This window comes from Chloroflexus sp. MS-G (assembly GCF_000735195.1).
Taxonomy (GTDB): domain Bacteria; phylum Chloroflexota; class Chloroflexia; order Chloroflexales; family Chloroflexaceae; genus Chloroflexus.
Genome location: NZ_JPIM01000030.1, coordinates 1 through 40977 on the forward strand (window position 1 = coordinate 1; position 40977 = coordinate 40977).

Consider the following 40977-nt stretch of genomic DNA (forward strand, 5'->3'; position numbering starts at 1 on the left):
TCGGCGTAGGAGGTAAGGGAGTAGCCGTTGCCGTCGCAGTCGCGGTGGCAGTTGGCGATGGCCCAAACGTTGGCGTTGCTGTTGCGGTCGCTGTCGCCGTTGCAGTAGCCGTCGCTGTTGGGGTTGCCGATGGTGTACCGGCGATAATCGTCTGAATATTCGCGATCTGCTCGTCTTCACCAACTGGAACGAACGTACATCCTGCCAGCAAGACGCCCAAGAGAATCACGCTCAAAAAAGCACGTTCAAAACGGAAACGCCTCACAAACGTCTCCTCGTGCTCCACCCGACTAGTAACCGGATGGAGCGCTGAACCGATCCGGCAAGAGATGTTTCATCATTCATTTGGCAGCATAACTTTGATCCAACCCCGTCGAAGTGCATAGACAACCGCCTGCGTGCGATCGTTCACTGCCAGTTTCCGCAAAATCGACGAGATGTGGTTTTTGACCGTCTGATTGCTGATGTCCAATCGAGCGGCTATCTCGCGATTCGTGCACCCGCTTGCCACCAGCTCGAGTACTTCAAGTTCACGTGTCGATAATGGCGAAAAGACGGCCTGGATTTCATCATCACCAACCATCTGCCGAAATGCTTCCAACACGGTTGCCGCCACTTCCGGCGAAGAGAGCACCAGATCGTTGATCGGATACTCTCCGCGCCGTACTTGCTGTAGCGTCTCAAGCAGATCGACAAACTCCACGTTTGGTGGTACGCACGCCGAAACGCCGGCCCGAATCGCTTTTACCACTGATGCACCATCATTCACCGGGCCAAACAATACCACTGCGACATGAGGATGACTACGCTTAATCACCCGTGCTACTTCAAGCCCATTCACACCTGGCAGATCAATATCCATCAGTACCAGATCAGGGTCAGCCTGATCGACCAACTGGATCGCTTGCTGACCGTTGCTGGCTTCGCCAACCACCGTGAATTCGGGTCTTGCTGATAGCGAAAGGCGCAAACCATCTCGGAACAACGAGACTGCATGCACAATAATCAGCGTAGTCACACTCACAGTCCACTCCTGATACAGGTATACCGCGATACCGTTACCTTACCGCATACTCATCGGCATGACGATATGGATGTAGCCATCATGACCAACCGGTTTGAATACCGCCGGACTCTGCGCACTTTGCATTTCAAAAGCAATCTGATTCGAGCGTACCGCAGCAATTGCATCGGCCAGAAATTTGACGTTCAGCGCAATTGCGCCACCTTCACCGGTGACACTCCCATCGAGTTCGCTGGTATTATCGCCCAATTCAGCGGCATTCGCGCTAAGCACTACTCGTCCTGGCCCCACCTCATTACTTGGCTCGATCTTCAGCTTAACAACGTTCTGGCTACTACTGGCGAAGAAGGATGCCAGCTTAACCGCTTTTGCCAACTCACCACTGTCGAGGACCATTCGGGTCAGATACTGCTGAGGAATAATCCGCTCGAAATCTGGGAACCTTCCTTCAATTAAACGGGAGACAACCTCAACATTTTCTGTATGGAAGAGGACGTGGCTACCGCCCGGTGTGTAGACCATTGCCACGTCTGCGTCTGTGTCCCCGATAATACGGGCCAACTCGTTCAACGTGCGCGCTGGAATCAGACAATCGACCGCATGTGACGCCGGGGCGGCCAACTGTATGGTTCGCATTGCCAACCGAAATCCATCGGCTGCAACCAGAGTCAACGTTTGATCACGGGTACGCACGAGCACACCGGTCAAAATCGGACGCGATTCGTCGGAAGCAGCAGCAAAAGCGACCTGCTCAATCGCTTCACGCCATAGCTCGGCAGATAACGATACCAAAGGTGCTCGTGAACTAACCGTCGGCAGGGTCGGAAACTCGTCGGCATCAACCCCTTTAATGTTACTTACAAACCGACCACACTCGACGCGCAAGGTTTGCGTTTTCTGATCAAGACTTAACGAGACAGCTTCGTTGGGCAGACCGCCGACTACATCGGTCAGTAGTTTAGCCGGGACGGCAACTGCGCCATCACGGGTAACCTGAGCATGAATCCATCGATTGATCCCTACTTCCAGGTTGGTAGCAGTCAATTTCAGCCGGCCTTCATCTGTGGCGAGCAGGACATTCGCCAACACCGGCAATGTGCTCTTAGTGGCAACGGCATGGCCTACTGCGGCGAGACCACGCTTCAAATCTTCCTGCATACATACGAGCTTCATCGTCGCTCCTCAAAGAGACAACCTCAATCGCGGCATACCAATGCCGCACCTGATCCGGGTGAAGCGCATTATAGCATATCGCGCCAGGCAGTGACAGCAACGGAAGTGATCCGTAGGGTTTTTCAGAGTTCTCGGCTTCAGTGCCTATCCGAATGTCGTGTCGTCACGTCCACGATGAATGCGCCCTATGAGTTTCCATACGATAGACGATCGGGCATCGCAACCGGTGGGATCCGCCCACCAGCGTATCGACCGTGCCCACGCTGTTCACCTCGCATCGCAGCCATCAGACGCATTCTGGCTAGCGGTGCATCGCGTCGGCATCCCGCATGGTGACCGCTGCATTCCACCCTGGCTCATTGGCCGTCGGCATACCCCGACACTGCTGAGCTCTCATCAGGATGGCGAGGGACGACCGACACTGACCGTCAGGTTCTGGAACGAGATATTTCGGATAGGCTCTTAACCTCCCCCTTCCTCTCGCCGTGTGGGAGCGGACGGGGGCTGGGGGGGGGAAGGTGAGGGTGCGCCAGCGGTCTTCAACCTCCTTTCCCTGGCCTATGCTGGTGACGTTTTACCGTTTCCTTGTGGCTAACAGAACATAACCGTGCAGATAGTGTGCATTTCGCTGACAAAGACCTTGACTTTTGGCAAAGGTGTGGTACCGTTCATAAGGGAAGAGTTTTTAAACTGAGATAATTGATAACGCGATGGTTAACAGAAAGAAAGGATTAGGTTGTGGTTGTCGCTACTCGTCGCTTTGAATTTTCGGCTGCTCATCGCTACTGGCGAGATGATTGGAGCGCCGAAGAAAACGAGCGTGTCTTTGGGCCGTACACTAGCCCGTATGGTCACGGGCACAATTATACACTCGATGTCAGTATTACCGGTGAACTAGATGAACGCACCGGGATGGTTATGAATATGACCGAATTGAAGGCGATTGTCAACGACGTCCTTGAGGAGTTTGATCATAAACACCTCAATTTTGACACGCCTTACTTTCGGGATCAGATACCAACGACCGAAAATCTGGTGCGGGTGCTCTGGCGACTGATCGCAGCGCGTTTGCCAGCTCATGCTCGCCTGGTACATTTACGTCTCTACGAGCAGCCCGATTTGTGGGCCGATTATGACGGCACAGGTGAGACACAATTTAGCCGTTTGTATACCTTCGCGTCAGCACATCGCCTCCATGCACCCACACTCAGCGATGACGAAAACCGCCTTATTTACGGTAAGTGTAACAATCCCAACGGCCACGGCCACAACTATACCCTGGAGGTAACAGTGCAAGGGCCGATTGATCCGGCAACCGGAATGCTGGTTGATCTCGAATGGCTTGACCGAACCGTCCATTCGGTGATCGATCAACTGCACCTGCGTCATCTTGATCGTGAAATTTCGGCCTTTGCTGACCGGCCATCAACCGCCGAAAATATTATTGTCTATCTCTGGAACGAGCTGGCGCCTTTGCTTGAAGGTCGTCTTGCCCTTCTCCGCTTGTGGGAAACGCGCAAGAATATCTTCAGCTACGCTGGTCCGTCTCCTGTTCAAGTCTGATTGCAAGTGGTCTTTCGCCCGCTCATGCGCATATTGCGCAGTTCGTATGTGTAATGGAGAGTATCTAGTATGTCTAGTAATGGTAACGGTTATCATCCCACCCCTGATATTGATGAGGAACACTACGAAAGCCTGATCGTTCCTGGTCGTGGCAAACTGGAGGGAATGTCATTTGCTTCCGATCCCCGCATCGAAGAGGCAGTCCGTACTATTCTTACGGCCATCGGCGAGGTGCCGGATCGTGAGGGGTTACAGAAGACTCCTTCGCGGGTTGCCAAAATGTACGCTGAGCTAACAGCCGGTTATCATATTGATCCCCAGGCGTTGATCAACGGCGCCATCTTCAGTGTAGCTTATGATGAGATGGTGTTGGTCACCAACATTGACTATTATAGTCTCTGCGAGCACCACATGTTGCCATTCTTTGGTCAGGTCCATGTGGCCTACATTCCAAACGGCAAGGTTGTCGGTCTAAGCAAGATTCCGCGTATCGTCGAGATGTTTGCCCGACGTCTACAAGTTCAGGAACGGATGACAGTACAGATCGCTGACTTTATCAATGAGGCACTAGAACCTGCTGGTGTCGCTGTGGTTGCCGAAGGCGTTCATATGTGCGGAGTGATGCGCGGGGTGAAAAAAGCGAATGCTCGTATGGTGACCTCGGCGATGCGTGGTGTGTTCCGCGAAGACTCGAAGACGCGGGCTGAATTTATGGCGCACATCAACCGCTCTAGTAATCGGCAGGATTAAAACGTGTGCGTAAAGCGATCTATGGGTAGGCGAAGGCTCTGCCTTCATCTACCCGAGAAATTTGCGCTGAAAGATTTTGTGAACTATCCCCGTTCGCCTGAGAGTCGTTTTACCGATACGTGCGTTAAGTTAATAGGAATAAGTGGACTTCGCTTTTAGGTGTTGTCTGTCTGCCCCTTCTCGGTCAGCACAAAGGAATCCTTTTCAAGCGTATGTTTGAAGCTTACTCCCACTGCTATGCGTGAGTCCTATATTCGGATAGGCTCTTATTCCGTAAACGCAAAGGATGATTGTATGCGTTCGATTCTGATAACCGGTGCCTCACGCGGTATTGGCGCTGCTACCGCTTTAGCTCTGGCCAGACCTGGTACCCGATTGACCTTGGCTGCCCGCAATCGGGCGGCTCTCGAAACGATCGCCGATCAGGTAATTACTGCTGGCGCCGATTGTTTAGTGGTTCCATGCGATGTAACCGATCCAGATCAAGTTTCTAAAACCGTTGCGCAGGCTGCCGGTGCAGGACGTCTCGATGTCGTTGTGCACAGCGTAGGTGGTGCGCTGGTTGCGCCACTGTCGGCGATCAGCATTGATGAATGGGAGACTCATCTACGGACTCAGCTCACCGGTCTCTTCCTGGTGGCCCAGGCGGCGAGTGCTCGGATGGATCAAGGCGGGTTGATTATTAACATCGCCTCAGTGGCTGCCAGACAGGCATTTCCCGGTTGGTCGGCCTACGTAGCTGCCAAACACGGTGCGCTAGGCTTTGCGGCTGCCATCCGTGAAGAACTGCGACCACGTGGTATTCGAGTGTGTTCGATTTTGCCTGCGGCTACTGACACCGCAATCTGGGATACCATTCCCGGCAATTGGTCACGTAGCAACATGTTGCAACCAACCGATGTTGCAGCGGTCATTGCAGCTATCGTTGCTTTGCCACCTTATGTAACGGTCGAAGATTTGACTATCGGTCATGTCGCAGGTCGGTTGTGAAACGTTAGCGGTGTTCAACGCTTTCAGTCTCTGTACTGCCACGTATGTTTCCTCCCTTATCTTCTTCTCCTTGCCCTCTTTCTCTCCCCTTGGGAGAGGGGAAGGGAGTAGGTCGTCGTACAGGAATCCGTTCCTCTCACTCTTCCTATTTGTCCATCACCGTATTACGGAGGCATCGAGGATGTCCCGTTGCACGCCACACAATATGAACCAGCGGTCCGTCCTTCCAACACCTGCATGAGACATGGGTATGCAGAGGCGCTAGATGGCGTTCATTGTCTGTGGCAGGCCGGTCGTTCACCGTTATGGCGTCTTCAACTGAAATCTCTAAAAACCCTATGAAACCTGTCAATTGCTTGACAAACCACTGCTCTTCGACTAGAATCGTGATGGCGATGTGCCAATGTAGCTCAGTCGGTAGAGCAGCTGTTTCGTAAACAGCCGGTCGCCGGTTCGAATCCGGCCATTGGCTCCATCTATCTAACATAGTGTAGGGACCCATGGTGATGCTTGTCATCCCGTGGGTCTCAGGCTTTTTACAGTTATCCTCGTTCAGTGGTAGACTTCTGCGATGAGCTGGATTCGTATTCGCGGTGCCCGCACTCATAACCTGAAACAGATCGATCTTGATATTCCACGTGGCAAATTCGTGGTTATCACCGGCGTTTCTGGTTCCGGTAAAAGTTCACTGGCGTTCGACACCATCTTCGCCGAAGGTCAACGTCGCTATGTCGAAAGCCTGTCGGTGTATGCCCGTCAATTGCTTGGGCAACTTGAGAAACCCGATGTCGATCTGATTGAAGGATTATCACCGGCTATAGCTATTGATCAGAAAGGTGGTGCGCGCAATCCGCGCTCTACGGTTGGCACCATCACTGAGATCTACGACTTTTTACGCCTCCTCTTTGCCCGGATCGGCCGCCCTCATTGTCCGCATTGTCAGACCCCATTGCGTCGCTATACCCCGCAGCAAATGGTCGATCTGATCGTCAATCGACCCGCGGGGCAGCGTCTGTTGTTACTGGCGCCGGTGCTCGGCGAGAGTGAGGCAGTGCTAAACGATATTCGTCGGCGCGGCTTCGTGCGCGCCCGCATCGACGGTGTTGTCCACGATCTCGATGAACCTATCCGGCTCGAGAAGTATCGCTCACATACGATTGAAGCCGTCGTTGACCGATTGATCATTCGCCAGACTGCCGATGGCACACCGGCGCTGGATCGGGTGCGGGTTGCCGATTCGGTAGAGACTGCGCTGAAATTGAGTGGTGGTCAGCTAATCATTCACGTCATTGATGGGGAAGAGCAGTTACTCAGCGAACACTACACTTGCCCCCAACACGGCCCGCTTGAACTGAGCAAGCTTGAGCCGCGTGACTTTTCGTTTAACACCCCCCAGGGAGCCTGTGCCGCCTGTCATGGTCTTGGAGTCGTGCCGGAGATCGATCCAGCACTGGTGATCCCTGATCGTGATCAACCGCTGCTTGAAGCAATCGTCCCCTGGCGTGAGAGCGAGTATTATCGTAATGTCTTGCGCTCGTTTGCTGCTCATTTTAACATTGACCCGAATACACCGGTGCGCGCTCTTCGCCCCGAACTCCTTGGCGCTCTGTTGTACGGTACCAGTGGTGAACCGATGACCTTACGGTATCACCTTCATGGTCAGATGCGCACTATCGAGACCGATTTCGAGGGCGTCATCCCAAATCTGCGACGTCGTTTAATCGAGCAACGTGCCACCAGTGAGTCATCACCACTCGAACAGTACACGACACCCCGCACCTGTCCGACCTGTAACGGCACCCGTCTGCGTCCAGAAGTACGCTCGGTGTTGATCGCTGGCTACTCCATCGCCGACATTCACCACATGACTATCGGTGCAGCTTTGCAATGGGCAAACCAGCTTCACGAACAAGCGCAGCTTCGTCCGCACGAGCAAACAATTGCGCGCCCCATCGTGCGCGAAATCACGCAGCGTTTGCGTTTTCTACAAGAAGTAGGGCTGGCATACCTGACCCTCGACCGCACCGTTATGACGCTCAGCGGAGGTGAACTGCAACGAGTACGTCTGGCGACCCAGCTTGGAGCCGGCTTGTCAGGGGTTCTCTATGTGCTCGACGAACCCAGTAGTGGTCTCCATCCACGCGATCACGACCGTCTGCTAAACACGCTGCTGAAATTACGCGACCTCGGCAACACTGTGATCGTGGTCGAACACGATGAAGCGACCATCCGTGCTGCTGATTGGATCGTTGACATTGGCCCAGGAGCCGGGCCGCATGGTGGTGAAGTGGTAGTTAGCGGTAGCCTGAACGACGTGATAGCATGCCCCCGCTCGTTAACCGGTCAGTATCTCTGCGGGCAGCGGCGCATACCGATCCCCGCCCACCGACGACCAACGCAGGGACGCTGGCTTGAATTGCGTGGTTGTCGTGCCAACAATCTCAAGAATATCGACGTGCGCATTCCGCTTGGCTGTTTCGTCGTTTTCAGTGGTGTGAGCGGTAGTGGTAAAAGCACCCTGGTGATGGACACCCTGGCGCCACGCTTGAGTCAATTGCTGCACAACAGCCATTTGCGGGCCGGCGAACACGATGCTCTGCTCGGTTACGAATATCTCGAACGGATGATTGTGGTGGATCAGAGTCCAATTGGGCGTACCCCACGTTCAAATCCAGCTACGTACAGTCGTGTTTTTGATCAGATCAGACAACTATTTGCCGCTACCAACGAGGCAAAAGCGCGTGGTTATGATGCGACCCGCTTCAGTTTCAACGTTAAAGGAGGACGCTGCGAACACTGTGCTGGCGAAGGGTTAATCCAAGTTGAGATGCAATTTTTGCCCGATCTGTTCGTTCCATGTGACGTTTGCGGCGGAACACGGTACAATAGAGAAACGTTAGATATTCGTTATCGTGGACTCAACATTGCAGAGGTGCTTGATCTCACGGTTGCCGAAGCGCTTGCATTCTTCGCTCGTGTGCCGTCAATAGCCGAACGATTACAGGCATTACACGACGTTGGGCTTGATTATCTCAAATTGGGGCAACCGGCCCCAACCTTAAGCGGCGGCGAAGCCCAACGTATCAAGCTGGCTGCTGAACTCAGCCGAAAAGGGAATGGTCATACGCTCTACATTCTTGACGAGCCAACGACCGGTCTGCATGTTGCCGACATCGAACGCTTGCTTGATGTCTTGCAACGTCTGGTTGATGCCGGAAATACGGTGCTGGTTATTGAACACCATCTCGATCTGATCGCTGCTGCCGACTGGGTAATTGAACTAGGCCCAGAAGGTGGCGAGAAGGGGGGGTATGTGATCGGCGCCGGATCACCGGAAACTATCGCAGCACAGCCTGACTCACCGACTGGGACCTATTTACGGCAGCGCCTGCGTAACAAACCATTGCAGTGAGTCGGCATTCTAATGCGGTAAATGCGGTAATCCGACTGTAATCTATCCGCCTTGAGTCTAGCGGAGCTACAACCTATAGTACCAACAGACGATACGCTCACTCCGTGCCGATAATGGCAGAAAGGACTCGTTCGATGGAGCGGATTATTCTACGCGATCCAACGATCATACCGCCCTTCGCTGAGCCTGCTCGTGATCTGCGCATTCTCAATAAGCCACTCTGGCTTTTGCAGCGCGATTTGTTGAAGACGTATGGCAGAAGTGCGACTGAAATCGATCACCTGAGTGAAGTAGCCGAGATAGCGGCAGAAGATGAACGCATTGTCTACCGTGATAACCTTTTTTTCAACGCAGAGCTGATCGATACCTTCATCCGTGAAGCTCGTATGCGTGGTACGCCAGCTCAAATCGCATTTAAGGCTACCAATCCGGCAACCGGCCAGAAGGGCGATCCCAGTATTGAGCGTCACGCTACGCAGCTCTCACGTCATATTCGTCGGGTAGGCGATTATTACGTTGCCGATTTGTATTATCTGCCCGCTGGCTGTAACGATCTCTCGCAGGTTCAGCCGCTCGTTATCGACACACTAAGCCACGAGATGGGCTATTACCGTATCCCAAGCTATATGGCCCATAAGGGCGATCTGACCTATCAAATCCCGATCCGCGCTTTCGTTTCTATCGAGAGCTGGCTCCACGTCTTAATGGCCAACATCTTGATGGGGGTCTTTTCATGGGCTGCTGCGCTTGATGTGCGGATGAGTAAAGCTCGCTTGCATAACATTTTGCGGTGGACGGCTGAAGACTGGCGGCTGTTTCCAGGTAAAATAGCGTTCGCGCTCAAAGCCTTCTGGGAGAAGATTAATCCCCTGGAAGAGCAATGGCGTAACCATTTTCTTGCGTCGCGAGCACTGGTGAAAGTTGGGAAACGCTGCTCGATAGATCCCACTGCTATCATTCATGGCCCCACCGTAATCGGTGATGATGTCTACATTGGTCCAGGTGTGGTAATAGCTAACAGCTATATTGGAAACAACGTCAATATCATGCAGGGATCACAAATCATGCTCAGTGTGGTAAGCGATCGCTGCTTCCTCCCGTTTAATGCCGGTCTTTTTATGACGGTGCTGATGGAAAACAGCATGGTCGCCCAAAACAGCACTTTGCAGCTCTGTGTGGTAGGACGGAACACCTTCATTGGTGCCAACAACGTCTTTACTGACTTCAATTTGCAGGGGGAACCAATTAAAATCGTTCACGAGGGTGTACTGGCTGAAGTCAATATGCCGGTGCTCGGCTCAGCAGTGGGACATAATGTGAAATTGGGTAGCGGATTTGTCGTCTACCCTGGTCGCATGATAGAATCAAATGCTGTTATAATCTTTGACAACGAACAGAATCTGATTCGGAAGACGGTGCCCGGCCATGATCCGAACGATATAGATGAGACAACAGGTGAGCCCCGCCGAATTATCTATCACTGGCCGAATGTCTACTATGATCCGGCGCGACCAGGCATCGGTTCGTCAGCAGATGATGAAACATCGCGATCGATGATGACCCTTCGTTCAAATCAGTCTATCGATAACAGTCGCCTGTCTGAGCATATCAGTGCGAGTCAGCGGTTGTAGCCGCCACTTCGCGAGGAGAAATCGCCGTGAGCAAAGAACGCATCCTCGTCGTTGAGGACCAGCCAGACATCTCTAGCTTGCTGAAAATCTACTTCACCGCGCAAGGGTATGAAGTCTACACAGCCTTGCGTGGACAGCAGGCGCTTGAGATTTGCAGTAAGACACCCCCCAACCTTGCCCTGCTCGACGTCAATCTCCCTGATATGGAAGGCTATGATGTTGGTCGTGCTCTGCGCGCCAGTCCACGAACCCGTCACATTCCCATCATCTTTCTAACTGCACGCGGTGAGCGACGTGATCGGCTGATTGGCCTTGGCGAAGTACAGGCTCAATACTACATCGTCAAGCCCTTTGACATTGAAGAGGTTCATACTATCGTCAGGAATCAGCTCGAAGAAGCTCGTCGTCGTAACCAACTCCATCCAGTGACCAACTTGCCCACGGCTGAATTACTAAACGAACAGCTTCGACAGTTGCTGACAGCATCAAGCTGGGCGTTGATCAATGTCCATATTAACGGCTTTGAAACATTTACCAGTGTGTACGGTTCAGTCGTTGGCGAAGATGTTCTGCGCTTCGTTGCCCTTATGCTCAACGAAGTGGTGAGTGAACTGGGTGGAAATGAAGAGTTCATCGGCCAGCAGTCGGTTGGTCAATCGTTCCTCATCACCACTGTCCCTGAGCGCAGTCGTGCGATCTGTGAGCGGATCATTACTCGTTTTGACGAGGAAATAGGTCTGCACTATAACTATCGCCACCGGAAACAGGGCTACATTGAGTTTGTCGATGATACTGGCGAGACCCGGCAGGCGCCACTGATGTCGCTCTCAATTGGTGTGCTGACGCAGGATGATGGCCCCTTTGCCGATATTCGTGAGCTGAGCGAGATTTCTGAAGAGGTGCGTCAACGAGCACTCATTCAGGCACGTGAGCAAGGCAAACGTAGTTTTGCCGTCTACGGTCGCTCTGCTGGCTAGCCGATGTTCGTTGCTAAATGTTGTTCTGCGTTTCGTTTATGCTTACGTAGTCACCAGTGCAGTACAGCACGCTGGCAGGAGCGGTAGCGTTATCTATGGAGACAACAGTCACTGCAGCACCAACCCAGGGTTGGGAACTCCTCGCGCAATTGGCCCTGTATGGTCAGCAACCCTTGGGCCAGACTGAGCCGACCGTCTTGGGCGGATTTATCGGCGAAGTTCTGGAACGGTATCTTGGGGTAGGCGGTCGTCTGACACTGCTAGCTGATGAACAGGAACTTGCCACGATTACCTGGGGCGAAGCGCCAGCAAACGGACATGGGTTTGAATTGCGTGACGCAAGCCATCTTTATGGTCGACTGACGCTATCAGCAACGTTTGAAGCGGGGTTTACGGCTGCACTTACCACTCAAATTACGACGCTGCTGGCGATCTGGTACCGTGCACGCATCAACGAGCGGATCGAACAGTTGCGCAGCCTTGGCTACGCTACGCTCGAACATATCGGTGTGGGTGATACGAACGTCGTCCTCGAGCGGTTATGCCGAGATGCCTGTGCGCTCTTGCCGACGAAAGCTCTTGCTCTCTACTGGCTCAACTTTAATGAGCAATTGTTGGTCAGAGCAGTAAGTAGTGCTGGTGACACGATTTTCCCATCACAATTAGCTATTAGCGAAAACGAAACGATTGTTCGGGCAATAACATTTCAAACGACGCAGCAGGGTGTCTGGTACAGCCGTCTGCAACGGCGCAACACAGCGGGCGAATGGCCGCTGCTGGTTGAACCGTTAACGGTTGGGATCGAACTGGTAGGATTGTTACTTCTTGTCCATCCCGGCCCGGAAGCAGCACAAACTATTCACTCATTGGCGCGACCGCTAGCATTGTTACTGCACGCTACCGCTCTTCAGCAGCATGAAAGTCGTCACGCTCGTGAACTGTTTGTACTGTATGAGAACAGTCTCGAAATTGGTTCAGGGCTGGTCATTGAAGAGACGATCGCTCGTGCAGTTGAAAATATCGCCATAGCGCTCAATGCTGATTTTGGTGCCGTCTACCTGATCGATCCAGAACAACCTGATTCTGCGCAAACCATTGCTGTGTACAGCGAACGCGAGACAGCTTCGCCGTATCCGACGCACATACTGCTTACCCCAGAGCTGCAACAGATAGGTGCCCGCAATGAGCCAATACTGATGACGGTTGCTGAAGGTTTGGATACCGATGGCAATAACCCTGTTGTCAGTCACGCTACTGCGGCTGGCTGTCACAGTGTGTGGGTCGTTCCCTTACGAGGAAAAGAACAATTCGTTGGCTTGATGGCCATCGGCTACCCCACGGCGGGGTATGTGCTTGATCAGATTGAAAGAAATCTGTTGCAAGTTCTAAGCGCGCAGATTGCTACGACGGTACAGAACCGTCGACTCTACGATGCGCTCCAGCAACGAGCGGGTGAGTTAGAGCGTTTACAACAAATTAGCCAGCTTCTCGCCGCTGATCTTTCCCTCGAAGAAACCCTTGAAGCAACGTTAACCAGTGCAGCAAAGCTGATCCAGTTTAGCGGTGGGCGCATCACTCTCTTTGACGAACGTTATCAGCAATTGCGGGTCGCGTACCAGCGTATGCTTTCCTGTCAGGTGGGTGATGAGAGCGACGCGCTCAGTTCCTGGCTGGCTCGCCATCAACGCCCACTACGGATCGACGATCTTACCCAACCGCCAGCATGGCTCGGCGCACTCGATGATATCGATGGTCTGGCCATGGTGAATACCATCCCGGTACGAAGTTATCTGGGAATGCCGTTACGCATTGGTGATACATTGTTAGGCACGCTGGAGCTTGTTTCAACTCAGCCCGATAACTTCAGTGCTGAAGATGAACGGCTACTAGGCATTTTAGCCAGCCAATCGGCCTATGCTATCGCAAATGCCAGTCGGTTCAGCCAGGTAGATACTAATCTGCGACTACGCATCGAACAGCTACGTGCACTCCAACGCATTAGCAGCCAACTGTCGATTACACTGAACCAAAATGAAATCCTGGCGTTTGTTTTGGAACAGGCCTTGCGGGCAACCGATGCCAGCCGTGGCCTGATTGCGTTACGGGTTGCGCAAAACTGGGTTAATAACCGTAACGTATCGTATTTCCCGCAACTGATTGATGATGATTTAGAAGGTGAAAACAGCAACTTTTTGATTGTTGAAGTGATTGGCTATTCACCACCCTTCCGTAGTAAGATGGTGGGGAACCTGCTCGATCATACGATCCTGATCGCACAGGAAGCTTTGAGCCGACGCGAAATTGCGCTGAGTGACTGTCTGACCGAGCACGAACGGGAAGTGCTCTACGCTCCGGACGCATATTCAGCGCTGGCTGCACCAATTTTTTATCAGGGGAGTGTGTACGGTCTAGTGCTGCTGTTATCCGAACAACCACGCCACTTTGATGTTGAAGCGAGTGAATTCATTCGGGCCTTGACCCATCAGGCGGCGATTGGGATCGGCAATGCTCAGCATTATCTTGAGCTTGAGCACATGGCCAAGATACTACAGCGGCGGGCCGACATCCTGAACGATGTGCTCGAGATCGGGCAGGCTATGCGGGTTGACCAACCGTTATCAAGCCTGCTGGAACAGATCGGGTATAGTATCATCGAAGCTATTGGCCTGCGCACGGTGCTGTTCTGCCTGATCCGTCTCGATGATCCGCAACACCTTTATTTGGAAGCAGCAGCCGGCATCCCACTGGCTGAAATGGCACAACTGGCAACACACCCTCTCGATATTACCCTGGCAACGCGCTATCTCGATCCACGCTTCCGCTTAGGTCGAGCCTACTTTATCCCGGAAGAAGAGGCGCACAAACTGGAGCAGGGGTTCGACACCGGTATCTTTGACTACCATCCATTCAGTGACGCTCGCTCTGCTGACGAATGGCAACTCGATGATCGGTTGTGTATTCCCCTCTACTCAACCGAGGGTACGCTGCTTGGCATGATCTTTGCCAGTGATACCGAAAATCGGCAGCGCCCAACCGCTCGTGAGATCGAGCCGCTGGAGATTTTTGCTAATCAGGCAGCAATTGCCATTGAAAACCACCTTCTGTTACGTGAGGCGCGTGATCGAGCCGAAGAGATGGCGGCTCTGTTTCACGTTGGCGCTGCGCTGACTTCAACTGTTGATTTCGACACCCTGCTCCAACGGGTCTATCAGGAAATTGTCGCCTTTCTCGGCACACCGGATTTCTTCTACATTGCTAGTTATGACGCTGAACAAGAGACCGTTCGTTTTGAACTGTTCAAACAGCACGGTGAAGACCTTAGTGAATATGTTAAGCAGGTCATCTCGAAGAGTGGATTGATCGCGAAGGTTATCGATGAAAGCCAGCCGTTGCGGATCGATGATCTAATCACCAGCGAATTCCATACCCAGAGCCATATACCGGTCAATGAAGCACCGCAAGTTCGCTCGTGGCTTGGCATCCCTCTGATCAGTCAGGGGCGCGTGATTGGGGTACTCTCGGTACAGAGTAACACGCCAAAAGCATTTCACGATCGCACACTCCGCTTTCTGGTCGCGCTGGCCAATCAGTTGGCGATTGCGCTCGAAAATGCCCGTCTGTTTGCCGAACGAGAACGACGGATCATTGAGTTAAACAGTATCAACCGCATTGGGCAGATCATCGCCGCGACACTTGATCCAAAGCAAATGCTGCGTGATGTCCATCGGCATTTGCAAATGTTCCTTTCACTCGACTCCTTCGTGGCAATACTGTACGATCCCGAAAGTGGCGAGATGACCCTTTGCTACGAAGTAGATGAAGGGGTCGAATCGTTTACCGAGTATCGTCAGCCACCTGTACAGGGCAGTTTGACCGAACATATTATTCGGACACGCCAACCACTGCAATTTTTCGATCTGAGCACCGAGCGCGAACAGGCTGGTTTTCACTTCCAACCGATTTCGTTTGGTTCAGATCGCCGATCATCCTCTTGGCTAGGAGTACCATTACTGATTGGTGAGCAAACCGTTGTTGGAGTGCTGGCAGTCATGAGCTACACTCCCGGCCTTTACCGCGAGCGTGAACGCGCATTTCTAACGACGATTGCCAACCAACTGGCCCTAGGGGTACAGAATGCGCGTCTGCTCGAACAGGCTCAGGCACAGGTTGAGCGGCTCGCCATCGTGAACCGGGTCGCGGCAGCAACCAACGCTCTCACCGATTTGAAAGCTATCTATCAAGAGATTGTGAATGCAATGGCTATTGCTACCGGTGTCGATCAGGCGCGGATGGTGATATACGATCGCGCCAGTGGGTATGCACCGGCAGTAGCTGAATACGTTCATAGTGGGATCCTGGATCAACTACGGATTCAACTGTTCGATAATCCATCAGTTGATTGGCTGGATCGGGAGAAGCGCCCACTCGTTTCAGAAGATGCCCAGAATGACCCACTCTTTGCTCCATCGCATCCGATTTTCCGTGCACTTGATATCCGCTCGATCGGGATCATCCCAATTATTCTGAACGACGAAGTGATTGGCGCAGTAGGTCTAGACTTCGTTGGACGATACGGTACCTTCTCACCCCAGACTCTTGAGCTGTGTCAGACAATTGCCAATCAAACCAGTACAGCCATTGCCCGTGCGCGGGCAACGGTTGAGGCCCAGCGCAGTGCTGAGGCAACGCGCCAGAAAGTTCGTGAACTGTCCACCCTACTTGATGCGGCTCGTATTCTGTCGTCGTTGTTACGCCCCCAAGAGGTGCTGAACAAGCTCCTAGAACTGGTAAGTCGCCAGCTTAACGTCACGACGGTAGCTCTGTGGACGATCAGTGAAGGGAATCTACTCATACCAGCAGCCCTTGATGGCATCCCTGCTGAACAGGCGCGCACGATGAGGGTGCCCATCGGCCAAGGCTTTACCGGACGGGTTGCTGAAACCGGTCAACCACTGATCATTGAGGATGTCAATGAGTTGGGTGGGTCACTCTACCCCAACTACCAGCGCCGCAATAACTTGATTTCGTTTATGGGCGTACCGGTCATCTATCGCGAGCAAATTATTGGTGTGCTCAGCGTGATGACCAACTACCGACGGCAGTTTACGAATGATGAGATGATGTTACTGGTCGGTTTAGCTGACCAGGCAGCCATTGCGCTGGAAAATGCGCGCCTGTTTGAAGAACGTGAGCAACGAATTGCCGAACTCTCTATTATCAATCGCATTAGTGCCGCAGTTAATGCTTCGTTGGATATTTACGAGCTGATTGAGAGGCTCCATCAGGGAATCAGCGAGATCATTGATACGAGCACCTCACTCATCGGATTGTACGACGAGAGTACCAATACGATCAGCTATCCGATCGCTTATGATCGTGGTAAGCGGCTTGTACTTGAACCGAGACCTCTAGGGAGTGGTACCAATGCCTGGGTGATCCATAATCGGCGTCCGCTGTTACTCAGCACTGCTGCAGCAGCGCGGGCGATGGGATTGGTGATCGACCAGGGCCGTGTCGGTGATGAAGAGGCAATAGAAGAATCGTACCTCGTCGTGCCGATTATCTACGGTGATCAGGTTCTTGGTGTCATTAACATTCAGAGCTATACCCCCCATGCGTTTGATGAAAATGATCTCCGCTTTGTCACAACGGTCACCAATCAGGCCGCAGTAGCGTTGAATAATGCCCGCCTGTTTAGTGAAATCAGACAGAACGCCGCTGAGATGAGCACGCTGTTTGAGGTGTCTCAAAATCTGTCGGGTACGCTCGAACCGGATACGATTCTGATGTTGCTGGCTGATGCGGCGGTACGCTTGCTGCGCGCTGAACTTGGCGCCGTTCTCCGGCTTGATCGCCGGGGGAACATCGAACGGCAGGTGCTGATCGATGGGGTTGAATTTCGCGAAGATGTACAGATCGATTTTCGGCGTGATGGTTTGACGGCTGCCCTTCTGCGTCGTGACCAGCCGATTGCCATTAGCGATCTGGAGGATTTTGAGAATGGTGATCATCACGCCCTGAAATGGGGTGTGCGTAGTGCACTTGGCATTGCCGTCGGTCCTCTCGAAGAGCGGCTGGCGGTTATTTGGGTCGGTATGCGCCGACCGTATGAATGGACAGCACACCAGATTTCGCTGCTATCGATTCTCTCCAATCAGGCTGCTCAGGCACTCAAGAGTGCACAACTCTTTGCCAACGAGCAAAAGCGGCGCCATCAGGCCGATATGTTGCGTGAAGTTGCACAATCGTTTACCTCAACCCTGGCGCTGAACGAAATTCAGACATTGGTGTTGACACAGTTGCAACGGATCATACCATATGATGACGCAGCCATGCTCTTGCGTGATGAGGGTTACGGTGATCTGCGCGTGGTTGAAACACGGGGTTTTGGTGCTGAACAAACGTTAGTCAGCAGGATTGCACTGGAAGATAGCAGCCTCTTCCAGACTATGGCCATTGAACAACAGCCGGTATTTATCGCGAATACCTGGCTCGATCCGCGTTTCAATGAACTGCGTCGTTTAGGTTGGCGTGATGGCTCATGGATTGGTGCACCACTGCTGGTTGATAATGAATTGGTCGGGGTGCTTGCTATTAGCGCCAGAGAGCCAGATAGTTATGACGAAGAGGCACTGGCCGTTGCCTTTACCGTTGCTAGTCAAGCTAGTCAGGCAATACAGAATGCACGATTGTTTGATCAGATCAGCAATCTGGCTGCTGATCTCGACATGCGTGTGCGAGAACGCACTGCCGAACTCGAGCAAGCGACACGGTTGCTCTCAGAGGAAAAAGAACGGCTGGAAGCCGTTAACCGAATTACCCTGGAACTGACGACACAGCTTGATCTCAACCTGATCATCCAGCGCGCACTCGAACTCACTTCCGAAAGCATTGGTGTTGAGCGTGGCTCGCTCATGCTGCGTGATCCGGCTACTAACGATCTGGTTTGTCGGGCTATCCTGAAAGGACGTGGCCAGGCAGAGATTGCAAATATCCCGCTCCGCTTTTCAGATGGTACTGAAGGCCTGGCTGGCTGGATTATCCAACATCTGGAACCGGTCAATATTCCTGATGTCGAGCGCGATCCGCGCTGGATAAAAGAAGCCGGTCGGGCTGCAGAGGTCTGTTCGGTGGCCGGTGTGCCGCTTCAGACGAGCGATACCGCTATCGGCGTCTTGATCTTGTCAAGCCCAGAGCGGCAGTACTTCAGCGACTCGCAGATGAACCTGCTCGGCACGATTGCCAGTGTGGTTGCTGCTGCTGTGAACAATGCTCAGCTCTACAGCTATATCAACGATCTGGCGCTACGGAATGCGGTTCTGCTTGAAGAGCAGCGCGAAGAGACATCTAAGAGTGCGGCGGTCTTCCGCTCGATGTCGGAAGGAGTGATCGTGCTCGATCCACAACAACACGTTACGCTGTTCAATCCTGCTGCCGAGCAAGTGCTGGAAATCGCAGCGGATGATCTCTTACATCAACCACTTAGCCACCTGGCCGAGATTGGTCACGATGAAGCTAGTCGTCGGCGGGCGCAAACGATATACAACGGAATTGTACAGGGACTGCGTCGAATGCGCGAAACGCAGAAAATTTTCAGTACCTCGATTGATCTTACCGATCCAAGCCAGGTCATTGCCGTCAATATTGCGCCGGTACGCAGCCCTGATGGACAACATTACGGTGAAGTGGTCGTTTTGCGCGATATTACCCGTGAAATCGAGGCCGACAAAGAGAAACGCCAGTTTATTTCAGACGTTAGCCATGAGCTGCGGACACCGCTCACCGCTATTAAGGGATATGTTGACGTCTTGTTGCTGACGGCAAGTCTGAATTTGACACCGGATCAGATCAGCTACCTGACGATTATCAAGAATAATACCAATCGGTTACGGGCACTGATTGAAGACATCCTCGAATTCTCGCGACCCGACTCAAAGAAGAAACTAACTTTTACTCAGGTCGATATTCCTACCGTGATCGAAGAGGTTGTACAGTCGCTGCGCCTCGAATACGAGCGTAAGGGCATGAATGTGCGGATTGAGACTTCACCATCGTTGCCGCCAGTTACGGCAGATCAAAAGCGGGTGAGTCAAATCATCTTCAACCTCTTCTCGAATGCAGTGAAGTATACCTACGAAGGCGGGTCGATCACGGTGCGCGCCTTCCTCAACCGGGCGAATATGATGCAAATCGAGGTAGAAGACACCGGCGTAGGAATGTCACCGGAACAGTTGAAGAAGTTGTTCCGCCCGTTCTACCGTGCCGATAACCCGTTACGCGATATTGCCGGTGGTACCGGGTTGGGCTTGAGCATCGCCAAACAACTGGTTGAAATGCACGGCGGTGAAATCTGGGTAACGAGTGAGTTAGGAAAGGGTAGTACCTTTGCTTTTGCAATTCCGTTGCAGCAAACGGTAAACGGTACCTCTGATGAGGGGGTGGAAGTATGAGTGTTATCCACCTCGATAACCGTCTGGCACACTACGAAGTTTTTGGGCGCGGTCAGCCGATCATTTTCCTGCATAGCTGGATCGGCTCGTGGCGGTATTGGGTACCGATCATGGATCTGGCCGCTGAACGGCATCGCGCCTACGCCTTTGATTTCTGGGGATTCGGCGAAAGTGACCGTCGCGGTAATCAGTTTACTGTGCCGACGTATGTCGAGATGCTGATTCAGTTCATGAACCGCCTTGGCATTGCCCGTGCCACGCTCGTTGGTCATGGGATGGGGGGTATGGTTGCGATCATGGCCGCGCATCAGTATCCCGACCGGTTTAACCGTCTGTTGACCGTTGCTACCCCGCTTCATGGTCAAGTTCTGGCCCAGCATATCAAGCCAGGCACCCTGTCGCGATTGCTGGGCATGAATACCAGTCAGAATGGTTGGGCGCGTATGGTGCGCACGCTCCAGGTGGCCGATCCGGAGATTCAGCAAGAAATTGAAGAAGATACCTCAAATCTGAGTGAGCAAGTACTCTCGCAAGTTCACGAATCGTTGTTAGAGACAGATTTACGCCCACTCATTATCTCATTGCAAACACCACTCCTGGCCGTCTACGGTGGTAAAGACCCGATTGTCAATCCGGCTCACGCTTCATTCCTCAACGAGCTGGCCGAACGACCGATTCAGTTGCTAGTACTGCCGAAGGCCAGCCATTTTCCCTTCCTCGAACAGGCAAACACCTTTGGCCGGTTGCTGCTCGACTTTCTTGTTTCGCAGGGTACGGCGATTGAGATTAAAGAAGAGTGGCGCCGCCGCGTGAATCAGCGCGAGTATTTGTAAGACCAGGCGAAAGTGCCGGTAAAGCTTTTCCGGCGCTTGGTGCTAAAACAAGTAGTTGTACAACGATACTCCCGACCATCCCCGATTCAGAGAAACGACTACCCTATCGTAAACTACACAAGCATACGTCCAGTGTGGATTGAGAAGCTGTATCTTCACCTCCTCTGGCACTTAGGGAGACTCAATCAGCATTTGTCTCTGCCGACTCAACCATCTCAGCGGCTTGCAGCGGATGCCCCATAATAAACATCCGACGCTTGCTCCGCCCTTCAGCAGGTGGTAGAGCTTCCATCGTCCGTAGCAGTTCGTAGATAGTCTCACGCACGTGCTTGAACTCTTCCTCAGTAGCATAGAAGACATGATCGCGGGCTGCAATATTGTTCAGGTCCGGATCACCGCGTTTCAATACATAATCGGCCAATTCCTGGGCAACAGAGGTACCGTACAGGCGAACGTGGTCGGCAAACTGCTCAAGACCGCCTGGTTGGTACACGTCTGCCGGGTCGATCAACCCCTCGTTCGCAGTAAAAAATCGCTCCTCGATACCATTGACAAGCCTCATCCGGGCAACGTGGATAACGCCGGCATCGAGCAGCTTGTGAATGTGTCGGTACAGCGAAGGTTTAGGAACATCCGGTAAGACTTTGGCCAGTTGATTGATCGAAAGTTCAACACCGTTGAGGGCCTGAAAAATGCGCATACGTACCGGGTGGTTGATTACTGCGAAGTTTTTGAGTGGCATCGTTGACACCTTTTGCTATGAAAAAATTGTTTCCAATATCGTTATTGAATATAATAATCTGGAAAATCCAAATTTGCAAGTCGCGAATACTGATGGTCACGAATGACCCGTTAGCCCATGTGCGACATCGGAGCGTTTTCCGCAGATAGTCATTTCCAGTTGGAGACTATTCCGCTGATGGGAATGACGCTGAATGTACGGTACCGTGCCGCTGCCGATGTCGAGGCGGGAAGATGCAAACAGTGTCGATTGCGCCGGGTTGGGAATGGTGCTGAACTAGAGATGATCGTACAACCGTTGAGGCAAGAGGTAGATCGAAGGTGGCAAGACGACTACATCGATGGCACCATACCTGTTAGCAGGATAGGATTCGGTACCATCTGTATATGAGACTACTACAGATTTGATAGGACCTTCTTTCCAAACTGGGTATTCTCCGTTTGACGCACCCCCTTTTTGTTGGTATGATCGCTCTATAGAGGTGAATCAAGGGTTTGCTTTCCCTTGTCTGTAACAGGAGTTTTCTATGCCCGGTGACGACAAAACCGAGTCACGAAAAGTTGATCATATTCGGATCGTGTTAAACGAAGATGTTGCGGCGAAGGGAGTTGCCACTGGTTTTGCTGCTTACCGTTTACCCCACCGGGCATTGCCTGAACTTGATCTGAATGAGATCGATACCCGCACGACCTTTCTTGGGAAGCCAATTTCGGCACCAATCTTGATCAGTTCGATGACGGGTGGTACATCGAGTGCCGAGCGGATTAATCTAGCCCTGGCTGAGGCTGCGGAACACCTCGGTTTACCAATGGGGGTTGGATCGCAGCGGGCAGCAGTGATGGATCCCCGCCTAGCCAGTACCTATCAGGTGCGACGGGTCGCGCCGCGGATTCCGTTGTTAGCTAATGTTGGTGCGGTTCAGCTTAACTACGGGTTTACCGTCGATCATTGTCGCCGTGCGGTAGAGATGATTGAAGCTGATGCGTTGATCTTACACCTCAATCCGTTGCAAGAGGCTGTACAACCTGAAGGCGACGTTAATTTTAAAGGATTGCTGGCAAAGATTGAACAGGTCTGTCGCTATCTGGAAGTGCCGGTGATTGTTAAAGAGGTCGGCAATGGGATTGGTGCTACCGATGCCGTGCGGCTCTACGAAGTGGGAGTGCGGATTATCGATGTTGCCGGTGCAGGTGGCACCAGTTGGAGTGAAGTCGAGCGTTTTCGGCAGCCCAATGATACCGGTCGGCGTGTGGCCGGTGCCTTCGCCGATTGGGGATTGCCGACGACCGAGTGTATACGTGAGGTACGTGCAGCTCTACCGGATGTCACCTTGATCGCATCGGGTGGCGTGCGGAGTGGTGTTGATGTGGCGAAGGCGATTGCATTGGGAGCCGATCTCGCCGGTACTGCCCGACCTGCGCTTTTCGATGCCATTCATGAGCGTGGTGCTGAGGCAGTTATTGAAGGGTTAGGTGCATTTATCCGCGAGCTGCGGGTCGCAATGTTCTGTAGTGGCTGCGCTGATTTGCAGGCTCTGCGCAAGGTGCGTCTTGTTGCGCGTGCGTAGCCTGCCGCAACGGCCAGCGTATGTTTGTTCATCACCTTTTTCTGCGCGATTTTCGTAATTATCGGCGACTTGAGATCACACTGGCGCCGGGTACGATCCTTTTCTACGGACCGAATGCTGCCGGCAAGACAAGTCTGCTGGAAGCTATCTTTTATCTGGCAACAACACGCTCACCTCGCCTTAGTAATGATCGCGAATTGGTGCGTTGGGATGCGGTTGGTGAAGCAGGAGCGCCTCCTTTTGCCCGCATTGCTGCCGAGGTAGAACGTCGCATCGGAGCGGTGCGGCTTGAAGTGTTGGTGCAACGACGAGCCGATGATGATGGCCAGCCGCTGAACGGAGCTCAGAAGTTGGTGCGGATCGATAAGCGACCGGCACGAGCAATCGATCTGATCGGCCAACTGCGTGTTGTGCTCTTTACTCCTGCCGATCTGACACTGGTTGATGGTGCGCCAACCGAACGACGTCGCTACCTCGATATAACCCTCTCACAGCTTGATGCGCATTATGTTCGTACTCTGGCACACTATCAGAAGCTCCTGTTGCAACGCAATAGTTTGTTGCGCGCATGGCGTGAACAACGGCGCGTGCCGCGTAATGTTGATACTGAGCTGGCGTATTGGGATCAAGAGCTGGCCGCTGCTGGTGGTTATCTACTGGCCGAACGGTTGCGTGCAATCGTGGAACTGAACGATGTGGCTGGTCCTCTCTATCGTGCGATCAGTGGTGGAGAGAATCCGTTGCACATCGAGTATGCGGCTAGTTGTGATCTCGGTTCGGCACGCGATGCCGGTAGTCTGGCCGAGCGTCTCCATCTTGCCTTCGCCGCTCTGCGTAGCGATGAATTAGCCCGCGGGCAAACGCTCTGTGGCCCGCACCGTGATGACCTGATCTTTACGGTTGCCGGAATTAATCTTGGTCGCTACGGTTCACGTGGTCAGCAACGTTCAATTGCACTGGCTCTGAAGCTTGCTGAGGCCGGCCTGATGCGACAGCGCGGTGGTGATGCACCCGTGCTGTTGCTCGATGATGTATTGAGCGAACTGGATGCTCAGCACCGCGCTCATCTTCTCGAACTGGTGTATCGTCCTGATCAACAAACTTTGCTGACAACGACCGATCTCAGTGATTTTAACGCCGATTTCCTGACAAAAGCTCAGCGTTATCGGGTTGAAGATGGTCGCGTGTTCCCCGGTTGAAGGCGGCCATAGATAAACGTTAGTTGACGTAATGTGTCGGCTAATTCTGTACTGAGTACCTCAGCCGGACATCGCCAGGCCCAGTTGCCACCTAATCGCCCAGGGGTGTTCATGCGTGCTTCGGTACCCAGTCGCAAGACATCCTGGAGTGGGGTAATGGCATACTGCGCAACTGACATGAGGCCCAACCGCATTAAATCCCACGCAATATCAACCGTCTGTTCGTCACGACCGAGGTACCTGAGTACGGCAGCCCGTGTGTCTGGATCAAGCGTAGTGAACCAGCCAACAGTTGTATCGTTGTCGTGTGTGCCGGTATAGACGACATAATTCGGTGTGTAATTGTGTGGTAGGTAAGGATTGGTCGGGTCATCACCAAAGGCAAACTGAAGCACCTTCATACCGGGCAGGTTGAATGTCAGGCGTAGCGCTTCAACATCGGGTGTAATCAAGCCAAGGTCTTCGGCGATAATGGGCAGTGCACCTAATTCAGCTTGCAAGACGCGAAACAGGTCGGCGCCTGGCCCTGGTACCCAACGTCCTTCAACGGCAGTGGGTGAACTTGCCGGCACTTCCCAGTAAGCTGCAAAGCCACGAAAATGGTCGAGACGTAAGACATCGTAAAGCGTCAATGATTGACGCATACGCGCTACCCACCATCGATACCCGGTAGCTGCCATGCGATCCCATCGATACAGTGGGTTTCCCCAACGCTGGCCGGTAGCGCTGAAATAATCCGGTGGTACACCGGCAACAACAGTGGGCATACCTTGCTCATCGACGAAAAAGAGATCGCGATTAGCCCAAACATCAGCACTATCATCGGCAACGAAGATGGGGGCATCGCCGATGATCAAAACACCGTGATGATTGGCGTATGCTTTCAGCGCCTGCCATTGGCGAAAGAAGAGAAACTGAAGATACCGATGGTAGTCAATCGTTGCGGCCAGTTCCTGGCAGGCGAGTTCGAGGGCGGTCGGTCGGCGATCACGGAGATCAGGTCGCCAGTTGTGCCAGCTTCCCCCACCCTGAGACTCTTTGATCGCCATAAACATGGCATAGTCGGTGAGCCATTCGCTGTTATCTTCGCAGAACTGATAGTAATCTTTCTGGAGACGAGAATTGCACCCGCTCTGAAACCGTTCAAAGCTGCGCCAGAGGAGAGCGTATTTCGCAGGAATAAGAGCGCCGTAGTCAACGTGATCGGTGGGAAGGTTGCCAAGTGCAGACCGCGCTTCCTCAACGGTGAGCAAGCCCTGTTCAATAATATCGTCGATGCTGATCAGTAATGGATTACCGGCGAACGCTGAAAAACACTGGTACGGCGAATCGCCGTAGCCGGTTGGACCGAGCGGGAGTACTTGCCAGAGTGATTGTCCTGCTGCGACCAGAAAATCAACAAACCGATACGCCATTGGTCCCAGGTCGCCGATTCCCCAAGGGCTGGGTAATGATGAAGGATGCAGCAAAATCCCACTTGCCCGTTGCAGATCAAATGTTTTGGTTTGCGCATGTGCGCTGGAAGTTGTATTCATATGCGATTCAACCCACATCTACGGTTTACCGCCAGATGTTCTTGTAACGAGAACTAGCCGGTATTGTAGCATATTGTTGTGGTTGCAATCAATTGGTGAACGTTGCAAAGAAGGCGCTATTAGTATTTTCGCGAGCGCGGGCCAGCGGCCCGCGTTGTGCGGTGCGTGGCTAAGCCATCGTTTGGCGCATCAGCGTACACCTTCTTGCAGGCGGGTGAAAGTAGACGACGTTGTAACGAGAGTCGGTGCGTATCCTCATACCAGTGCTGTCAGGACGCAGCGGGTATCATACTGCCAAAAAACTTGTGCAGCACCTAGCGAAGGTGCACATTGACAGTCAAGCTGCTCTCGGATATACTCGCTCTGTAATCGGGCGCTCCACGATAGCGCCCTGATTGGCGATGATGCCATCAGGGAATCCTCCCCGTCAGAGGTGTTAATCTGCGCAAAACCATCCCGGCGCAGCAGTGACTTGTTCATTTGTTGCGCCGCTTCATTGTTCGTGTTAGGGGTTTGCAGATGCTCAAAAAGGAGTCGACCGATGAATGTCCGTCTTGCTCGCTGGTCATTGCTGGTTCTTACGCTGTTAAGTCTTGTGTTGGCAGCGTGTGGCTCACAGCCAACCACCGGCTCAACCCCTGTACCAACCGCCGTCTCAACCGAACCAACGACACCATCTGCCGGTGAAGAGTTTATCTTCGGTATGGTATTGGTTGGGCCGATTAATGATGGTGGCTGGAATCAGGCTCACTACGAGGCAGCCCAGTACGTGGTTGAGAAGGTACCAGGGGTCAAATTCATTTACATCGATAAGGTGAATCCGGCAGATCGTCCTAATGTAAAAGTCGAGCAGGCCATCGAAGAGTTGATCGGCCAGGGTGCTCGCCTGATTATCACCAATTCGGCAGAGTTTGCCGATGGAACAAATGTTGCTGCTGCGGCACACCCCGAGGTGGCCTTTATCCATGCGTCTGGCGATAAGGTGTTAACTGGCGAGGCGCCGCCGAATGTACGAAATCTCATGGGGCGCATGGAGTACGGTAAGATGATCGCGGGTTGTGCGGCGGCCTTGACCACTGAAGCCGGCCGTCTGGCCTACCTTGGTCCACTGATCGATCCGGAGACACGCCGATTGGTGAATTCGTCTTATCTTGGCGCACGGTATTGCTGGGAAACCTATCGTGGTCGTCCGGCTGAAGAGCTGGCATTCAAGGTGACCTGGATCGGCTTCTGGTTCAACATTCCAGGCGTTACCCTCGATCCAACCAAGGTTGCAAACGATTTCATTAACGAAGGTTACGATGTTATTCTCTCTGGTATTGATACGACTGAGGCGCTGGTTGAGGCAAATAAAGCAGCTCAAGCTGGGAAGCGGGTCTTTGCTATACCCTATGACTTCAAAGGGGCCTGTGCGCAGGGTGAAGCGGTTTGTCTCGGTGTGCCCTACTTCAACTGGGGACCTGATTACAAACGTTTGGTGGAACTGGCCCGTGCCGGTAAATGGGAGCCAGCCTGGGAATGGACAGGGCCGAACTGGAGTAATTTGAATGATCCTGATACGAGTATGATCGGTTTTGTTAAGGGTCCGGCCCTCAGTGCGGAAAACGCAGCGAAGCTCGATGAGTTTATTGCTAAACTGGCCGACGGGAGTCTAAATCTCTTTACCGGGCCGCTCTACTATCAAGATGGAAGTGTTTTCGTGCCAGAGGGTCAAGTTGCCGATGACAAGACTATCTGGTATACCTCTCAGTTGTTGGCCGGTATCGAGGGGCAGAGCGCTCCTTAGCATATAATAGAGGTTGAGACGGGTCTGCGGTGCCCGTCTCAACTTTTCCGAAGTTCTCATCTACTACGTTGTGAGAAGCCGTTTAAAAGCGAATAGAAGCGATAGCGCACATACTGATCGGTGCCAGAACCACAAGGGTGAACCCCACTGCATTGCGATAAGGAAGTAGGGAATCGTCTTCAGACAGGTTCAGCGTTTGGTGTTGTGAACCGGTCGAGCGTATACCCGGCCGTTCACGACGTAAACTCACAAAACCCATGCGGATTGCGGTTGAACAACTAACAAAGCGATTCGGTACCGTGTGGGCGAATAATCGCCTCACGATAGAGTTTGCTGCCGGGCAGATTCATGGTGTGCTGGGTGAAAATGGTGCCGGTAAGAGCACACTCATGAAGGTGTTGTCCGGCTATCTTCGTCCAGACGAAGGACGGATTCTGTTTGACGGTAAACCCTGTCAGTTGCGTGGGCCGGGTGATGCATTGGCTGCCGGGGTAGGTATGGTGCATCAGGAGCCGCTCGATATTCCTGCCTTTACCGTGCTAGAGAATCTGCTCTGCGCTGCGCCGCCAGGGGTCTTTCGTTCATGGCGAGCTGCCCAAAGAGCATTAGAGGAATTAGCTGAACGTCTGGGTTTTGCAGTCGATCCGGCAGCCCGACTCGATCAGTTGACAATAGGTCAGCGGCAGCAGGTCGAGATTATGCGGTTGCTGTTGTGCGGTGCGCAGGTGCTCATTCTCGATGAGCCAACTACCGGCATTACGGCAGCGCAAACGCGCGCACTGTTTACCGCATTGCGTCAGATTGCTGCTGAAGGTCGCACTGTCTTGTTTGTGTCACATAAACTGGAAGAAGTTGCTGAACTCTGTCATACGGTGACTGTCTTGCGAAATGGTGAGGTGGTACCACCAGGTCAGTTGGTGATGCCTCAACCGCAAGAGTATTTGTTGACATTGATGTTTGGCGATGCCGGCACAACCCCCCCTGTTTATCGTCCGCTACCATCGATTGATAGTCCACCGGTATGGGAACTGCGTCAGGTGACGGTGCGCAGTGGCACGCTCCATCTGCTCGATCTCAACCATCGCTTTGCTGCTGGACGCATTATCGGGCTGGCCGGGCTAGATGGAAGTGGTCAGCAAGTCTTATTACGTTTACTGGCCGGTCAATTAACGCCTGATCGTGGACAGATATTGGTGAATGGTCGTGATCTCAGTGGCGCAGGTGCGATTGCTTTTCGCGAAGCCGGTATTGAGTATTTGCCGGCCGACCGGTTGCGTGATGGTCTGATCGGTGCTTTATCACTTGCCGAACACTTTGCATTGCTGCAACGAACAGGAGTGATAGTTGATCGTCGCACTGCTGAAGAGTTGGCCCGCCAGGCCATTGCCGAGTATCAGATAAAGGCGACTCCGCTGACACCGATTGCGGCGTTATCGGGTGGTAATCAGCAGCGTGCAATGCTGGCCCTGGTGCCGCCGACCGCACGCGGTATTCTGGCCGAGCAACCAACTCGTGGATTGGATGTTGCGTCTGCGCGTGCTATCTGGAGCCGTTTGCAGGCCCGGCGTGATGCTGGATGTTGTATTGTATTCGCTTCCCCCGATCTTGATGAGATTATGGAGTACAGTGACGAAGTCATTGTTTGTTTTGCCGGTCGCATTGGCCCGTCGATTCCGCGAGCGTTATTGTCTGCGGGACGGTTAGCCGAGCTGATCGGCGGAGTTGGCTTCGAGGCCCTGGTGGAGGCGGTATGAAGCGGGTTGCGGTACTGATTCAACCACTGCTGGCACTGGTTGCAGCCTTTGTGCTAACGACACTGGCTTTGCTGAGTACCGGTGTCTCGCCGCTTGAAGCATACCGATTGATCATCTTTGGCGCGTTTAGTACACCGGTTCGTCTGAGCGATATGATCATGCTGGCAGCACCTTTGCTCCTCTGTGCAGTTGGCCTCAGTATTACCTTTACCGGTGGGCTTTATAATCTTGGGGTTGAGGGACAGATGATTATCGGGGCGATTGCTGCAATGGTGCCGCTCCGTCTGTGGCCCGATTGGCCGCCGCTTCTCCTCTGGCTGATGGCTGCGTTGAGTGGAGCCGTCGGTGGAGCGCTCTGGGCACTCTTGATCGGTGTCTTGCGGCGCTACGCCGGCGTGAGCGAAATTTTTGCCGGCCTGGGCATGAATTTTCTTGCCGGCGGATTAGCTCTCTATATGGTGCTCGGCCCCTGGCGACGTCAGACCTCGGCTTCGTTATCAGGAACCGATCTGCTTCCCCGCGAACTCTGGTTGCCAACCATTGACCGTCTACGGCTGGCGCCGGCCGCACCGGTGATCGCTGTGCTGGCACTGGCTATCGTTTGGTGGGCATTAACTCAGACCCGCTGGGGGCTAGAGGTGCGGGCAGTGGGGCTGAATCCGGCAGCTTCCGAACGGCTGGGTATAGCTACTGCACGACGTATGGCCGAGACCCTGGCTGCCTGTGGAGCATTGGCCGGAATTGCCGGTATGTTGCAGGTGGTCGCTGTCCATCATGCCTTAATTCCTAATATTTCAAGCGGGATCGGGTTACTGGGTTTGTTGGTAGCACTCCTGTCACGTGCTGATCCACGCTGGCTGTTGCCGATTGTGGTTGCGTTTGCCGCTTTTACCGTAGGCAGTATTCAGCTACCCTTAACGCTGGGTATTGATAGCGCGATTGCTGGTGTATTGCAGGGCGCGCTGGTGCTGTTCGCGTTGGCAACTCGTGCACGACAGTGATCTGTCGAGTGTTCGGTGCCGTTGTAATCCAGGAGTAATGTCCCATCTATGGATCAACTATGGATTGATATTGCTGCGATTTTAGCGGTAGCAGCACCACTGGTGATTGCAGCGATGGGTGAGACACTCAGTGAGCGGGCTGGCGTGATCAATCTCTCCCTCGACGGCACCATGCTGCTGGCCGCAATGACGGGCTTCGCTGTCGCGCTCAACACTCAAAACCTGATCCTCGGCTTTGCTGCGGCAGCTCTGGTTGGCGCGTTGGTGGCTGCTATTCTGGGGGTGTTCAGTCTGACGCTCGGCCAATCACAAACGGCGGTTGGCTTTGTCCTGGCATTACTCTGTACCGATCTCTCTTCGTTTCTCGGTGCACCGTTTGTTCGTCTACCTGGGCCGGCAGTACCCTTCATGCCTATTCCTGGCCTGGCTGATCTTCCTGTCTTCGGCCAGATCTTATTTCGTCACGATCCAGTGATCTACGCCAGTTTTCTCCTCGTTCCTGCAACTGCATACCTGCTCTACGGCACACGATTAGGATTGATCGTGCGGGCATTGGGCGAACGACCGGCAGCAGTGTATGCGCGGGGTATTGATGTTACGCGCTGGCGCTACGCAATGCTGATCCTTGGCGGGGCATTGGTTGGAATTGCCGGTGCTGCCTTTTCACTCGATCTCAAGCAGGGATGGAGCTATCGTCATACGTTTGGTTCAGGTTGGATTGTGTTGGCAATCGTTATCTTTGGAGGCTGGCGGCCATTGCGGGTTGCGCTTGGTTGTTATCTCTTCGCAGCACTTGAGATTGTTGCTACTCGCTCGCAGAGTACTTTACCTGGGATTCCTTCGCAGATAATCCAGGTAGCGCCATTCGTCCTCATGATTCTGGTGTTAGCGCTGGTGAATCTGGCTTCGTCGCCAACCGTAGCCCGCTGGATCGCAACGCTGCCCTCTGTCTTGCAACGTCCGTTGCTGGTCGTCGTTTATCGGTTGCGGGCAACTGCCCCTGCCGCACTTGGGCAGCCGTTTGAACGACCGTAATGTTCTGAATGCGGCTGAACAATCCCTTTCTGCCGTTCCTCTAGCTCGCCTTTTTGTTGAATGGTTCCTTGCACACCACGACAACAGGTGTCGCCAGGTGCCGAATCCATCCGGTTGAGAATGTGCTACACTTGCAATCTGAAGCACATAAGTCGGGATCTGTGAATCGCTGAGAGGAACGCTATGCGTCTGAGCGAAGATAAAGTCCGTCGAATTGCCGAACGACTCCACGATGAACTGGCCGAACGTGGATTACTGGTCTATCGTGATCAGCCCGGTCAACGTCCAAGCGATGGACGGGCATTGCGGGTTAAAGCGATCTACGACGCGATTGTAGCCGATCTCAAGATTGAAGAGGAGATCGATGCGGAAGTTGAACGTATCCTGTCTACTTACAATCGCGAGCTAAAAGGGATCGAGCGCGATGTTCTGTTCCGCAAACATAAGGAAGAAGTAGCTCGCAAGCGCGGCTATATTTTGTAATTTATCTGATCCAATACACCAACACGTAGTGTGGCCCGGTATGGGGAACGACAAATTCGTCGCCATGCGTCACAAAACCGTAGCTTAGATAGAAAGGAAGCGCACTCGTGCGCCCGTGACACCAGACCAGGTCACCGCCATATTGTTTTACATAGTGTATTCCGGCATCTAATAATGCCGTCCCGTATCCCTGTCGTTGAGCATCCGGCAAGACACCCATCCCGCGTAACCGCCACGCTGCACGGGCTGATACACCAGGGCAGGGTTCGGGAGTGAACGAGGCAATACCGGTTAGTTGTTCGGCGACGAAGGCACCGAGGTGCAGCGCCTGTGGATGATCATCGCCGGGATAAACCAGTTCGGCGATGGTTTGATGGGGGCGCAGGATGCGCTGGCGGAGAGGGCGCGTTTCGGCTGCACTAATCTGACGAATGCGGAGTTTCATAAGTCTGGTCGGCATTGGTACGTTGAGCGTCGAGATAATCTTGCAGGATGATCGATGCGGCCACCTGATCAATCTGTGCTTTGATCTTCGTCGGTTTCAGACCCAGATTGCGCAGCATCTGCTCGGCGGCGACACTGGTCAGACGCTCGTCAAACATCTCAACCGGACAGGGTAAGCTGGCGCGCAGGGTGTCAGCGAACCGTCGAACGACTTCCGCCTGTGGGCCATGTTCGCCACGCATCGTCAAAGGTAGCCCCACGACAACCCGACAGACATTGCGTTCGAGAACCAGCCGGGCAATTTGTGCGATTGCTCGTTCAGGTGGCTGGGCCGCAATGGTCGTTAGTGGTGCGGCAATGCGGGCTTCTACGCTGCTAATCGCAACACCAATCCGCCGTTCACCGACATCAAGGGCGAGAATTGTTTGTTCATTCATGGCGTATCCGTAATTGCCAGCTCCAGCCGGGGAATCGCTCAACTCCATCTGGCAATTCAAATCCAGCTAATCGCCCGCTTGCTACCAGCTCTCGCAGTGCTGCTTCAGCTTCAGCACGGGTACGACCCAATACCGCATTCTGGATTGCTGCTTTGGTTGCCGGATCGAGTTCGTTGCCGCAGGCTGGGTCCGGGCCAATACCACCATCAACGCGGAGCGTGGTGCCGTCCCAACGCCATCCTTGTATAAAAGCTGCCCGACAGGTTCCCGGTCGCAATTGTGCATTCTGAATCAGTTGTGCGTTAAACGCATCGGCCAACTGGCGTTGGAACGATGTTGTAGCGCTGCGAACTGCCAGACCGCTATAACGTGATTGAACAGTAATGGTGAAGAATGGATTATCACGCGGTAACGACGTGCCAACCGGTGGATCAACAATCAGTTCAAATCCGGCCAGTTGTTCGAGTTCAGCTCGGCTCGGCGAGACGGTGGTTGGTTCCAGTTGTAGATTGCGTGCAATTGCCAGGCCATCAAGTTGCCGACGTGCTTCCTGGTCGAGGTCGGTAAGTGCCTGGGCCAGGTAACGACGAACATCACTCTCTTTGATCACTCGTACTTCTTCGTCGGTGCCGCCGCCGATGGCATCGTGCCTGATGGTCAGTACGCCACTGGTGAGATCAATGGTCGGGCCACCAGGAATACGCAATTCACGAATCGTATTGGCTGCAATATTGGAAGCACTACCCGGCGAGCGAGCTTCAATTGGCACCGATGCCTCGCCAAGGGTGGTAATAATCTGATTGCCGCTACGGGTCGTTGTAGCGCCAGGAATAGTAACATCTGTTGTGCTGATGAACGGAATCGGCTGATTTTTTGAGCCAAAAGCGACGAATTCACTGCCTGCTGGGATTGTGATCGGTTGTGCATTCAGATTCAAGAGGGTGACGGTACCGGCAGCGCTGCTGATCGGTGTCAAGACACCTTCGGTTACTTCTCCTCTGATACTGATGGCAACTGTCGTTTCAATGGGTTCAGCAGCCACTGCGCCGGAAGTTGTCGCAGTAACCGGCACCAGTGGGATAGCCAAACCGACGATAGGCGTTTCGGCTTGCACCGGTAAGCGGACAACAATGGTCACACTTTGGGTTACAACCAGCAAGATACCGGCCAACACTACTATCACTATCAGGATCCCCAACAGCACTCTGAAGAGGCGCGACTCAAGTGGTGCGATCGTGCGTCGCGACGGTGATGGTGTTGCAGTACGACCCGATGATGGTGTAGGAGTCGCCATGCGCCGCGGTTCGCGCTGGGTGGCAGCGGTGGTACGTTGGGTCCGATCAGCACTGCTGCGTTGACCGATCTGGCTAGCGTGGGCGATCTCTTCATCAGAAAGCTGAATATCTTCTGGCCGTATCCGTGATAATGGTTCTCTTGCCCGAGAGGTCGCTGGAATCGGTGGTGGCGGCGTACCGGTACGCTCCTGTTCAAACGCTGCGGACAGATCGTCGAGTGCATCGAAGAATTCGAGATCGTCGTCGCCCATCGCAGATGGTGCTGCCGCTGGTCCTTCAGAAGTCAGTGACACGGGGCGCGTTTCTGGAGCTGCAACAGGTCGCGTCTCTGCTCCAGCAGGTTTCGTGGGGGGAGTGGATGATGCAAAGAGATCAATATTCCTGCTGCCCCCTGCTGTCAACTCATCGAGCGCAGCCAGAAACTCTAAATCTTCAGCGGGCAAATCTTCAGCGGGTGATGGCGGAGGCGGTTGCACGTGTGCACCGGTTACTTCAATCGTCGCTAGCCGGCTCTGACGGGCGGCTTTGAGAATCTGCGGGTCTGAACTAATAATCGTCAGTCCGATACCGGCCGCCTGTGCCAGATCACGTAGCATATCGGTATCGGCGACTCGTTGCAGAGCCACCGTGCCTTCAGGAGCCAGAATTTGCACGTTCGCAGCGTGGGTAGCGCGTACCCTCTTCATCAACGACTCGGCTGTGTCGTCTGGTAGCGCAAAAACCAGCGCCGTTTCATCGGTGATCATAGCCTCTCCCGATTATGCACTCACAAGAGTTATAGTTGCGTGTCTAGACAGTGTGATCGCTCACTGCCTCCGTATCCCTTACCATCGCGATCGTTAGCCAGCCTGTCCGGCCAATATGTCAGCCGCAGCGCCAATAGCTGCGGTCAGTTGATCAGGGTTACGTCCACCGGCTTGGGCCATTTCCGGTCGGCCACCACCACCGCCACCTACCATTGCAGCCAGTGGTTTGACCAATTGCACGGCATTCAACCCACGGCGTACCAGATCGGTGGTGACAATAGTGAGCAGTTGCGGTTTGCCGTTAATCAAGGCACCCAACACAATCACTGCGCTACCGAGTTTGTCGCGTAGATATTCGCCCATTTCCCGTAACCGATCCACCGAATCTGCTTCAACTTCAGCAGCTAGCAATGGGACACCGGCAACATGTTGTACGCGACCAAGTAACATGTCGAGTTGCTCACGCGCCAGTTTACTTCGCAGTGCTTCAAGTTCTTGCTTGCGCTGGCGATGCTCGGCCAGTAATGCCTCGATCCGTTCAGCCAGTTGCGCTGGTTGCGCGTTGATCCGAGCAGCCAGATCGCGCAGTGCCTGTGCCTGTTGCTCGACCCACAGCTCAGCGCCACGCCCGGTAAGTGCTTCAATACGACGGATACCACTCCCGATGCTTCCTTCGCTAACGATCCGCACAAAACCGATCTCACCGGTGCGAGTGACGTGCGTACCGCCACACAATTCCAGGCTATCGCGTGAAGCGTACTCGCCCTCAGCAGATGCTTGACCACGTTCGATGGTTACTACGCGAACGGTATCACCGTATTTCTCTCCAAACAAAGCAATTGCACCACGCGCTATTGCTTCCTGGTAGCCGGTGGTTTCCCAGCGGACAGTCGTATTTGCCCGTACCCACATATTGAGCCGGCGTTCAACCTCGCGCAATTCTTCGGGATCAACCGCTTTGGTATGGGTAAAGTCAAAACGCAGCCGGTCAGGGGCAACCAGTGATCCTGCCTGTGCAGCATGTTCGCCAAGAATGTCGCGCAAAGCGCGCTGAAGCATGTGCGTGGCGGTATGATTACGTTGAATATCGGCTCGCCGCACCATATCGACCGTCGCTTGTACCTGATCGCCAACACGAATCTGTCCACTTACAACACGCCCATAATGAACAATAAGACCTGGCAACGGACGGCGCGTATCTTCAATCTGCACTGAGCCTTCCGGCCCAACAAGCAGGCCAGTATCACCCACCTGACCGCCACTCTCGGCGTAAAAGGGCGTGGTATCAAGCACGATCTGTACTTGGCGGCCAGCACGAACGGCGGGCAATACCTCACCATCGACCAGCATCCCAATTACCGTTGCCCGATCGCTCAGCCGCTCATAGCCAGTGAAATGGGTGGCGGGAAGATCAAGTTCAGCCCACAGCTCGGCCTCGCCACTGCGTTTACTGGTTGCCGCCGCTCGTGAGCGTGCCCGTTGCTCTGCCATTGCCGCTTCATAGCCCGCTTCATCAACAGTCAAGCCGTGTTCGGCGGCGATCTTCTGAGTTAGATCGAGGGGGAACCCATACGTATCTTTCAGCACAAAGGCATCGTTACCTGGAATAACCTTCTCGCCGCGCGACTGCACCTGCTCGATGACACCGTGCAAGCGCGCAAGACCTCCGCTCAAGGTGCGTAAAAATTGGCGCTCTTCCTGGTCTGCCGCACTCAGAATAAATTCACGTCGCTTGACTAGTTCAGGGTAGGCATCGCCCATCTGCTCAATGACAGTTGTAATGATGTCGGCCAGGAAAGGACGCTCGAAGCCGATAGTTCGTCCCTGATACGCAGCTCGACGGAGAATACGCCGTAAGACATACGCCCGACCCAAATTGCCTGGCAAGACGCCATCGGCGATCAGAAAGGCAATTGCTCGTGCGTGATCGGCAATCGCACGATATGCGCTACGGTGAGCCTGATAGTGCTGCTCATCGCTGCCACGGGTCTTGATAATCTGATTGATAATTGCTACAAACAGATCAGTTTCATACGTGCTATGGACACCCTGCATCACCATCGCCATCCGCTCTAGCCCCATGCCGGTATCAACCGATGGGCGGGGGAGCGGTTGCATTGTGGCGCGGTCATACTGCATAAACACGTTATTCCAGATTTCGACGTAATTGGGATCGTCGGAGTTAACACCCTCGGCCCGCATCTGGCTCAGATCATCGCCAATGTACATAGTAATTTCCGAGCAAGGTCCACAGGGGCCAGTATCTCCCATCACCCAGAAGTTGTCTTTGCGACCAAAACGCAAGACACGCGACGGGTCGGCACCTTGCGCAATCCACAGTGCAGCCGCTTCATCGTCGGGTGGTACTTCATCATCACCGGCGAAGACGGTAAACCAGAGGCGTTCAACCGGTAGTTTAAACTCTTCAGTTAATAATTTCCACGCGAAAGCAATCGCCTCAGCTTTGAAATAGTCGCCGAACGAAAAGTTTCCTAGCATCTCAAAGAAGGTATGGTGCCGTGGTGATGGTCCTACCTCTTCAAGATCGTTGTGCTTCCCGCTTACCCGCAAGCATTTTTGGGCGGTAACAGCACGACGGTAGGGCCGCTGTTCACGACCAAGAAAGACATCTTTAAATTGCACCATCCCTGAATTGGTAAATAGCAAGGTCGGATCGTCGGCGACGACCAGCGACGAGCTGGGAACATGGGTATGACCATGACGAACAAAGAACGAGATAAATGTTTCGCGAATTTGAGCAGCAGTTAGTTTTTGCATAAGATTGTGGCCTGCATAACAGCCGATACCTTAATGTAGAAACGTTATTCCTGGCGTTATTGTAGACGATTGTGGTGCAGACCGTCAACCATTCTGCACACGGAATAGGGCTTGTAGCCGATTATCCAACAACAGAGCGACCTTAAGCATGTCATCTTATCTGCTGCCGATGACTCCCAAAGCCACCTGGGAACGCGAACCTCCGGCTCGCTAAGCGGCAAGAGGATAGCGTGGGAAAGCGAGAGCATGAGTGGGGACCTACGCCCATCTCAGAGCACGTCATCTGGGACGAGATCCAGATACGTACCGGTGATTTCCATTGGCGATGAAGATTTGGTATGATAAGAGATAATAACTGAAGTCCAAATAAATACTGGAGAGAAACCTCTAACCGGCCCCCTTATTGTATTTGTGAAACAGTATGCCGTTATCAGTCGCTCAGCTTGACACCGAAAACTATCCTGAAGTACTGTCGTTTTTGCGTCGTTCGCCGTATCGTAACGCCATCACTCTGGCGCAAATAACCCATCTGCGAACACACTCGTTCACATTGGCCGCATTCAGCAATGATACCGTGGTTGGCGTGGTCTCGATCCGGCGTGATCTGCCTCTCATTCGCCTAGCATTTACGGTTGACTTCCCCGCTGCACTTCCTCCTCTCCTGCACGCGCTGATCACGGGTGAACTGGAGTTGCAGCGACATACGTTTGGGATGATCGTACCAGCGGCTAGTCTGCCGTCTTTGAACAGAATGGTAAAGGTTGAGAATGCTCAATTGCTGTGTCAGATGGTTGCCGAACCAGAAACGTTCCGTCCGGTTGATAAGGTCGTAGCACAACGATTGCCAGGCGATGTTGCTCATGATCTTACTCCATTACGAGCGATAACGGCTGCCTGGCAGGCATGGCATCTAGCGTATGGGCCAGCATTTGGGATTCGGGCAGAGAACGGTCAGATTATGGCTGCTGCGGCAACCTGTTTTGCTACTCGTGACGTGGTCGAGATTGGTTGGGCAATGCAACCGGCCCAGTTGTCAGCACTCCAAGACTGTATCAGTAGTCTAACCGGCATTTGCTTCGGATTAGCGCCACGGGTGTATCTGTTTGCCGAAACAACCGATGATGACATTATTCTATGTTGTCGTACTCTTGGTTTTTGGGCTGCTGAGCGATTTGTGTGGGTGCTGGCACGTTTGTGTCTGTCATAGAGATCAAATCTCCCTGGCTGGTTGCCTAGGATTACCGGTTCCCCTGTTGTGCGTTGTGTAGCTGGTACCCCTCGCCGCCCTATTGCTGCGATGACGGACGTAAGCGGTGTACCTCCGCACACGCAGCGAATCGGTTAGGAACCCGCCGCTCCACTTCCCTCTCTTTTCCTTCTCTCCTCATCCTACCACCGCCAGATAGGGTGAAGACGATGATGTCAGAATTGTCATTGACATAGATAGTGTTGACGTGTTACACTCAAGATAACGCACCGCGTCATTCTCTTTACTCATTAGATGTACTTCCAAAAACAATGAGGTTGCTTATCACTTCAACGACGAATAGGAGGCAATTATGGCGCTCGTAACTCTTCCCGCAAACCTCACGCGCCTGTTCCATCAGGTACATGTTCCCTTGTTTGATACCATCCGTGCCTTACGTAGTGTCACGCCACAAGAGATTGGCCTGTTGTGGAAGAGTATCACAACCAAACGGCGACCCAAGCGCGTACCACCGATTAACAGTGATTTCTACGAGATTCTGGCTGAACTTTCACCTGAAGAGCGGGCAGTTCAGCAAAAGATTCGCATGTTCATGGAAGAGCGTATCCGTCCGTTAGCAAACGGCTATTGGGAACGGGGGGAATTTCCTCACGAAATTGTACCGGATTTTGCCCGTCTTATTGATGAAACCTTCGGCTCGCGACCGTATGCGATTGATGCGCTTGGCCCGGTACTAACCGGTGTAGCTTGCATGGAAATGGCCAGAGTCGATCCCTCTATCTACACCTTTTTTGGTGTACACTGGGGTCTCTGTATGGGTTCCATCGATCTCTTCGGCTCACCCGAACAGAAACAGCGCTGGTTACCGCCACTGCAACGTTTTGAGCTGATTGGATCGTGGGCATTGACCGAACCTGACGTTGGTTCGGCCACTGCTGCCGGTTTAACAACGACTGCTCGTTTCGAGCGTGGCTTTTGGGTGCTTGATGGCGCCAAGAAATGGAGTGGTAATGCACCGATTGCTGATGTAAATATTATTTGGGCGCGTGATGTTGCCAGCAACCAGGTACAGGGTTTCATTGTCGAGCGTGGTATGGCTGGCTACGAAGTCGAGCGGTTAGAGGGTAAAATTGCCTTACGTACCGTGCAGAACGCTAACATCCGCCTGAATGGATGTCGAGTACCTGAAGCCAATCGCTTACCTAACGTCGGTGGGTTTCGTGGTGTTGCACGTCAGTTAGCGATCACTCGTGCTGCTGTTGCCTGGGCAATGACTGGCGTGGCAATGGGTGCTTACGAACGGGCATTAGCGTATGCGCAGCAGCGGATTCAGTTTGGTCGCCCGATTGGTAGTTTTCAACTGGTGCAGAACAGTTTGGTGCAGATGTTGGCAAATGTAACTGCAATGCAGACAATGTGCCTGCGTATGAGCCAGATTGCTGCCCGCAATAGAAGCATCAGCCAGGAACAAGCGTCGCTGGCGAAAGTCTTTTGTGGTGAAAAGATGCGAGAAACGGTTGCCTTAGCTCGGGCTGTGCTTGGGGGGAACGGTATTCTGCTCGAACATGGAGTGGCGCGCTATTTCGCTGATGCAGAAGCGCTCTACTCTTATGAAGGCACCCATGAAATGAATACACTGATTGTCGGGCGAGCTATTACCGGTATCTCGGCATTTGTGTAGAAGCGATCTGAAACGTCCTGCTTTTCAGCGTGCTCAGCTTCAGTTACCTTTGCTGACCGGAAAATGCTACAATAGATCAGCACCGACGAACCACACGCATCCGCTGCTAACGCTCCCCGATACTCGTAGGCACCAGGGTGCACTCCGAGAAGGTATCAGCCCCTGAGTAGAGGATGGGAGGTCTGAAGGCTGAGAAGCTCTAAGGGCGTATTGAGCAAGTATCAGACCTCGATCCTCCTTGCAGAGGATGGGGGTGCCTTCCCTTACCGTGCGCTGATTGGATAATCGGGGTACCGATGGGGAACCTGGTCACAGGCTGCTGTCGTAACAGCAAGTCGTTACTTCTGCGCACGCTGCTACAATCGTTTCTCGTTCCTCTCAGCTACCTGGTAGGATGTAAACTTTGAAATCTCCTGCCCAAAAAGAATCTCTAAGCATTCGCTTCGCTTCATATCCCCCATAACGCAACCACCCCCAACCTCAC

General features: G+C 53.3%; 25 protein-coding genes, 1 tRNA gene and 1 pseudogene. 18 read left to right on the plus strand and 9 right to left on the minus strand.

Translation table 11 applies throughout. The features are described from left to right. The 3 genes and pseudogenes from JE47_RS20975 to dnaN all read right to left on the minus strand — a co-directional run. Positions 1–265: pseudogene (locus tag JE47_RS20975) on the minus strand (TolB family protein); the annotation flags it as partial. Positions 266–337: 72 nt separating this feature from the next. Then, on the minus strand, positions 338–1024 hold the full coding sequence (locus JE47_RS0107445; protein WP_031459153.1) for a LuxR C-terminal-related transcriptional regulator: 687 nt from the start codon (positions 1022–1024) through the stop codon (positions 338–340). A gap of 39 nt (positions 1025–1063) precedes the next feature. Continuing rightward, positions 1064–2197: a DNA polymerase III subunit beta gene (dnaN, locus tag JE47_RS0107450; RefSeq protein WP_031459154.1), complete on the minus strand. Its 1134-nt coding sequence runs from the start codon at positions 2195–2197 to the stop codon at positions 1064–1066. 738 nt (positions 2198–2935) lie between these two features. Here dnaN and JE47_RS0107455 point away from each other — a divergent pair. The 9 genes from JE47_RS0107455 (at position 2936) to JE47_RS0107495 (ending at position 20803) form a co-directional block, all read left to right on the plus strand. After that, on the plus strand, positions 2936–3760 hold the full coding sequence (locus JE47_RS0107455) for a 6-carboxytetrahydropterin synthase (protein ID WP_031459155.1): 825 nt from the start codon (positions 2936–2938) through the stop codon (positions 3758–3760). A gap of 69 nt (positions 3761–3829) precedes the next feature. Then, on the plus strand, positions 3830–4510 hold the full coding sequence (gene folE / locus JE47_RS0107460; protein WP_031459156.1) for a GTP cyclohydrolase I FolE: 681 nt from the start codon (positions 3830–3832) through the stop codon (positions 4508–4510). Positions 4511–4804: 294 nt separating this feature from the next. Beyond that, a complete protein-coding gene (locus tag JE47_RS0107465) occupies positions 4805–5500 on the plus strand; it encodes an SDR family oxidoreductase (protein ID WP_031459157.1) in 696 nt (231 codons plus the stop codon). Positions 5501–5899: 399 nt separating this feature from the next. After that, a tRNA-Thr gene (locus tag JE47_RS0107470) sits at positions 5900–5975 on the plus strand. Between the two features lie 96 nt (positions 5976–6071). After that, on the plus strand, positions 6072–8912 hold the full coding sequence (gene uvrA, locus JE47_RS0107475) for an excinuclease ABC subunit UvrA (protein ID WP_031459158.1): 2841 nt from the start codon (positions 6072–6074) through the stop codon (positions 8910–8912). Positions 8913–9046: 134 nt separating this feature from the next. Beyond that, positions 9047–10543, plus strand: a complete 1497-nt coding sequence (locus JE47_RS0107480; protein WP_031459159.1) for a multidrug transporter — start codon at positions 9047–9049, stop codon at positions 10541–10543. A gap of 26 nt (positions 10544–10569) precedes the next feature. After that, positions 10570–11520, plus strand: coding sequence for a GGDEF domain-containing response regulator (locus tag JE47_RS0107485; RefSeq protein WP_031459160.1), 951 nt, complete (start codon positions 10570–10572; stop codon positions 11518–11520). Between the two features lie 95 nt (positions 11521–11615). Next, complete coding sequence (locus tag JE47_RS0107490; protein WP_031459161.1) at positions 11616–19970, plus strand: GAF domain-containing protein; 8355 nt, start codon at positions 11616–11618, stop codon at positions 19968–19970. After that, complete coding sequence (locus tag JE47_RS0107495; protein WP_031459162.1) at positions 19967–20803, plus strand: alpha/beta fold hydrolase; 837 nt, start codon at positions 19967–19969, stop codon at positions 20801–20803. Before JE47_RS0107490 ends, JE47_RS0107495 begins: the two co-directional genes overlap by 4 nt. A 181-nt stretch (positions 20804–20984) precedes the next feature. Here JE47_RS0107495 and JE47_RS0107500 read toward each other — a convergent pair whose 3' ends face one another. Further along, positions 20985–21545, minus strand: coding sequence for a helix-turn-helix domain-containing protein (locus tag JE47_RS0107500; protein WP_031459163.1), 561 nt, complete (start codon positions 21543–21545; stop codon positions 20985–20987). Between the two features lie 526 nt (positions 21546–22071). Here JE47_RS0107500 and fni point away from each other — a divergent pair. Continuing rightward, positions 22072–23112 (plus strand): type 2 isopentenyl-diphosphate Delta-isomerase, encoded by a 1041-nt coding sequence (gene fni / locus JE47_RS0107510; protein ID WP_031459165.1) that lies wholly within the window; start codon positions 22072–22074, stop codon positions 23110–23112. Between the two features lie 20 nt (positions 23113–23132). Beyond that, a complete protein-coding gene (gene recF, locus JE47_RS0107515; RefSeq protein WP_031459166.1) occupies positions 23133–24311 on the plus strand; it encodes a DNA replication/repair protein RecF in 1179 nt (392 codons plus the stop codon). On the opposite strand, the gene malQ is transcribed toward recF, so the two are convergent. Beyond that, the gene (gene malQ, locus JE47_RS0107520; RefSeq protein ID WP_051871093.1) at positions 24275–25846 is read right to left on the minus strand and encodes a 4-alpha-glucanotransferase; all 1572 of its coding nucleotides are present in this window, start codon (positions 25844–25846) and stop codon (positions 24275–24277) included. The genes recF and malQ overlap by 37 nt on opposite strands. A 541-nt stretch (positions 25847–26387) precedes the next feature. Between malQ and JE47_RS0107525 the strand changes: the two genes are divergently transcribed. The 5 genes from JE47_RS0107525 (at position 26388) to JE47_RS0107550 (ending at position 31905) form a co-directional block, all read left to right on the plus strand. Then, positions 26388–27632, plus strand: a complete 1245-nt coding sequence (locus JE47_RS0107525; protein ID WP_031459168.1) for a BMP family lipoprotein — start codon at positions 26388–26390, stop codon at positions 27630–27632. A gap of 257 nt (positions 27633–27889) precedes the next feature. Beyond that, positions 27890–29386: an ABC transporter ATP-binding protein gene (locus JE47_RS0107535; protein ID WP_031459169.1), complete on the plus strand. Its 1497-nt coding sequence runs from the start codon at positions 27890–27892 to the stop codon at positions 29384–29386. Further along, positions 29383–30387: an ABC transporter permease gene (locus tag JE47_RS0107540; RefSeq protein WP_031459170.1), complete on the plus strand. Its 1005-nt coding sequence runs from the start codon at positions 29383–29385 to the stop codon at positions 30385–30387. The genes JE47_RS0107535 and JE47_RS0107540 overlap by 4 nt, the downstream gene beginning before the upstream one ends. A 48-nt stretch (positions 30388–30435) precedes the next feature. Continuing rightward, on the plus strand, positions 30436–31422 hold the full coding sequence (locus tag JE47_RS0107545; protein ID WP_031459171.1) for an ABC transporter permease: 987 nt from the start codon (positions 30436–30438) through the stop codon (positions 31420–31422). A gap of 165 nt (positions 31423–31587) precedes the next feature. After that, the gene (locus JE47_RS0107550; RefSeq protein WP_330216972.1) at positions 31588–31905 is read left to right on the plus strand and encodes a DUF507 family protein; all 318 of its coding nucleotides are present in this window, start codon (positions 31588–31590) and stop codon (positions 31903–31905) included. 1 nt (position 31906) lies between these two features. Here the strand turns inward: JE47_RS0107550 and JE47_RS0107555 are convergent, their stop codons facing one another. From JE47_RS0107555 to alaS, 4 genes are all read right to left on the minus strand, one after another. Then, positions 31907–32350: a GNAT family N-acetyltransferase gene (locus JE47_RS0107555; protein ID WP_031459173.1), complete on the minus strand. Its 444-nt coding sequence runs from the start codon at positions 32348–32350 to the stop codon at positions 31907–31909. Further along, complete coding sequence (gene ruvX, locus JE47_RS0107560; RefSeq protein WP_031459174.1) at positions 32325–32786, minus strand: Holliday junction resolvase RuvX; 462 nt, start codon at positions 32784–32786, stop codon at positions 32325–32327. The genes JE47_RS0107555 and ruvX overlap by 26 nt, the downstream gene beginning before the upstream one ends. Further along, positions 32779–34827 carry a hypothetical protein gene (locus JE47_RS0107565; RefSeq protein WP_031459175.1) on the minus strand — a complete coding sequence of 683 codons (2049 nt, stop codon included), beginning with the start codon at positions 34825–34827 and terminating at the stop codon, positions 32779–32781. The genes ruvX and JE47_RS0107565 overlap by 8 nt, the downstream gene beginning before the upstream one ends. A 93-nt stretch (positions 34828–34920) precedes the next feature. Further along, entirely contained in the window at positions 34921–37605 is a 2685-nt protein-coding gene (alaS, locus tag JE47_RS0107570; protein WP_031459176.1) for an alanine--tRNA ligase, read from the minus strand. 421 nt (positions 37606–38026) lie between these two features. Here alaS and JE47_RS0107575 point away from each other — a divergent pair, with 421 nt between their 5' ends. Both JE47_RS0107575 and JE47_RS0107580 read left to right on the plus strand, forming a co-directional pair. Further along, on the plus strand, positions 38027–38812 hold the full coding sequence (locus tag JE47_RS0107575; RefSeq protein WP_031459177.1) for a hypothetical protein: 786 nt from the start codon (positions 38027–38029) through the stop codon (positions 38810–38812). Positions 38813–39164: 352 nt separating this feature from the next. Beyond that, the gene (locus JE47_RS0107580; protein WP_031459178.1) at positions 39165–40493 is read left to right on the plus strand and encodes an acyl-CoA dehydrogenase family protein; all 1329 of its coding nucleotides are present in this window, start codon (positions 39165–39167) and stop codon (positions 40491–40493) included. Positions 40494–40977 lie beyond the last annotated feature (484 nt).

What these genes read in the sequence shown, in the direction of transcription:
- JE47_RS0107525 (WP_031459168.1), top strand. Translation starts at nt 26,388, where the DNA reads ATGAATGTCCGTCTTGCTCGCTGGTCATTGCTGGTTCTTACGCTGTTA.
- folE (WP_031459156.1), top strand. Translation starts at nt 3,830, where the DNA reads ATGTCTAGTAATGGTAACGGTTATCATCCCACCCCTGATATTGATGAG.
- JE47_RS0107535 (WP_031459169.1), top strand. Translation starts at nt 27,890, where the DNA reads ATGCGGATTGCGGTTGAACAACTAACAAAGCGATTCGGTACCGTGTGG.
- recF (WP_031459166.1), top strand. Translation starts at nt 23,133, where the DNA reads ATGTTTGTTCATCACCTTTTTCTGCGCGATTTTCGTAATTATCGGCGA.
- JE47_RS0107565 (WP_031459175.1), bottom strand. Translation starts at nt 34,827, where the DNA reads ATGATCACCGATGAAACGGCGCTGGTTTTTGCGCTACCAGACGACACA.
- ruvX (WP_031459174.1), bottom strand. Translation starts at nt 32,786, where the DNA reads ATGAATGAACAAACAATTCTCGCCCTTGATGTCGGTGAACGGCGGATT.
- JE47_RS0107480 (WP_031459159.1), top strand. Translation starts at nt 9,047, where the DNA reads ATGGAGCGGATTATTCTACGCGATCCAACGATCATACCGCCCTTCGCT.
- uvrA (WP_031459158.1), top strand. Translation starts at nt 6,072, where the DNA reads ATGAGCTGGATTCGTATTCGCGGTGCCCGCACTCATAACCTGAAACAG.
- JE47_RS0107465 (WP_031459157.1), top strand. Translation starts at nt 4,805, where the DNA reads ATGCGTTCGATTCTGATAACCGGTGCCTCACGCGGTATTGGCGCTGCT.
- JE47_RS0107540 (WP_031459170.1), top strand. Translation starts at nt 29,383, where the DNA reads ATGAAGCGGGTTGCGGTACTGATTCAACCACTGCTGGCACTGGTTGCA.
- JE47_RS0107490 (WP_031459161.1), top strand. Translation starts at nt 11,616, where the DNA reads ATGGAGACAACAGTCACTGCAGCACCAACCCAGGGTTGGGAACTCCTC.
- JE47_RS0107500 (WP_031459163.1), bottom strand. Translation starts at nt 21,545, where the DNA reads ATGCCACTCAAAAACTTCGCAGTAATCAACCACCCGGTACGTATGCGC.
- JE47_RS0107545 (WP_031459171.1), top strand. Translation starts at nt 30,436, where the DNA reads ATGGATCAACTATGGATTGATATTGCTGCGATTTTAGCGGTAGCAGCA.
- JE47_RS0107575 (WP_031459177.1), top strand. Translation starts at nt 38,027, where the DNA reads ATGCCGTTATCAGTCGCTCAGCTTGACACCGAAAACTATCCTGAAGTA.
- malQ (WP_051871093.1), bottom strand. Translation starts at nt 25,846, where the DNA reads ATGAATACAACTTCCAGCGCACATGCGCAAACCAAAACATTTGATCTG.
- fni (WP_031459165.1), top strand. Translation starts at nt 22,072, where the DNA reads ATGCCCGGTGACGACAAAACCGAGTCACGAAAAGTTGATCATATTCGG.
- alaS (WP_031459176.1), bottom strand. Translation starts at nt 37,605, where the DNA reads ATGCAAAAACTAACTGCTGCTCAAATTCGCGAAACATTTATCTCGTTC.
- dnaN (WP_031459154.1), bottom strand. Translation starts at nt 2,197, where the DNA reads ATGAAGCTCGTATGTATGCAGGAAGATTTGAAGCGTGGTCTCGCCGCA.
- JE47_RS0107555 (WP_031459173.1), bottom strand. Translation starts at nt 32,350, where the DNA reads ATGAAACTCCGCATTCGTCAGATTAGTGCAGCCGAAACGCGCCCTCTC.
- JE47_RS0107495 (WP_031459162.1), top strand. Translation starts at nt 19,967, where the DNA reads ATGAGTGTTATCCACCTCGATAACCGTCTGGCACACTACGAAGTTTTT.
- JE47_RS0107580 (WP_031459178.1), top strand. Translation starts at nt 39,165, where the DNA reads ATGGCGCTCGTAACTCTTCCCGCAAACCTCACGCGCCTGTTCCATCAG.